Raw genomic sequence first — 55878 nt, forward strand, 5'->3', positions numbered from 1 at the left:
CAGCCGCACCGAATGCGTCACCATCAGAAGGCCCGCCCCCGCCGCGCGCACGGCATCGGCCATCAGCGCGAGCATCGCATCGCCCGTCGCCTCGTCGAGGTTGCCCGTCGGCTCATCCGCCAGAACGAGGCGTGGCCCCGCGGCAAGCGTGCGGCCAATGGCGACACGCTGCTGCTGCCCGCCGGAGAGCTGCTCGGGGTAGAGGCGCAGATGATCCGACAGCCCCAGACGCGCGGCCAGCGCGTCGGTGTCGCCCGGATCGCGCCCGGCAAGACGGGCATGGAAGGTCAGGTTGTCGGCCACGTTCAGCGACGGGATCAGGTTGAACTGCTGGAAGATCAGCCCGACGCGGTCGCGCCGCATCGCCGCCCGCCCCCGGTCGTCGAGCGTGCCGATGTCGCGCCCGTCGATCGCGATCGTGCCGTCATCGGCCGCATCGAGCCCCGCGACCAGATGCAGCAGGGTGGATTTGCCCGACCCGCTCTCGCCCGTCAGCGCCAGCGTCCGCCCCGCCGCCAGATCGAAGGAGACGCCGCGCAACACCGATTGCGGGCCGTCACTCGTGTCGTAGCTCTTGCGCAGGTCGCGGACGGTCAGAAGCATCGGGCAAGGGTAGCGGCCCGGCGCGGCGGATCAATGCGGCCCGAAGCGTCAGAGCTCCACATCCGGCAGACTGTCGAAGGCGCTGCGCAGGGCATCCGACCAGCCATCCGAGATCGCCCGCCAATCCGGGTCGCCGTCGAGGATACGGCGGCTGTAGCCCAGTTGCATCGAATCCGCCTCGTAGACCTGCAGATCGAGCGGCGTGCTCACCGACAGGTTCGCCCGGATCGTCGAGTCGAAGCTCACCATCAGGAGCTTGACGGCGCGCGCGAAGTCCATCTCCCGGTCATAGGCACGCACGAGGATGGGACGGCCGTATTTCGTTTCGCCGATCTGGAAGAACGGCGTGTCCGTCTCCGCCTCGATGAAGTTGCCTTCGGGATAGATCATGTAAAGCCGCGGCGGCGTGCCTGCGATCTGACCGCCCAGGATGATCGTCGCGTTGAAGGTCGTCACCGATTTCGGCTTGCCGTTGGTCTGCGCCGAGATCACGTCGCGCAGCGTGTCGCCCACGAGGCTTGCCGCCTGGAACATCGACGGCGCCGTCAGCAGCGTCGGGTTGCGCTCCGACGGAGCGAGGTTGCGCTCGTCCAGAAGGCTCACCACCGCCTGCGTCGTGGCGAGGTTGCCGGCCGTCATCAGGACGAAGGACCGCTCGCCCGGGATCTCCCAGCTATGCATCTTGCGGTAGGTGGAGACGTTGTCGACGCCCGCATTGGTGCGCGTGTCCGACATGAAGACGAGGCCGCGATCGAGTTGCAGGCCGACGCAATAAGTCATGAATGTTCTCGTATCCGTTTCGCGGTCGGGTCTTGCATGCGCCACGCGCGGCGGCAATCGGCAACGGAACGGCAAGCCGGATAAGCGGGTTGGCGTGACATGACCGACCCGCTGATCGTCACGCTGGAGGCGGATGCCCTCTCGCAGGCCCGTTTCGACGCGGCACGGGAGCGGTGGTTTCCCGCCGCGCGCAACTTTGTGCCCGCGCATGTGACGCTGTTCCACCAATTGCCCGGCGATCGGGTGGGCGCGGTGGCGGAACGGCTGGCCCATGTCACCGCCGCCACGCCGGCCCCGCCCTTTCGCGTGGTGTCGGTGATGCCGCTGGGGCGTGGGGCGGCCTACAGGCTGGAGATGCCGGCGCTCGGCCCGCTGCGGTCGCGTATCTCGGACGGGTTCGAGATCGTGCCGCAGGATCGCGGCGCCCAGCGACCGCATGTCACGGTGCAGAACAAGGTCTCCCCCGAGGAGGCCAAGGCGACGATGCGGACGCTACAGGCCGGCTTCGTGCCTTGGGACGGGCACGGCACGGCGCTCCGGCTATGGTGGTATCGCGGCGGCCCGTGGGAGGCGGCGGGACGTCATGCCTTCGCGGAGCGGGAAACGCCTACTGCTGCTGCTGCGACTCGCTGACATTCACGCGGACATGCATGCTCTCGTCGCCCGCGCCCTGACGGATGCCGGAGATGGGCGAGGCGTCGCTGTAATCCATGCCGGTGGCCACGCGGATATAGCGGTGATCGGGCGAGATCCCGTTGGAGATGTCGAAGCCGACCCAGCCCAGCCCGTCCACATGCGCCTCGGCCCAGGCGTGGGTGGCGTCCTGTTCGTCGCGGTCGTCCATCTTGAGATACCCCGAGACGTAGCGCGCGGGCCGGTCGAGAAGCCGCGCGCAGGTCACGAAGATATGGGCATGGTCCTGACAGACGCCGGTGCCCTCGACCGCAACCTCCTCGGCGGTCATCGTGACCTGGGTCGAACCCGTCAGATAGGCGACGCGTTCGCGGATCACGCCGGACAGGCGGTGCAGCTGATCGAGCTGATCGTCGATGTCGCGGACCTCGCGCGCGATGGCCATGGTCGCGGGACCGCGCCGGGTGCGATCGGTCGGACGCAGGAACATCCATTTGGGCATGTAGCCCACCTGCTCGCCGATCACGCCGCCATGGTCCTCCGTCTCGACCTGCCCCTCGGCGGTGATCGTCACCGAACTCCGCCCCGGCTCGACGGAGACCAGCTGGACGCGGTTGGCATGGGCGTCGTCGAACGTGACCTCGACGCGGCCGCCGTCGATCGCGGTGTTCCAGGACACGATCTTCTGGCCGGGCCGGTCCTTGGGCACGACGCGCAGCCGCTGAAGCGCGTAGGAGACGGGTTTCGACCATTCGTAGGTCGTCTCGTGGCGGATGGTCAGGCGATGCGTCTGGGTCATTTGGCGAACCTGTAATCGGTTTCCATCTGCGCGCCGAGTTCGGCATTGCGGCGCAGGAAATCCTGAAGAAACTGGTGCAGTCCCCGCTCGAACACCGCATCGACGGTCAACCGCTCGAAGTCGCGGCAGATCGCGTCGGCCATGTCGTGACAGGGCAGGCGCGTCCCGTAATCGCGGTAGAGATGCTCCAGATGGCCGCCGATCTTGTTGTAGCAGAAGGCGAGACTGCGCGGCTGACGGCCGTCGAAGATCAGGAACGACGCGATGTCGCGCGCCCGGCGCGTCCGCCCGTGGACGAAGCGGAAGGACGCCTCGGCCGAGACGGAGCGCAGGATCATCTCCCACTGGGTGTTGTCGAGCGTCGAGCCCACGCCCGCCGCTGTGGGCAACAGGACGTAGTATTTCACGTCCAGCAGCCGCGCGGTCGCGTCGGCCCGCTCGACGAAGGTGCCGAGCCGGGTGAAATCGAAAGCATCGTCGCGCAGCATCGTGCCGTGAAGCGAGCCGCGCACGAAGGCCGAGCGCTGCTTGATGAGTCCGAGGACGCGCGGCACGTCCTTGGGCGTCACACGGCGCGACAGGGCCTCGTTCAGCGTCATCCAGCATTCGTTGACCGCCTCCCAGACCTCGCGGGTGAGGCCGGTGCGCACGAGCTTGGCGTTCATCCGGGCGTTCTCGATGCAGTTGAGGACGCAGGCCGGATTGTTGCGGTCGCGCAGCAGCCAGTCGGTGACGGCCTCGGCGCTGATCTGGTCGTGATGCGCCTCGAAGCCGCGCCGCGCCCATGCCGTCTCCAGCACGGAGGTCCATTCGCTTTCGGCCCGGTCCGGCCGGGTCAGCGCGATGCGGTGCCCCGTCTCGACCAGACGGGCGAGGTTCTCGGACCGCTCCATGTAGCGGAAAAGCCAGGTCAGGCCGCCTGCGGTTTTGCCCAGCATCAGCGCGCACCTCCGGGACCGACGACAGCGATTACCCATGGGTAATTCGCGCAAGACGTTGAACTGGTTGAGGGAAATTTCCAGGTCATCTCAATCATCCCCCAGCACCCAGGTATCCTTGGTGCCGCCGCCTTGCGAGGAGTTCACCACGAGCGAACCCTTCTTGAGCGCCACGCGGGTCAGGCCGCCCGGCGTGATCTCGATCCCGTCGGGCGAGACGAGGACGAAGGGGCGCAGGTCGACATGCCGTGGCGCGAGGCCCGTACGCTGAAAGATCGGACAGGTCGACAGCGCCAGCGTCGGCTGGGCGATGTAGTTCGCCGGCCGCGATTCCAGCTTCTTTCGGAAGGCGCGGATGTCCTTTTTCGAGGCGGTCGGCCCGATCAGCATCCCGTAGCCGCCCGAGCCGTGCACCTCCTTGACGACCAGCTCCTCAAGGTTGTCGAGGACGTGGGCCAAACTGTCGGGATCGGAGCAGCGCCATGTCGGGACGTTCTCCAGAAGCGGTTTCTCGCCGGTATAGAACTCGACGATCTCGGGCATGTAGCTGTAGATCGCCTTGTCGTCGGCCACGCCGGTCCCCGGTGCGTTGGCGATGGTGATGCCGCCTGCGCGGTAGACATCAAGGATGCCCGGCACGCCGAGATAGCTGTCGGGGCGGAAGTTGAGCGGGTCGAGGAAGTCGTCGTCCACGCGGCGATACAGCACGTCGATGGGGCGATACCCTTGGGTCGTGCGCATCGCCACCCGGCCATCGACGACGCGCAGATCGTGCCCCTCGACCAATTCCACGCCCATCTCGTCGGCAAGGAAGGAATGTTCGTAATAGGCCGAATTGTGAATGCCCGGCGTCAGGACCGCCACGACCGGATCACCGTTGGCGGCGGGCGGCGCGCAGGCGGCGAGGCTGGAATGCAGATTGGCGGGATAGTTCGAGACCCGCTGCACCCGGTTTTGCTGGAACAACTCAGGGAACATGCCGAGCATCGTCTCCCGGTTCTCGAGCATGTAGCTGACGCCCGACGGCGTGCGGGCATTGTCCTCGAGCACGTAGAATTGCTCGGGGCCGGTGCGGACGAGGTCGATCCCGACGATGTGGGTGTAGATGCCGCCCGGCGGCTCGACGCCGATCATCTGGCTGAGATAGGCGTCGTTCTTGGCGAGCATCTCGACCGGAAGCAGGCCGGCGCGGACGATCTCCTGACGGTGGTGGATGTCGTGCAGGAAGGCGTTGAGCGCGCGGACCCGCTGCTCGATCCCCTTGGACAGGCGCGCCCATTCGCGCGCCGCGATGATGCGCGGCACGATGTCGAACGGGATCAGCCGTTCGGCGGCGTCGGGATCGCCGTAGACGTTGAACGTGATGCCGGTGCGCCGGAACACGTCCTCCGCCTCGCGGGCCTTCGCGCGCAGATGTGCGGGATCCTGGCTCGAAAACCAGGCTTCATAAGCCTTGTAGGCGTCGCGGATGGACCCGTCAGGGTTCGTCATCTCGTCGAAATAGGGCGTGTCGGTCATTTCAGGACATTGCGGTGCACGCGCGGGACTTGCAACCCGGTCGCACACCTCCCGCGCCTGCCTGCGGCGTCTTGGCCCCGAACGCGGCGCTTTTGCCCGGAGCGCAGGCTTGATAGGATCGCCTTCTGGAACCGTCGTGTTCGTCATCCGGCGGGGATCGCGCGCCAGGGCGACTTGAAGTGAGGGCCGCAGCTTGAGATCCATCATCGCCGCCGCGGCCCTCATGTGGGCCGGAACCGCCACGGGCCAGCAGGTGCAGCTGGCGATCGCCGCCGACGAGGACCTGACCGAGGCGCTGCGCGCCGCGTCGCTGACCGTCGAGGCGGCGAACGATCCAGACGCCGCGCGGCGCGACATCGTGGCCGCCGCGCAGGCCGACTACCAGCGCCTGCTGGCCACCCTGTACGAGGCGGGGCATTTCGGCCCGACCATTTCCATCGAACTCGATGGCGTCGAGGCCGCCGCCCTGCCCGTGGTCGGCCGCGACGAGGGTCTGGATGTCGTGCGGATCGAGGTGGTAGCGGGGCCGCAATTCCTGTTCGGCGCGACCGAGATCGCGCCGGTCCCGCGCGGCACCGAATTGCCGGAGAGGTTCGCGTCGGGCGCGCCGGCGGGCACGGAGCCGATCCGCCAAGCCGCCGTGACCGCCATCGAGGCCTGGCGCGCGCGCGGTCATGCCAAGGCCGAGATCGCCGCCGAGCAGATTACAGCCCGGCATCCGGCGGAGCGGCTCGATGCGCGTCTCTCCGTCGCACCCGGCCCGCGCCTGCGATACGGCCCCGTTTTCGTGGACGGGGCGGACGACGTGCGCGAGGGGCGGATTTCCCGCATCGCCGACCTGCGCCAGGGGCGGATCTTCGACCCCGACGAGGTGCGCGAGGCGGCACGGCGCCTGCAGCGGACCGGCGCGTTTTCCTCCGTCGCCATCACCGAGGCCGAGGAAATCGGGCCGTCCGAGACCCTGCCGATGACGATCCGCGTGGCCGAGCGCCTGCCCCGCCGCTTCGGCGTCGGCGCCGAGATCGCCTCGGAGGAGGGGCTGGGCCTCACCGCGTTCTGGCTGCATCGCAACCTGACCGGCTTCGCCGACAGTTTCCGCGTCGATGGCGAGATCGAGGGCATCGGCGGCCGCACGAGCGGCGAGGATTACTCCCTGTCCTTCGCCTATAACCGGCCCGCGACCTTCAACCCGGAGACCGACCTGTTCGTGAATGGCGGGGTCGAAAGCCTCGACCAGCCGAACTTCTCGTCGGACCGCGCCTATATCGAGACCGGCGCGCGGCGGATCGTGTCCGACGAGTTCCGCTATTCCTACGGCATCGGCTACGATTACAGCGAGACGACCGACGCGCTCGGCACGCGCGAATTCTCGAACCTGTCCTTCCCGCTCGCGGCGACCTACGACCGGCGCGACGACCCGCTGAACCCGCGCGACGGCTATTACGTCGAGGCGGGGCTGGAGCCGTTTTACGGCTTTCGCACCTCGGGGACGGGAACGATCTTCGAGGCCGACCTGCGCGGCTATCAGGGCTTCGGCGAGGGTCGGCGGACGGTGGTCGCGGCGCGGCTGCAACTTGGCTCCGTCATCGGTCCCGACATCGACGAGGTGCCGGGCGAGACGCTCTATTTCTCCGGCGGCGGCGGCACGGTCCGCGGCCAGGAGTTCCAGTCGCTCGGCGTGGAGACTGCCGGGGGCGACACGATCGGCGGCCGCTCCTTCCTCGGGCTCTCGACGGAGTTGCGGCGCGATGTGACCGGCAATATCGGCGTGGTGGGCTTTTTCGATTACGGCCGCATATCCGAAGACAGCGGCTTCTCGGACGGGCGGGACCATACCGGCGCGGGTCTGGGCCTGCGCTACGATACCGGCATCGGACCGATCCGCCTCGACGTGGGCTTTCCCGTCTCCGGGCCGGAGGATGACGGCGGGGCCGCGGTCTATATCGGCATAGGACAGGCGTTTTGATGAAACAGTTCCTCGCCCCTCTCGCCGTGGCGCTCGCCGTCGCGTCACCTGCTTCCGCACAGGATGCCGAGGCGGCGCGCGACCGCGGCTTCATCGTCGGCCTGATCGAGGACAACCTGTCGGCGCCCGGCCTGCAGGTGCGGCTGGAGGGGTTCGAGGGGGCGCTGTCGTCGCAGGCATCGCTCGACCTGCTGCAGGTCTCCGACGACGAGGGGGTCTGGCTGCGGCTGGAGGATGTCGTCCTCGACTGGAGCCGCTCGGCGCTGCTGCGCGGGCGGCTGGAGGTCGAGGAGCTTTCGGCCGGCCTGATCCGGGTGGAGCGTGCGCCGCTGCCGCCCGAAGGGGTCGAGGCGCTGCCAGATGCGGGGGCCTCGGGGGGCTTTTCGCTGCCGAACCTGCCGGTCTCGGTCGATATCGACCGGCTGAACGCCGAGCGGATCGAACTGGGTGCGCCGCTCGTGGGGCAGGAACTGGCGCTGACGCTGGAAGCGTCGGCGGAGCTGGACGAAGGGTCGGGAAGCGTGACGCTCGAGGCACGCAGGCTCGACGACGTCGAAGGCAGCTTCTCGATCGAGGCCGCCTACCGGGCGGAGACGGAGGAACTCTCGGTCGATCTCGACATCGCCGAGGGCGAAGGCGGCATCGCGGCGACGCTGCTGCAACTGCCTGGCGCGCCGGCGATCCGGCTGACGGTGGACGGGTCCGGCCCGCTCGACGATTTCGAGGCCGACGTGGCGATCGCGTCCGACGGGGTGGAGCGGATTGGCGGAGACGTCACCCTCTCGGGGATCGAGGACGGCCGGCGCTTCGCGGTGGATCTCGACGGCGACGTCACCTCCCTCTTCGCGCCGCGCTACCGGGCGTTCTTCGGCGACGAGGTCGGCCTGCTGGCCCGTGGGGCGATCTACGACGACGGGCGCATCGCGCTCGACACGCTCGAGGTGAATACGCAGGCGCTGACGCTCTCGGGCGAGGCGGTGATCGGGGCGGATGGCTGGCCCACGCTGCTGGACATCACGGGCGAGATTTCGGCCGATGACGGAACGCCTGTCCTGCTGCCGGTGGGCGAGGCCACGACGTTGGGGCGCGCCGCGTTCCTGCTGCGCCACGACGCGTCGGTCTCCGAGGATTGGCGGCTTGTCCTGACGGCGAACGACTACGACGCGCCGACGCTTGCCTTCGCCCGTGCCGCCCTCCGCGCGACCGGCACGCTGGCGCGCGAGGACGGCATCGTCGCGGCGGCGACGGGCGCGGTCGAGACGCGGCTGATCGGGCTGGACCTTGCCGACGACGCGCTTGCCCGCGCGGTGGGCTCCGACGTGGCGCTGACGGGCGATGTCGCGTGGGAAGCCGGGGCGCCGGTGCGCATCGCCGATCTGGTTCTCGACGGGTCGGGTTACGGGCTGCGGGGCGGGGTCGTGATCGACGCGACCGACCCGGAGGCGCCGCTGACCGTGTCGCCCGACCTCGTGGCGCAGATCGCGGCGTTTTCGCAATTCTCGGAACTGGCCGGGCTGGAGGATCTCGCGGGCTCAGGCGAGGTGACGCTGTCAGGCGATATCGCGCCGATCGCGGGAAGCTTCGATCTGTCGGTCGAGGCGCTGGCGCGCGATCTGGCGTTCGGGATCGAGCGGGTCGATGGCCTGCTGGCGGGCGAGACGACGCTCGATCTCGCGGCGCGGCGCACGGTCGAGGGGACGTTCCTCGAGGCGCTGTCCCTCAAGAACCCGCAGCTGACGGTCTCGGGCGAGGCCCGTCTGATCGCCGAGGACGCGGAGACCGGAGAGACCAGCGCCGCGGAACTGACCGCGCGGATCGCCGACGGCACGGTGATCGATCCGCGGCTCGACGGGCCGGTGACGCTGCAGGCCGATCTTGCGCAGAATGCGGCGGGCATCTGGCAGGGCGACGTGGCCGCCACCGCGCCCGAAGGCGTGACCGTGTCCGCAAGCGGCGCGCTGACCGGCGACAGCCCCGACATCACCTTCGCCGCCGAGGTGCCGAACCTGTCGGCCTATGCCGAAGGCGTGCCGGGCGCGCTGTCGCTTGACGGCCGGGCCTTTGCGCGCGGCGGCGTGTGGTCGGTGGAGGCCGATGCGGCGGGCCCCTACGGCGCCACGGCCGAAATTTCCGGCCCGGTCACCGGCGACGCGGTGGAGATCGCGTTCGAGGCGCGCCTGCCCGATCTCTCCGACCCGGTCCCGGCGGTCGCGGATCTCGATGCGTTGCAGGGTCCGGTCACGCTGTCGGGTGTGGTGACGCAGCCGGGCGGGCAATGGGCCGTCGACGTCGCGGCGGACGCGCCGTCCGGCATCACTGCGCGCGCCGAGGGTGTCGTGACCGGCCCGGCGGCGCGGCTGGAATATGTCGCCACCGTGCCGGAAGTGCAGGATTTCGTGCCCGCCATCGAGGGGCGGCTGGACCTCGACGGTGCGCTGGCGCGCAGGGGCGAGGATTGGGCGCTGGAGGTTGAGGCGCGCGGACCCTACGACGCGGTCGTGACCGCCGAGACGGTCCTGACGGAGCAGCCGCTGCGCGTGGATTTCACGGCCGACATCGACGATCTGTCGCCGCTCGCCCCCGTGCCCGGCGGCCTGTCGGTCACGGGCGAGGCGGTGCAGACCGAGGACGGCTTCGTGATCGACCTCAACGGGACCGGCCCCTACGATGCGACGCTCGACGTGAGCGTTGACCTGACCGGGCCCGGCCCGCGGATCACCGCGGAGGGGCGCATCCCCGATTCGAGCGCGCTTGTGCCGCAGCTTGCGGGGCCGCTGACCTACGATGTCGTGGCCGAGCAGGTCGACGGGCAATGGCGCGTCGCGGCGGATGTCGATGGCGCACAGGGCATCTCGGCCAGCGTCGACGGCATCGCGACGGGGCCGGAGGCCGATCTGGATTTTGACCTGTCGGTGGCGAATGTGGCGCCCTTCGCGCCCGGTCTCGACGGTGCGCTCGACGCGTCGGGCCGCCTGTTCCAGCAGGGCGGCAACTGGAACGTCGATCTGGACGCGTCCGGCCCGCTGAACGCGTCGCTCGACGCGCAGGGCGTTCTGACCGGCGGGGCGCCCTCGGCGGAGTTCACGCTGTCGGTGCCCGATATCGGCCGGATCGTGCCGGAGATTTCCGGCCCGCTCAGCGCGTCGGGGACGGCCACGCAGCAGGGCGACGCCTGGGCGCTCGATGTCGATCTCGACGGCCCGGCGGGGACGAATGCCGCGGTGGACGGCACCATCGGCACGGATGGCACGCTCGACCTGTCGGTTGAGGGGGCCGCGCCGCTGGGTCTCGCCAATGGCATCCTCGCGCCGCAGCGGCTGACGGGCGTGGCGCAGTTCGACCTCGACGTGACGGGGCCGGCGGGCCTCGACGCGGTATCGGGCACGATCCGCACGTCGGACGCCGCTCTGGTTCTTCCGACGGCGCGCAACAGGCTGGAGAATATCGAGGCCACGGTCACGCTTTCGGGCGGGCGGGCGCAGATCGCGCTGACCGGATCGCCGGAAGCTGGCGGCACCCTGTCGATCGATGGGCCGATCACGCTGAGCGCGCCGTTCAACGCCGATCTCTCGGCGGAATTCGACATCACGCTCGACGACCCGGCGCTCTATACCGCCGATCTGGAGGGGCGGATCGCGGTAACGGGCCCGCTGACCGGCGGCGCGACCATCTCCGGCGACATTCTGGTGGACGAGGCGGAGATCGTCGTGCCGGCCTCGGGGCTGACCGCGATCGGGGAATTGCCCGAGATCGAGCATCTGGGCATCCCCCGGCCGGTGCAGCGGACGCTGGCGCGCGCCGACCAGCTGAACCGCGGGTCCGACGCGGAAGACGCGCGCGGCGGTGGCGGGCCGGCTTACCCGCTCGACCTGACCATCCGTGCGCCCGGCGAGATCTTCGTGCGGGGGCGCGGCCTCAACGCCGAACTCGGCGGGGATCTGCGTCTGACGGGGACGACGGCAAACCCGATCGCGGCGGGAGGATTCCGGCTTATCCGCGGACGTCTCGACCTGCTCGGCCAGCGCTTCGCCCTGGATGAGGGGTCGATTTCTTTCGCCGGTAGTTTCGTGCCGATCGTCCGGCTGGTCGCGACGACGGTGACCGATACGGTCACCGCGTCCATCGTGATCGAAGGCCCGCCCAGCGAGATCGATGTCAGCTTCGAAAGCGTGCCCGAACTGCCCGAGGAGGAGGTCGTCGCGCAGATCTTCTTCGGCCGCGACCTCAGCCAGCTTTCGCCGGTACAGGCGCTGCAACTGGCGAATTCCATCGCCACCCTGGCCGGCCGCGGCCAAGCCGGGCTTCTGAACGACTTGCGCAGCAGCACGGGGCTCGACGACCTCGACGTGACCACCGATGCGGAGGGAAATGTCGGCCTGCGGGCGGGCAAGTACCTGTCCGACAACGTCTACACGGATGTGCAGGTCGATCAGGACGGCGCGGCGTCGATTTCGCTCAACCTCGACGTGACGCCGAATCTCACGGTGCGCGGCGCGACGGGCGCGGCCGGGGACACGTCGCTCGGCGTGTTCTTCGAGCGGGATTACTGATGGCGGCGCGCGACGATCTTGTCTGCTGTCCGGTCTGCGACGCCTTGCACGAGGTGGGCGAGATCGAGCCGGGCACGCGGCTGCGCTGCATCCGCTGCCGCACGATCATCGCCGTGGACCGGCCCGAGGCGATCGTCCGGATCGTGGTCCTGGCCACGACGTCGCTCATCCTGATGGGCGTTGTCGTGTTCTATCCGTTCCTCGAACTTCGCAATGGCGTCTTCACCAGCCGCGCGTCGGTGTTCCAGACGGTGATGAGCTTCAGCGGCGGCGTCATGGCGCCGCTCTCCATCGCCGTGGCGTTCTTCGTCATCGTCCTGCCGGTCGCGCGGCTGGCCACGCTCATCTGGGCGCTGGGGCCGCTGAGCTTCGACCGCGATCCGCTTCCGGGCGCGCGGACGGCCCTGCGCTGGGCCGAGGCGCTGAAGCCTTGGGCGATGGCGGAAATCTTCATGGTCGGCGTGGCGGTCGCGCTGGTGAAGCTGGCCGATCTGGCGACCCTGTCGATGGGGCCGGCCTTCTGGTCCTTCGCCGCGGTGGTCTTCGTCAACGCGGTCAAGGACACGCAATTCACCAAGCACGCGGTTTGGTCCGCGCTCGACGATGCGCGCCAGGTCAAGCGGGCCCGGCGTGAGGACACGGCATGAGCGGACCGTCGCATGGCGGGGCCTTCGACGCCCATACCGCCCGCGATGCGGGAATGGTCGGCTGCCGCCAATGCACGGCGGTCTCGCCCATCGATGCCGAGATCTGCGAGCGCTGCGGGGCCCTTCTGGAGAGCCGGGACCGCACGTCGCTGCAGCGCGTCTGGGCGTGGTGGCTCGTGGGTCTGCTGTTCTACATTCCGGCGAACCTCTACCCGATGCTCATCACCCGAACGCTCGGCCGTGCAAGCGCGGACACGATCGTCGGCGGCGTGATCGAGCTGGCCCATCACGGGGCCTATTTCGTCGCGGGGATCGTGTTCTTTGCCTCGGTCATCATCCCGGTGGGCAAGTTCGTCGCGATCGCCTATCTCGCGCTGGTCGTGCGCCGGGCGCACGGGATCAAGCCGAAGACGCTGCTGCATCTGTACGAGTTCGTCGAATGGATCGGGCGATGGTCGATGATCGATGTCTTCGTCGTCGCGATCCTCGTGGCGCTGGTGCAATTCAACCTTCTCGCGACGATCAATCCGGGTATCGCCGCCGTGTCCTTCGCGTTATCGGTCGTTTTCACCATGTTGTCGGCCATGAGTTTCGACAGCCGCCGCATCTGGGACGAGATCGAGACCGCCAGCCATGAGTGAAGATCCCGACCGCAGCGCCCGCCCTGCCGCGCCCGATGTCGAACGCCGCGGGCGGCGACGGGGCGTCGTATCGGCCGTCTGGCTGGTCCCGTTCGTCGCGATCATCATCGCGGTCGCCATCGCCTGGCAGTCCTGGCAGGATCGCGGCGTCCTGATCGAGATCGTCTTTCCCGATGCCTCCGGCGTCACGGCCGGCCAGACGACGCTGCGCTACCGGGAAGTGAGCGTCGGCGTGGTCGAGGATATCGGCTTTACCGCCGACCTCCGCGAGGTGATCGCCTATGTCCGGGTCAACGCGGAGATCGCGCCCTATCTCGACGAGAGCGCCTCCTTCTGGATCGTTCAGCCCGAGGTCACGGCCCGCGGGGTCGAGGGCCTGAACACCATCCTGTCGGGCACCTATATCCAGGGCACCTGGGACAACGAGGTCGGCGATCCGCAAACCACCTTCATCGGGGCCGACCGGGCGCCCATCGTGCCGCCGGGGGTCGAGGGCACGGCGATCGTGCTTCGTGCGCAGGACAGCTCGCGCCTCGGGCCCGGCGCACCGATCCTCTATCGCGGGATCGAAGTGGGCGAGGTCGCGGATCCGCGCCTGACCGTGGATGGCACCGAGGTGCGGGTCGATGCCTTCGTACGTGCGCCCTATGACCGGCAACTCTCGACCTCGACCCGGTTCTGGGACGCTTCGGGCGTGTCCGCGTCGCTCGGGGCGAGCGGGGTCGATCTGCGGATCGGATCGGTCGCCTCGATCCTCGAGGGGGGCGTCAATTTCGACACGCTGATTTCGGGCGGCGCACCGGTTCAGGCGGGTTACATCTACAACATCTACGACGATCTGGAATCGGCCCGCGCCTCGGTTTTCGCCGCGCCCGACGGGCGGTCCATCACGATGGGCGCGCTGTTTCCCGCGGCCATTTCCGGCCTGACGGAAGGGGCCCCCGTCCGGTTCCAGGGCGTGCGCGTCGGCACCGTCACGGCCGTGACCGGCTTCATCCGCCCCGACGAGCCCACCGGCGAGGTGCAGCTTCTGGCGGTCATGTCGCTGCTTCCGGCAAAGATGGGCCTGCCGAACATGGGCAACAATCTCGAAGGGATTGACTTCATCGACGATCTGGTCGCGGAGGGCCTGCGCGCGCGGCTGGTTTCCACGTCGATCCTGGGCGGCGATCTCGCCATCGACCTGATCGATGTGCCGGAGGCCGCTCCGGGGCAGGCGCTGGAGATCGGGATCGCCGCGAACCCGATCATCCCCAGCATCGAGACCGACGTGGAAGGCCTTGCCGCCAGCGCCGAGAACGTCCTGACGCGGATCAACGACCTGCCTATCGAGGAGCTTCTGGCTTCGGCGACGGATCTGCTCGACAACGTCAACCGGATTGCCGCCGACGACGCGACGCGGGCGATCCCGTCGGAGGTGATGGCCTTGCTGTCGGACGGTCAGGGCCTGGTCCGCGACGGGCGCAACATCCTGTCCTCGCCGCAGGTGGCGGGCGTGCTGACCGATATCGAGGCAGCTACGGGCGATCTGCGCGCGATCACGGCCGACGTCGCGGGGCGGCAATTGGCGGCGACGCTGGACAGCGCGCTGAATGCCGCGACCGCAGCGGCGGAAAACATTGCCGCCGGGACCGAAGGGCTCGACGCGCTTGCCGCCTCGACGCAACGGGTGCTCGACGGGGTGGAGGGCGTCGTCGCCTCCGAAGACACGCAGGCCCTCCCCGGTGAGGCGGTCGAGCTGATCCGCGAGGGCCGCGCCTTGGTCGCGGATCCGGCGATCGAGACGATCCTCGCGGACCTCGCCGCGGTCAGCACCGACATCCGCGCGATCACGCGTCAACTGACGGAGGCGGATGCCGCCGCCCGCCTCACCGCCGCGCTCGACGCCGCAGCCGAGGCCGCGACCAGCGTGGCCGGGGCGACCGAGGAGCTGCCCGCCCTGACGGATAGCGCCGAACGCGTGCTGGCCGAGGCGGAGGTTCTGGCGCAGCGGCTCAGCGCGCTGGCGGCGACGGCCAATGACCTGCCGCTCAACGATCTGGTGACCTCGACGACCGACCTGATGCGCACGGCGGATCTGTTCCTCTCCTCCGACGAGGCCGGCGACGTGCCGGTCGTCCTGTCGGAGACCCTGCAGGAACTGCGCCTGACCATCGAGACGATCCGCACCGGCGGGACGCTGGAGAACCTCAACACCACGCTGAGTTCCGCCGCCGAGGCCGCCGACAGCATCCGCACGGCCGCGACGGACCTGCCCGAACTCGTCGAGCGGCTTCAGACGGTGGCGGGGAATGCGGGAACGCTGCTCGACACCTATTCGGCCGGCAGCCGCGTGAACACCGAACTCTATTCCGCGCTGCGCGCCGCCGTGCGTGCCGCCGAGGATGTCAGTTCGCTGGCCCGGACGATCGAACGCAACCCGAATTCCCTTCTGCTCGGACGGTGATGGCCATGACCAGATCTCTTCTCCTCGCGCTGCCCCTCGCGCTGCTCGCCGGCTGCGGACAGACGCTCTACTTCGCGCCGCCGCCCGCGCAGTCGGACTTGCGCGTCGCCGTCGGGGCCGAGAGCGTGCAGATCAACAGGATCTCGATCCCCGAATACGCGATCAATCAGGAAATCCCGATCCAGCAGCCTGATGGCAGCCTCTCGACGGATACCGATCGGCTCTGGGCCGATCTGCCCGACCGGGCGATGCTGGCCTCGATGGTGCGCAATCTCAACGTCATCACCGACGCGCAGGTGGCCGCCGAGCCTTGGCCGTTATCGGGGTTTCCAGAGATCGAGCTTTCGATCTTCGTGGACGACATGATCGTTCAGGCGAACGGCGTGCTGCGGATGACGGGCACCTACGCATTCAAGTCCGAGACCGGGCGCGACCGGATCGAGCCGTTCCTGATCACCGCCCCGGTTGCGGAGGTGACGAGTTACACCGCCATCATCGCCGCGCATGAGGCCGCCTGGATCAAGCTCTCCGAGCAGATCGCCCGCGTGCTCTGACCGGTAGCCCCGGCACGCCATCGGCCGGGGCTGCCGATCCGGCCCCGGCCGCGATCAGCTCGGAACGACCTCGGACAGCGCGGCCAGCAAATCGCGGTCGGCGAATGGCTTGGAGAGCCGGCGCGCATCGTCGAGTTCCGCGGGAAGCTGAACCGTCGATGCGGTATAGCCGGACATGAACAGAAGCGGGCAGCCGCGCGCATGCAACTCCCGCGCGATATCGAAGCTGGTCTCGCCGCGGCCCAGATTGACGTCGAGCACCGCCACCACCGGCGTATGTTCGTCCAGATAGGCACGCGCATCCGATGCGCTGGAGCAAACGCGCAGATTCTCATAGCCGGCATCGCGAAGCGTCGCCTCTATATCCATCGCGATCAGCATCTCGTCCTCGAGGACGAGAATTTCGCCTTCCGTCATAAGGCCCCCCTGCAGGTCGAAGGTTTAGAACGTGGCATCAAGTTCGAGCCCGGCGGGCGCGTAATTCATGGTTATCTCGGCTTTTACGTCGGAAACCAGCACTTTCTCGATGACGATCGACCCAAAACCGCGACGATCGCCCGGGTCGGTGACGGGCGGGCCACCCACCTCGCGCCAGATCAGCCGCCGGGTGCCGGGTTCGCCGCCATCCGTCGTCTCGACCTCGACATGTCCGTCCGCATTCGACAGCGCGCCATATTTGGCCGCATTCGTCATCATCTCGTGCAGCGCCATGCCGAAGGCCGAGGCCTCGCGGCTGTCGAGCTTGATCGGGTCGCCCGCGATGCGCACCCGCCGGCCGGGCGCCCGCTCGTAGGGGGTGGCCTCGGCCACGACGAGGGCATGCAAGTCGGTCAGGACCCAATCCGCCTCGGTCAGCAGGTCATGCGTGCGCGCCATCGCCGAGAGGCGCATGCCAAGGCGGTCGTGGAAGCTCCGGGCGTCCTCCGCCCCCGGAAGAAGAAGACGCGACACCGCCCGCACCGTGGCGAGGCTGTTCTTCACGCGGTGCTGCAACTCGGCCAGGAGCAGCGTCTTGTCGCGCTCGCTGGCTTCGGCGCGGCGGCGGGCCTCGATCTGCTCGGTCAGCTCATAGCCAAAACTGATGACGCCGGTGACGTTGCCGCTTCCGTCGAGGACGGGATCCAGCGAATGGCCGATCCAGAGGTCTTCGACCTGACCGTCGCCGTTTCGGTCGAAGGACACACAGACTTCACTCGCGGCCTGACGTTCTCCGGTGTGATAGACCCGGTCGAAATACTCGATGACCTGCTGGCCCTCAAGCTCCGGCATCGCTTCGAGAAGGGGGAGGCCGATCAGGTTCCGGCCGCCCACGATCCGGTCGTTGAGCGGGTTTGAATAGACGTAGCGATGCTCCGGCCCCTCGAAGATCGCGATGAAGACCGGCGAGGCGTCGAACATGCGCTTCATCCGCGCCTCGCTCTCGGCGACCTCGTTCAACAGGCGCGTTTCGTCGGTCACTTCCCGCATGCAGGTGCCGACGGCATGCACCTCGTGATCGACGAAGACCGGGTAGAAATCCGCGAGGAAGCTGCGAACCATGTTCGGATTGCCCGGCACGGTCGTCTCGATGAGGTTGTTCAGGCTCGGCTCGCCGGTCTCGAAGATGTGGCGGTGCGTCGCCTCCAGATCCTCGGCCAGATCGGGCATCAGGTCGGAGAACGTCGCCCCGATATGCTCCTCGATCGAGAAGCCGTTGATGTCGGCAAGCATCTGGTTGATGCGCACATGCTTCATGCCCCGGTCGACCAGCGCCAGACCAACCGGCGTCGTGTCGTAGAGGTTCTCCAGCTCGGCATATCTCTCCGTGAGGTCGCGGCGCTTGCGCTCCAGCCGCTGCTCGTAGCGCTGGCGGATCGTGATGTCGGCGAAGGACAGGATGTAGCCGTCGATCCGGTCGTCGATCGTCCGGTAGGGCTTTATCCGCAGCAGGAAGGTCTCGCTGGTCTGCGGAATTCGCACCTCGCGGTCCAGCGGCCGAAGCGTGGCGAGGACCGTCTCCGCATCGTCGTGGAGTTCCCGGTAATCGATCCGCGAGGGCAGGTCTGAGATCGGGCGGCCGATGTCGCGCGGCGCGACTGTATAGAGCGCGGCGGTCGCGGGCGTGAAATTGCGCACGCGCAGATCGCGGTCTAGGAACAGAATGGCAAGGTCGGTCGCCTCGAACAGGTTCTTTAGGTCCGAATTTGCACGCTGAAGCTGTTGGTTGTTTTCGCGCAGTTCGGAATTGACCGCCTCGAATTCCCGGTTGGCGCGCCTGAGATCCTGCCCCGAGGCCCTCGATGCCGCAAGCGTCGCCGCCAGCTCCCGGCGCAGGCGGGCGTTCTCAAGCTCGAGCGGGTCGCGGTCGGCCGTCTCGCCCGCCAGCGCCGTCTCAAGGTGCGGCACTTCTGTCAGGACCAGAAGATACTCGTCGGCGTCCGGCCGCATCGGGCTGACGGTGATGTCGAAAGTTTGGGCGCCCCCCGCCTCTCCACGCAGGCGGATGTCCTCGACGGTCCGCTCCTCGCCCGAACGTGCGGCGGCGGACAGCGCGTCGCGGACAGGGTCGTGCAGGTCGTCGATCAGAACTGCATCCATAGGCTTCGACGGCGCAGGTTGCGCGAAGTGGCGCATCTCGGGCGACAGAAAGCGGACTTCTCCCGCGCCGGAAAGGACGGCGAAGGGAGACGCGGACCCACGTGGAAAAGGTCCGGCGGCTGGCCTTGTCGCAACCCGTGGCAGATTGGCGGGATCGCGCAAGGGTTCCGTCACGCCGGTCATCGGACCCGGCCCGAGCGGGAACTCCTCACGCTCATCATGCAGGGCGGCGAAGAACATCTCGACTTCGTCGATCTGCATCTGCGAGCCCTCCTGCCCTTCGCGCTTCTGTGTGATGACGCGGCCGCCGGATTCCTTGATCGCGCGCAGTCCCGCCGCCCCTTCCGGTCCCGCCCCGGGCAGGATCACCGCATGACCGTCGCGCCCCCGCGCCCGGGCGAGGCTTTCGAGGAAGTGGTCGAACGGATCGGCTGTCGTTTCCGGCCCCGCCCGGTCGAGGAGATGCAGCACATCCCCCTCGAGTTCCGCAATCCTGCCCGGCGGCAGCACATGGATATGGCCCGGGCGAAGGAGCTCGTCGTGCAGGATTTGCAGGACGGGAACGGCACATTCCGCCTGCAGCAAGTCGTGGAGCGCCGGCTTCCGATCCAACTCCCGATGCTGGATCACGATACAGGCGGCACGGTCCGAAGGCCGGAACCGGGACAGGATCCCGATCACGGCGTCGATGCCATCCGCCGACCCGCCCACTGCGACGACTGGGACCGAACGTACGGTGTCAGTCTTTCCGTCGCGCATGTGGTCCCGCTGTCTGGTTGAAGCCTGAATTGGTCTGACAGATTTATGCGGCATTGTCACGAGCCGGACGCGGCATGTTTCGGGCCCGACGTCACATCCCGAGGGACGGCACCGTAAACGGCAGCCTCAAAATCGTCATCGCCGCGACTGACCGCTTCTTTTCGGTCTTCCGGCGGGGCGGCCATCGCGCGGGAGCCGGAAGCCCCCGCGCGACACGCAGCTTACACGAACTTGCGGATTTCGCCCGTGCTCAACCGCTTCTGGTAGCTCCGCAACTCCCGCTTCACGACCGGCATCAGGACGTAAAGCCCGATGATGTTCACCACCGCCATCGCGAAGATCGCCGCATCCGAGAAGTCGATCACCGGGCCGAGACCCGCCGCGGCACCGATCACGGTGAAGATGCAGAAGATCACCTTGAAGACGATCTCCTTCGTCTGCCCCTCGCCGAAGAGGTAGGTCCAGGCCTTCAGCCCGTAGTAGGACCACGAGATCATCGTCGAGAAGGCGAACAGGACCACGGCCACGACCAGAACGTACTGGAACCCGTCGAAGGCCGATGCGAACGCCGCCGAGGTCAGCGCCACGCCCGTATTGCCGCCCATCGTCATGATTCCCGTCCCCGCCTCGTCGAGGATGAACAGCCCCGTCGCCGGATCGATCATGAGCTGGCCCGTGATCGTGATGACGAGCGCGGTCATCGTGCAGACGACCACCGTGTCGATGAACGGCTCGAGAAGCGAGACGAAGCCTTCGGTGATCGGCTCGTTCGTGCGGACCGCCGAGTGGGCGATGGCCGCCGATCCCACGCCCGCCTCGTTGGAGAAGGCCGCGCGCCGGAACCCCTGGATCAGCGCCCCGACAAAGCCGCCCGCCACGCCGAGCCCCGTGAACGCGCCGGCGAAGATCATGCCGAAGGCCGCACCGACCTGATCGAAGTTGATCAGGATGATCAGCAGCGCCGCGCCGACATAGAGCACGCCCATCAAGGGCACGACCTTCTCGGTCACCCGCGCGATGGACTTGATGCCGCCCACGATCACGAGGAACACGATCGTCGCAAAGACCACGCCGGTGATCCAGCCCGGGTAGTCGCCCACGACGCCGGCGATCTGGGCATGGGCCTGGTTGGCCTGGAACATGTTCCCGCCGCCGAGCGCGCCGAGGATGCAGAAGATCGAGAACATCACCGCGAGAAATCCGCCGCCCGGCACGCCACGCTCCGCAAACCCCTTCTTGAGGTAGTACATCGGCCCGCCCGACACCTTGCCGTTGGGATATTCGTTGCGGTATTTCACACCGAGCGTGCATTCCGTGAACTTCGTCGCCATCCCGAGAAGACCCGCAAGGATCATCCAGAACGTGGCTCCCGGCCCGCCGATGCCCACCGCGACCGCCACGCCGGCGATGTTGCCGAGGCCCACGGTTCCCGAAAGCGCCGTCGCCAGCGCCTGGAAGTGGCTGACCTCGCCGGCATCGTTGGGGTCGGAATAATCCCCCTTCACCAGCGCGATCGCATGCCCGAAGGCGCGGAACTGGATGAAGGCGAAGTAGATCGTGAAGACGAGGGCCGCGACCACCAGCCAGCCGACGATCCACGGGAAGTTGGTTCCCGGGAAGGACGAGAAGATCAGGCTCACGAACCAGCCCGTGGACGCGGCGAAGATGGAGTTGATCTGATCGTCGAGGGTTTGCGCCATCGCCGGCTGCGCCAGAAGCGCGACCGCGGCGGCCATTGTCGTTGTCTTGTGCATCGAAGGTCTCCTTTCCGGAGCGGAAATCATGGAACGATCGTCACCGGCACCGGCGCCGCCTGCGCGAGCGCCCCCGCCACCGACCCGAAGAGCCGCGAGGCCAGCGACGAGTGGCCCGTCCGTCCGATGACGATCTGGCTGGCCTTGGTTTCGCTCGCGATGCGGGCGAGCATCTCGGCGATGTTGCCGAAGCGGGACACGGTCGTGATATCCCCGCCCCCCCGGCTCTCCAGTTCCATGATCAAGGGCCTGAGGATGGCGTGATCGGCGCGCTTGAGCTCCTCCTCGCGGCGCATGTGCCGTTCCTCCAGCTCCTGAGGCGACAGGAAGGTGTAGGGCGACCATTCGAGAACATGCGCCACGATCAGCCCCACCTCCCGGGCCAGTGCGGCGTCCTGTGCGAATTGCACGGCACGCCGTGCGCTTGGGCTGCCGTCGTATCCCACGACGATCTGTTCCGTCATCTTGCCATCCCTTCAAGATCGTTTCCCCCGGCCCGCGGCGCCTCTCCGCCTCGGGCCATTCCGCCAGCCTTGAGCAGAAAGACCCATTGAGCAAGGAATTTCAGCCCCGCGCTCCGGCGGCCGACACCTCCCGCAGCAGCATCACCAGCGCCAGAACCGTCAGCGCCACACCCACCAGGATCCCGGCGGCCGGAGCGGGTTGGCCCAGCGCGATCTGCCACAGCGCGACCCAGGCGGGCACGAGGTAGGTATAGGCCATCACCTTCGCCGCCGGCAGCCGGAGCGCCGCATATTGCAGCAGCGTGAAGGTTCCCGCCGTGGCGAAGATCGCCGTGTAGCCGATGGCGATCCAGACCGCGCGCGGAAGCGCCGTCCAGTCCGTCGCCGCGATGGCCGGCGCGCCGACCGCCATAAGCAGGCCCGTCGCCGCCACCAGCGTCCAGAAGGTGAAGATCAGCGCCCGCTCGCCGCGGTTGAGCCGCCGTACCAGCGGCGTATAGGCGGCATGCGCCACGCATCCGGCGAAGTAGACCGCCTCGCCGCGCCCCACGTCGAAGGCGCGCAAGGCCGCCGGATCCGCGTCGAAGATGACCCACAGCGCCCCCGCCGCCCCGATCGCCAGCGCCGCCGCGACCCATGGCCCCGTCACCTGCCGCAGGAGCAGCCATGCGAAGCCCGCCGTCAGGATCGGGGTCAGCGTGAACACCGCCGCCGCCGAGACCGGCGCGGCGGTCTTGAGCCCCTCGAACATCAGCACGAAGTAGATTGCGAAGACGCCGCCCAGCACCCCGTAGCGCCACGGCGCCGCAAGCGCCGCGCGCCCGCCCCCGCCCCGCACAAGAACCGCCGCCCCGATGATCGCGGTGGCCAGCGCGAACCGCACCGCGTTCAGGGCCACCGGCGCGATGGCATTCGCCGCCGCCGCGCCCAGGGGAAACGACCCGGCGACCAGTGCGGAGAATAGGAGCATCGCGAGGTGCCCCCGCGCCGCCGGTCCCATTTCAGGCCGCCGTGCCGGGCCCGTCATCGCCCTCCATCACCGGCCAGCGCGTCGCCCAGTCCTTCAGGAAGGAGAGGAAGGTCTGCACCTTCGCCGTGCGGTGCAGGTCCACATGCGTCACGAGCCAGAGCTGGCTGTTCCATTCCGGCCGCGGCGGGAAGACCTGGACGATGTCCTCGCGCTGCTGCTCGGACCACGTGGTCGAGAACCCGATGCCGAGCCCGGCCTCCATCGCCGGTCGCGCCGCGGTGATCTGGTTGACCTGGAACCCGATGTTGCGCGCGGGGATGTGCTTTTTCATCCAGGCGAAGAACGGCGCACGCGGCGTCTCCTCCGCCGAGCCGATGAAGACGTGATCGCCGACGTCGTCGAGGCTGTCGGGCAGGCCGTGGCGGTCGATATAGGCCTGCGAGGCGTAGAGCGCGAAGCCCTGCATGTAGAACTTCTGCACCACGTTGTCGGGCTGGTCCGGCGGGCTGCCGGCGCGGATCGCCACATGCGCCTCGCCATATTCGAGGCGGAACACACGCTCGTCGGTGAGGAACTTGATCGTAACCTCCGGATGCTCCTCCCGGAAGGCGGCCAGCACGGGCGAAAGCAGCGGCGCCAGCACGGCGAGCGACGTGATGATCAACTCGCCCGTCACCTCGTTGCCACGGCCCTTGATGCGGTTGGCGAGCTGGCCAAGTTGGTCGTCGGTCGATTGCGCGACCTTGAGCAGATCCTGCCCTGCTTCGGTCGGAGTGTAGCCGCGGGCATGCCGCTGGAACAGCTTGGTGCCCAGCTTCGCCTCCAGCGAGTCGACATGCCGGATCACCGTCGCGTGGTGCACCCCCAGCGCCTGTGCCGCGCCCGATACGGTGCCCAGACGGGCCACCTGATAGGCGGTGCGAACCTCGTCCCAATCGTTGAATGCCATCGGCCCCTCCTGTGCGTGCATACTCGCGCCGCCCGCGCGTCAAGACAAGATCCCCCGCATGGGCGCACAGCGATTGTTGGCCGCCCTCCAGTTGCGCGTCGCCCGAAAGTCGCCAATTAGCCCCGAGACTTGCAAACCCGAGGATATTTCCATGACCATCCTGCGCATCGACAGCTCGGCCAAGACCGAAGGCTCCACCACCAGCGCGCTTCTCGACCGGATCGAGGAGCAGGTCGGCCGCGCCGACATCCGCCGCGACATCGGCGGCACCGCCTTGCCGCATCTCAGCGGCACCTGGCTGGCCGCGAATTTCACCCCCGAGGATCAGCGCACGGACGAGGCGCGCGCCGCGCTCGCGCTGTCGGACACGCTGATCGACGAATTGCGGGCCGCCGATACGATCTTGATCGGCGTGCCGATCTACAACTTCTCGATCCCCTCCAGCCTCAAGTCCTGGATCGACCTCGTCTGCCGGGCGGGGGTGACCTTCCGCTATACCGAGGATGGGCCGATCGGCCTGCTCGAGGGCAAGCGCGCGATCTTGGCCGTGGCGTCCGGCGGCACGCCTGTCGGGTCCGACATCGACTGGGCGTCGGGCTACATGCGCCATATCATGGGCTTCATCGGCATCACCGATGTCACCGTCATCTCGGCCGACCAGCTGATGGCGCGCGGCGACGAGGCCGTGGCGCAGGCGGACGCGCAGATCGCGGCCATCGCCGCCTGAGCTGCCTTCGGGAGGCGGCACGACAAAGCCCCGCCGCCTCCTCATTTCCGCCATATCGGGTATCCTACCTGCTCCAGCAGACGAAAATATCCGGAGCGCGCACATGCAGACCTTCTCTCAGAAGCGCGAGTGGCACTCGCTCAATCGAATGGCGGCCCTTTCGGGGATCGTGCTCATCGGCATCGTCGTCTTCGATCTCGTGGGCTACAAGTATTACGGCGGCTTCGACGAATTCGGCGTCACGACCGCGACGGCGGCCGATTGAAAGCGGGCGCTGCCACCCGGAACCGGACCATGACCGGCATACCGTCGCGGCCCCCACCGACGCTTTGCCTTGACGCGGGCTTCCGGATCGCGTAGCCGCCCCACCGATCCGGAAGCATCGGCCTTCCGGTCCCCGAATACGGGGATCGCCCTCCGCCAGCGCGTTGCGCCCGCGGGGGCGTTTGCGCATTACGCCGGGCGATCCCATCTGGGGGGCTGTCCAATCCGAGGAGGATCGCCCATGTTCGAGAGCCTGTCAGACCGCCTGAGCGGCGTCTTCGACCGCCTGACCAAGCAGGGTGCGCTTACCGAGGACGATGTCCGCACCGCCATGCGCGAAGTCCGCGTGGCCCTTTTGGAGGCTGACGTCTCGCTTCCGGTGGCGCGCGATTTCGTCAAGCGGGTGACCGCAAAGGCGACCGGCGCCGCGGTGACGAAGTCGATCACCCCGGGCCAGCAGGTCGTCAAGATCGTCCATGACGAACTCAAGCAGATCCTCGCCGGCGAGGAGGGCATCCCCCCGCTCAAGATCGACAACCCGCCCGCGCCGATCCTGATGGTCGGCCTGCAGGGCGGCGGCAAGACGACCACGACCGGCAAGATCGCCAAGCGCCTCAAGGACCGCGAGGGCAAGCGCGTCCTGATGGCGTCGCTCGACGTGAACCGCCCCGCGGCGATGGAGCAGCTGGCAATTCTCGGCGGCCAGATCGGCGTCGACACCCTGCCCATCGTTCCGGGCCAGTCCCCCGTCGACATCGCCAAGCGCGCCAAGCAGCAGGCGTCGCTGGGCGGCTACGACGTCTACATGCTCGACACGGCCGGACGGCTGCAGATCGACCAGGTCCTGATGGACGAGGTCGCGCAGGTTCATGCCGCCGTGCAGCCGCGCGAGACGCTTCTGGTGGTGGACGGCCTGACCGGTCAGGTCGCCGTCGAGGTGGCCGAGGAATTCGACGCCAAGGTCGGCGTCACCGGCGTCGTCCTGACGCGCATGGACGGCGACGGCCGCGGCGGTGCGGCCCTGTCGATGCGCGCCGTCACCGGCAAGCCGATCCGCTTCGTCGGCACGGGCGAGAAGCCCGACGCGCTTGAAACCTTCGATCCCGACCGCATCGCCGGCCGCATTCTCGGCATGGGCGACATCGTGGCCTTGGTCGAGAAGGCGCAGGAGACCGCCGATCTCGAGGCCCAGGAACGCATGATGAAGCGGTTCCAGAAGGGGCTGTTCAACATGAACGACCTCAAGGGCCAGCTCGTCCAGATGCAGAAGATGGGCGGCATGGAGGGCGTGATTGGCATGATGCCCGGCATGGGCAAGATGGCCAAGCAGATGGACAAGGCGGGCTTCGACGACCGCGTTCTCGTCCGCCAGATCGCCCTCGTGGATTCCATGACCAAGAAGGAGCGCGCCAATCCCGCGATCCTCCAGGCCAGCCGCAAGAAGCGCATCGCACGGGGCGCCGGGCTTGAAGTGTCCGAACTCAACCAGCTTCTCAAGATGCACCGTCAGATGGCGGACATGATGAAGAAGATGGGCAAGGGCGGCATGCTCAAGAAAGCCATGGCCATGATGGGCGGCAAGGGCGGCATGCCCGATCCCAGCCAGATGGATCCCGCCCAGCTGGAGGCCGCGGCCAAGCAGATGGGTTCGATGAAGGGGATGCCCGGCGGCATGCCCGGTCTCGGCGGCGGTGGCCTGACCCCTGGCCTGTCGGGTTTCGGGAAGAAGAAGTGATCATCGGCGCCGTGCAAAATACGGGCGGGCTCAAGACCCGCGCCCGCTCCGATCTGCCTCAGGTCCCGGACCTGAGCGGATTCCGTCATGACGGTGATCGGCCGCATGAGGGGCCGAACGGCGTCGCTTGTTGCCGCGTGTCGCTTACCAGCCTCACCTCCGCAGGGACCCGTCCTGAGCGGATGGACGAGGATTGTGGCGGCACACACGAGCCCGCAGCGCGCTTGGGACGCACACGGGTCGACACACGCGGTTTCATGCGCCTGTCGAGGAATGGGCGCACATCGCTAGGGCAGACATACCCGCTGACCGATCCTGATCGGCCAAGTGTTGAACTGTTCCGGCACATTATCGGCGGGACCCATGGGCAAAACCGCACGATCGCGCCGTCGCAAGCCACGGACAGACGGCAAGGTGCGCAGATCGGGGAGCATCCCTGACATGGGCGCGATGTCCGACATTCCCGTCCTCACCACGGACCGTCTGGTCCTGCGCGCCCCCGAGCCGCAGGATTACCCGGATTTCAAGGCGACCTTCTCGTCCTACCGCTCGCGCTTCATGGGCGGGCCGCTCAACGCCTACGAGGCGTGGATGCTCTATGCAGCCGAGATCGGGCATTGGGACATCCGGGGCTTCGGTATGTGGATGATCCACGCCAGGGACGACGACCGCACGCTCGGCATGGCCGGCGGCTGGCAGCCCGCGGGCTGGCCCGAGCGGGAGATCGCCTGGATCATCTGGCCCAAGGCCGCCGGTCAGGGCTATGCGCTCGAGGCGACGGATGCCGCCCGGCGGTTCTTCTACCGCCAGCACGGCTGGGACGGCGCGGTCAGCTACGTCGATCCCAAGCATCTCGATTCGATCCGGCTGTGCGAACGCCTCGGCGCGCGCCGAGACCCGGATGCGGCCAGCGTCGATGGCAACGACGTGGTCTATCGCCATCCCGCGCCCGCGGATCTGCGCGACACCCGCCTCGCTTGGGCCATCGCCCGCGAGATCGCGCATTACGCCGACCCGAAGCTAAAACCGGAAGGAGCGCCCGTTGACTGACGCAGCCTCTCGCGCGGCGGAACTCCTGGCCGGGCACCGCGCCTCGATCGACCGTCTCGATGCGATCCTCGTCTATACCCTGGCCGAGCGGTTCACCCGCACGCAGGCCGTGGGACAACTCAAGGCCGAACACGACCTTCCGCCCTCCGATCCGGAGCGGGAGGCCATCCAGATCGCGCGCCTCGAAGGGCTCGCGCAGGAGGCCGGGCTCGACCCGGCCTTCGCCAAGAAATTCCTCGCCTTCATTATCGAGGAAGTCATCCGTCACCATCGGACCCATCAAGCGTAACGAACGAAAATCACGGAGAGATACCATGGCTATGAAAATCCGGCTCGCCCGCGGCGGCTCCAAGAAGCGCCCGCATTATTCCATCGTCGCCGCCGACAGCCGCATGGCCCGCGACGGCCGCTTCATCGAGAAGGTGGGCACCTATAGTCCGCTGCTTCCCAAGGATTCGGAAGATCGCGTGAAGCTGGACATGGAGCGCGTGCAGCACTGGCTGAACCAAGGCGCGCAGCCCACCGATCGCGTCGCCCGTTTCCTCGAGGCGGCGGACGTCCTGCCCAAGCGTGAGCGCGCGAATCTCAAGAAGGCCGAGCCCGGCAAGAAGGCGCAGGAACGCGTGAAGCAGCGTGCCGACAAGGCCGCCGCCGCCAAGGCCGCCGAGGAAGAGGCCAAGGCCGCTCCGGCCGAAGCGAACGCGTCGGAGTAATCCCCGCATCCGGGGCGGCGCACCGGTCGCCCCGGGCATCATCCGCGCACCTTTTGAGGTCGCGCTGGGCCTATCCGCCTGTCGGGGACGCCCACTCCCCCAACCCTGATCTCAATTGCGGCGCGTAAGGCGTCTTTCGAACCCGGAGCCCGAGACATGAAGGATCACGTCTGCCTCGGCGCCGTCATGGGGTCCTACGGGGTTCGCGGCGAGGCGCGGGTCAAAAGCTTCTGCGCCGAGCCGTCCGCGCTTGGCGATTACGGGCCGCTTCTCGACGATACCGGCCGTACGCTCAGCCTGACCGTGTTGCGCCCGATCAAGGGCGGCTATGCCGTCCGCCTGTCAGGCGTTAGCAACAAGGAGGCCGCCGACGCTCTGCGCGGACAGCGGCTCTGGGCACCCCGCGCCGCCCTACCTGCCCTGCCCGACGACGAATTCTACCACTCCGACCTGATCGGCCTTTCCTGCGTCGATACGGGCGGCGCCGAGCTGGGCCGCGTGCATGCGGTTCTCGACCACGGCGCGGGAGATTTGCTGGAGTTGCGATCGAAGGGCGGCTCGCCCGTCCTCGTGCCGTTCACGCAGGCCATCGTGCCGACGGTCGACCTCGCCGCGCGCCGCATCGTCATTGATCCGCCGCCGGGCCTTCTGGACGATGACGAGACGGCAGCCGACTAGCTTCACGCGCGCCCTGCGCCGCGACCGCCTCGATCCCCGGCGTAAGATGGCGGTCCGAGCGGGAAAAGACCCGCGCGATACATGGTGTGGGCGGGGACAAGGAACCGCCTCCTCACGAGAACGTTATGCCGGCGAAACCGCCAACGGAGATCATCATGATCGAATGGATTCTCATACTTCTCGTCATCGCGGCAATCGCCGCCTTCTTCGGCATGGGCCGCGTATCGGGGGCCGCATTGACCGGGGCGAAGATTCTCATCGTCATCGCACTGGTGCTGTTCCTTCTCGTGCTATTCGGCATAATCGCCATCGCCTGACGCTTTTCCCGCCCCGCCTGGCACGCTAGGCGGGGCGACATGTCCGACACATCCAGATCCCACGGCACGAAATCCGTACGCCTTTCGCTGCGCCCGCGCGACCTCATGGCAGAGGCCGCACGGCCGGGATCCTGGGATGCGCGCGTCGTGACGCTGTTTCCCGATGCATTTCCCGGCATTCTCGGCCTCAGCCTCACGGGCAAAGCGCTCGAACAGGGCCTCTGGTCCCTGACCACGACCGACCTCCGCCGATTCGGTCTCACCCGCCACCGCAATGTCGACGCACCGCCCGCCGGCGGCGGTCCGGGCCTCGTGCTGCGTGCGGACGTGGTCGGCCCGGCGTTGGAGGCCGCGCGTGGCCCCGGCCCGTCGATCTACCTCTCCCCGCGCGGGCGTCCCTTCGATCAGGCGATGGCGCGTGAGTTTGCGGCCGGTCCGGGCGTGACCCTGCTTTGCGGCCGGTTCGAGGGCGTGGATCAACGGGTTCTCGACCATCACGACATACGCGAAGTGTCGCTCGGCGATTTCGTCCTGACCGGGGGCGAGATCGCGGCCCAGGCGCTTCTGGATGCGTGCGTGCGGCTCCTGCCGGGGGTTCTGGGCAATGCCGCCTCCACCGAGGAGGAAAGCCATTCCAACGGCCTTCTCGAACATCCGCAGTATACGAAGCCCGCCGAATGGGAGGGCCGCCGCATTCCCGATGTCCTGACCTCGGGCGATCACGGCCGTGTCGCGACGTGGCGGCGCGAACAGGCGGAGGCGATCACGCGCCAGCGGCGCCCCGACCTCTGGGCCAGGTACGAAGGCGACTGATCCCCGGCGCGCACGCCCCTTGCCATGTGGCGCGCCCTCCGCTAACGGGGCGCATCCCGGCGACGGGCGACAAAGAAAAGCCGTGCCGCAAAGGCACAGGACATCATCCGCGGGAAAACCGTGCGTAAGCCATAGGAGGGTCCGATGGACCTTATCGCTCAGCTCGAGGCGGAACAGGTTTCCGCGCTCGCCAAGAACATTCCCGACTTCAAGGCAGGCGATACCCTGCGGGTCGGCTTCAAGGTGACCGAAGGCACGCGCACCCGCGTGCAGAACTACGAAGGCGTCTGCATCAGCCGCAAGAATGGCGCGGGCATCGCCGGTTCGTTCACCGTCCGCAAGATCAGCTTCGGCGAGGGCGTCGAGCGCGTCTTCCCGCTGCATTCGACGAATATCGACACGATCGAGGTGATCCGCCGCGGCCGTGTGCGCCGCTCCAAGCTCTACTACCTGCGCGCCCGTCGCGGGAAGTCGGCGCGCATCGCCGAGCAGACTAATTACCGCGCCCCGAAGGCCCAGGAGAACGCGTGATGAAAAAGGATATCCACCCGAACTACCACATGGTCGACGTCAAGCTCGTCGACGGCACCGTGGTCCAGATGCGCTCCACCTGGGGATCGGAAGGCCAGCAGATCTCGCTCGACATCGATCCTTCGGTTCACCCGGCCTGGACCGGCGGATCGAGCCGTCTGATGGATACCGGCGGCCGCGTGTCGAAGTTCAAGAACAAGTATGCGGGCCTCGGCTTCTGATACCACCCGCACCGCATGACGACCGGCGCCGCCCCCCCTCGGGGGCGGCGTTTTTCGTTGCGGCGCCGCGCGGGAAACCACACATAGGCGCGAGAATTTCGCCTCCACCGATGCGACCCGATGGGAAAGCCGGGACGGAGACCGTAAGACGGCACCCAGCGGAGGGACGGCACCATGGCGCACATCATCGTATTCGGGAACGAGAAGGGCGGCTCGGGCAAGTCGACCTCCTGCATGCATACCGCGACCGCGCTGGTGCGATCGGGAGCGAGCGTGGGGGCGCTCGATCTCGACCTGCGGCAAAAGACCTTCACGCGCTACCTCGAGAACCGGGACGATTACGGCAAGCGGCACGGCGTGACGCTGCCCACGCCCCAGATGCAGGGCCTGCCGAAGGTCGACCGCGCCAATCTGGCCGAGGGCGAGAACCCGTTCGACAAGTCCCTCGGCCTCGCCGTCAAGGCGCTGGAGGCTCAGTGCGACTACATCATCATCGACTGCCCCGGCAGCCACACACGCCTGAGCCAGGTGGCGCATTCCCTCGCCGACACGCTGGTCACGCCGCTCAATGACAGCTTCGTCGATTTCGACCTTCTGGCGAAGATCGACCCCGATACCGGCCAGATCCTCGGCCCCTCGGTCTATTCCGAGATGGTCTGGCACGCCCGGCAATTGCGCGCGAAGGCGGGGCTCAAGCCGATCGACTGGCTGGTGCTGCGCAACCGGCTCGGCACGCAGGAGATGCACAACAAGCGCCGCATGGGTCAGGCGCTCGAGGATCTCGCCAAGCGGATCGGCTTCCGCGTGGCGCCGGGCTTCTCGGAGCGGGTGATCTTCCGGGAGCTGTTTCCGCGCGGCATGACGCTTCTGGACCTGCGCGATATCGGGGTGGCGAACCTCAACCTGTCGAACGTCGCCGCCCGCCAAGAGGTGCGCGACATGATTCGCGCTCTCGATCTCAAGGGCGTCGAAGCGGCATTCTGACGCGGCTTGGCATTTTCCGGCTTTACCGGCGCTCCGGGCGCAATCACCAGTGCATCATGGCGACCGGCGGCGCCGACTGGCCGCACATGTATTCCGGTCCAACTGCTTTGAATTCGCGCGAGTCGTCAGTTGGCACTCCGTAAACCGCCATCTTCGTCGGCCTTTGGTCGACGGTGCGACAATTCCCCTTGAGGAGACATAAGCCCGTGAAGAAGCTTTTGGCGACCGCAGCATTCGCCGTCACCGCCGCGACGGGGTTGGTCGCTCCCGCGATGGCGCAGGAGCCCGCCGCATGCGGCGACATCACGATCACCGAGATGGACTGGGCCTCGGCCGCCATCGTGACGAATGTCGCCAAGTTCCTCATGGAACAGGGATATGGCTGCTCCGTGACAGCGATTCCGTCCGCGACGACGCCGGCGATGGTTTCGGTCGCGGAAACCGGAAAGCCGGATATCGTCACCGAAGTCTGGACGAACGGAAATCCCGGCTACGATGAGCTTTCCGCGGCAGGCAAGGTCGTGACGCTGGCCGACGTGCTGTCGGATGGCGGCGTGCAGGGCTTCTACGTGCCGACCTTCCTCGTCGAGGAACACCCCCAGTTGGCGACGATCGAAGGTATTCTCGACAATCCGGACCTGGTCGAAAATCGGCTTCACAGTTGTCCGGTAGGCTGGGCCTGCCAAGACACGGCGACCGCCTATGCCCGCGCGGCTGGCTTTGAGGAAGCCGACATCGAAATCTTCCAGCACGGCTCGGGTGAGACGCTCGCGGGTTCAATGGCATCGGCCGTCGAAAGCCGTGAGCCATGGTTCGGATATTACTGGGAACCGACCAGCATCATGGGCAAGTACGACATGACGAAAGTCGATCTCGGCCCGTTCGATCAAGCCATCTTCGAATGCAATTCGGATCCCGATTGTGAAGAGGTCGGCATGACGTCCTATCCTGTCGTACCGGTCAAGACGGTTGTGACGACGACGTTCGCCGAGGATCACCCCGTTCTTACAGGGCTTCTCGACAACGTGCGCTTCACCAACGCCCAGATGAGCGAAGTCTTGGCTTGGCAGGAAGAGAACAGCGCCTCAGTCGAGGAGGCCGCAGTCTACTTCCTGAGCAACTACTCCGACGCTTGGCAGAGCTGGATCAGCGATGAGGCCCGTGCAAAGCTTGCTGGTCTTCTGCAATAAGCTTCGATCCCGAAGCTGGACCCTTTGGCCCCGCTTCTGCCGAACAAGGTGCGGCACGGGAGGCGCGTTCGGGAACGGGGCGGGCTCCTTCGCGAAGGACGGGCGGCGCGCATCACCTCCGCAGCGGGCGGGCATTGCGCAATCAGGCCGCCCGCCAGGAGGTGCAACAAGATCCGCACCCTCGACCCCAAAGGCGTTGAAGCGGCGTTCTGACACAGGTGACGCGGGGCAGAATGTCCCCTGCGTCATAAAGTCGGTTGACCTTGGCCCTCCTGCTTGCAACCTTCAGAACCTGCTCGCGCCCTACAAAAGCGGGATTGCAGCAAGAATCGCCTCGCACAGGGCGGGACCGGATTCCGTTCGGGAACCTGGCAAAAGATGTATTCCGGAGACTTGTACCACATGAAGAATTTCTTGATCACCACGGCCTTCGCCGCCGCATCCGCGACCGCGATGTTTACCGGTGCCGCACAGGCACAGGAAGAGTGCGGTCAGGTCACGATCACCGAAATGAACTGGGCCTCCGCGGCCGTCGTCACCGGCGTCGCCTCCTTCCTGATGGAGCAGGGCTATGGCTGCAACGTCATCAAGGTGCCGTCCTCGACCACGCCGGCGCTCGCCTCCGTATCCGAGACCGGGACGCCCGAGATCGTCACCGAACTCTGGATCAACGGCACCCCCGCCTATGAGCGGCTGTCGGAGGCCGGCACGATCACCACGCTGACCGACGTGCTGCTTCCGGGCGGCGTCGAGGGCTGGTGGATCCCGACCTACCTCGCCGAGGAGCATCCCGAGCTTCTGACCATCGAAGGTCTGCTCGCCAACCCGGAGCTTCTGGACAACCGCTTCCATCAATGCCCCGAAGGCTGGGGCTGCAAGAACACCAATGCCGGCATCATCGAGGCCCTGGAGCTCGAGGAAGCTGGCTACGAGATCTTCCAGCACGGCTCCGGCGAGACGATGGCGACTTCGATCGCCGCCGCCGTCCAGAACAAGGAGCCGTGGCTCGGCTATTACTGGGGCCCGACATCGGTTCTCGGCAAGTACGACATGAGCAAGGTCGATCTGGGCGAGTACAACGAGGAAGCCCATATGTGTAACGCCGATCCCGATTGCGAGGACGTCGGCATGTCCTCCTACCCGGTCGGCCCGGTCAAGACGGTCGTGACCACCGACTTCGAGGAAAACCACCCGGCCCTGACCGAACTGTTGACCAACCTGACCTTCACGAACGACCAGATGAACGAGGTTCTGGCCTGGCAGGAGGACAACAACGCCTCCGCCGAAGAGACCGCGGTCTACTTCCTGACGAACTATTCGGATGTCTGGCAGGACTGGGTGAACGACGCGGCGCGCGAGAAGCTCTCGATATTCATCCAGTAAATTTCGACGACGGCGCGGGCCCTGCGGGGCCCGCTTCGCATTCCGGGAGCCGGCACGAACGACCGGCGCATCCCGCAAAAACGAACGAACCCGTACGACGAAAAAGACGGATCTGGGACATAATGGCCACTTATGATGGATTGTTCGAGGCGCTCGGCCTCGGGGACTGGTGCGGGGGCGGCGCGACGGGCGGCCCTATGACGATGGCGGAGCTTCTGGCCCGGGCGCAGGGCGGCGGGACGCCGGATGGCGCCGCCGAGCCGGCCGTACCGCTGCTGGAGACGCCCTTCCCCTCGCTCGATGCCCTCAACCAGGCCTGCGGCGCCATCCCGCGTTCGCGCGACATGACCCGCGGGGTCGAACAGGGCTTCCTCGCCATCAAGGATCCGCTCAAGGTCGTGCTCGACCCGATCACGCAGCCGCTGTCGTGGATGCTCGACCTCTCGCTGGAGGCGTTTCAGGCCATTCCGTGGTTCATCATGATCCCGCTGCTGATCGCCATCGCCTGGTTCTCGACCAAGAAGGCCGGCGTGACGCTGCTGGTGGCGTTCTCGTTCCTGTTCATGGCGTTCATCAATTACTACGACGACGCGATCCAGACGCTGTCGATCATCTTCGTCTGCACGATCATCGCGGTGCTTCTGGGCGTACCGGTGGGGATCGCGATGTCGCGCTCGAACGCGCTGCAACGCTCGGTGATCCCCGTTCTGGACATGCTCCAGACGCTGCCGACCTTCGTCTATCTCGTGCCGCTGATCTTCCTGTTCTCGGTCACCGAATCCAAGCTCTACGGGATCGCGATCATCCTCTACGCCATCGTGCCGGTGATCCGCCTGACGGATCTGGGCATCCGGCTCGTGGACAAGGACGTGATCGAAGCGGCCGACGCCTTCGGCATGTCCTCCCGCCAGAAATTGTGGGGTGTGCAAATCCCGCTGGCGCTGCCCAACATCATGGCCGGCGTGAACCAGACCATCATGATGAGCCTCGCGATGGTCGTGATCGCCTCGCTGGTCTCGGCGCCGGGGCTGGGCGTGAAGGTCCTGGCGGGGATCCGGAACCTTGAACTGGGCGTGGGCCTCGTCGCGGGCTTCTGCATCGTCCTCCTCGCGGTCCTACTCGACCGCTCCACCAAGGCCGCGCTTGGCCGCATCGACGCGAGTGACCGGGGATGAGAGACGACATGAACGAAGGCGAGGTGAAGATCTCGATCCGCAACCTTTACAAGATTTTCGGCAACGACCCGAAGGCGGCGCTGCAACACGTGCGCGACGGCGTCGCCAAGCCCGAGCTTCTGGATCAGTACGGCCACGTGCTCGGCCTGCAGGACATCAATGTCGACATCCGCGCGGGTCAGATCACCGTCATCATGGGCCTGTCCGGATCGGGCAAGTCCACGCTGATCCGGCATCTCAACCGGCTGATCGATCCGACGGCGGGCGAGGTCATCGTCAACGGCGAGGACGTGCTGGCTTATGGCGAGCGGCGGCTGGCAGAGTTGCGGCAGAACACCATGTCGATGGTGTTCCAGAAGTTCGCCCTCCTGCCGCACAAGACCGTCCTGCAAAATGCGGGCATGGCGCGGCGCGTGAAGGGCGAGGCGGGATCCGCGATCGACGAGGATGCGCGCAAATGGCTCGGGCGCGTTGGCCTCGACGGCTACGAGGGACACTACCCTGCGCAGCTTTCGGGTGGCATGCAGCAGCGGGTCGGCATCGCCCGGGCGCTGGCCTCGGATTCCGAGATCATGCTCATGGACGAGGCGTTCTCGGCGCTCGACCCGCTGATCCGCACCGACATGCAGGACCTGCTCCTCGAGCTTCAGCGCGAGTTGCACAAGACGATCGTCTTCATCACCCACGATCTCGACGAGGCGCTGAAACTGGCCGACCATCTCGTCATCCTCAAGGACGGCGCCGTGGTTCAGCAGGGCGAGCCGCAGGATATCCTGCTGCATCCGAACGATCCCTACATCATCGACTTCATCTCCGACATCAATCGCGCCCGCGTCCTGCGCGTGCGCTCGGTCATGGAGACGACGACGCGCGAGGGCAGCGGGCTGGCCGGGGAGGTGGATGCGCACCAGAACCTGGAATCCGTCATCGCCATCTCGGAAGGCGACACGAACCTGCATTACCGGGTGATGGAAGACGGCAAGCAGGTCGGGCTTCTGCACATGCGCGATCTGGTCAAGGCGCTGGTCCCGGTCGAGGCGGCCGATCCCGCGCGGCGCGTGGCCTGACCCGCACCGCCACGCATCGCAAAGGGCGGGCCATCGCGGTCCGCCCTTTTCCGTGTCAGTCGTAGCGCAGACCCTGCGCCTTGCCCCGGAACACCCAATAGGCCAGCGCCGTATAGCCGAGGATCGACGGCACCACGAAGCAGGCGCCGACAAGGATGATGATCAGGCTCTCCGGCGCGCTCGCCGCCTCCCAGATGGTCAGCCGCTCGGGCACGACGTAGGGATAGAAGCTGTATCCCAGCCCCAGGAAGGCCAGCACGAAGAGCCCCAGCGCCGCGGTGAACGGCGCCCAGGCCCACCGGTCCCCCTGCGCCGGCAGATGCGCCAGCGACCGCCACAAGAGCGCCAGCAAGGCCAGCGACAGGATCGGCAGGGGCGACAGCCAGATGAAGGTCGGGAACTCGAACCACCGCTCCCAGATGCGCGGAGAGACGAGCGGCGTGGCCAGCGAGATCGCCCCGATCCCCACGACGAGGCCCCAGATGCATTCCTTTGCCCACGCCACCGCCCGGCGCTGCAGGTCGGTCTCGCCCTTGAGGATCAGCCAGGTCGCGCCGATGAACGCGTAGCCCATCGTCAGCGACAGCGCGCAGACCACCGCGAAGAGGAGCGTCACCGCGTTCATCTCCAGCCCCATCACGTAAAGGCCCAGCATGAAGCCCTGCGAGAACGTCGCCATCAGGGAGCCCGCGAAGAACAGCCTGTCCCAAAGCCGCTTGTATCGCGCCCGCGCCTTGACCCGGAACTCGAACGAGACCCCCCGCAGGATCAGCCCGAGCAACAGGAAGAACACCGGCAGATAGAGCGTCGACAGGATCATCCCGTGCGCCGTCGGAAAGGCCACCAGAAGCAGGCCGATCGCGAGGACGAGCCATGTCTCGTTGGCATCCCAGAACGGGCCGATCGAGGCGACCATCATGTCCCGCTCCGCCTCGCTGCGCGCCAGCGGGGTCAGGATGCCGACCCCCAGATCGTAGCCGTCGAGGATGACGTAGAGCAGGATCGACACGCCCATCAGGCTGGCAAAGACGAAGGGCAGCCAGATGTCGGGCTGGTATCCGAGAAGGTCCATAGGGGTCACTCCGCAGGTTGCAGGCCGCGATCCTCGCGGGCGATGGCATCGACCATCGCCGCACCCGAGGCCGGGGTCAGGGAGGTGAGCGGCGCGTCATGGCGCGCCTTGACGGCGAGGTAGACGATCACGCTGACATAGGCGAAGAGCAGCGCCGCGTAGAGCGCGAGGTAGCCCAGGAGCGTCGACAGGACCATCGGCGCGGGCACGTCCGCCACCGCCGACGACACGTCGAGCACGCCCTGCACGAGCCATGGCTGGCGCCCGATCTCGGTCGTGTACCACCCCGCCAGCGTCGCCACCCAGCCCGAAAAGGCCATCGGCACGAGCGCGAAGAGAAGCGGCCGCGGAAGCCGGTCGATATGGAACCGCCGCCCATCCGGCGCCCGCCGCATCATCAGCACGACCGAAGCCCAAGACACCAAGAGCATCGCCATGCCCGTGCCGACCATGATGCGGAACGACCAGAACACCTTGTCCACCGGCGGATGCAGGACCGTCCCGTCCTCGGCCACGAATTCGTCGAGCGCCGGGATCGCGCCATCGGCATGGTGGGTCAGGATGAGGGACGCGAGGCTCGGGATCGCGATCTCGAACCGGTTCTCGCGCGCGTTCTCATCGGGCAGGGCGAAGAGGACGAGCGGCGTGTGCCCGTTCGTATCCGACCAGTTCGCTTCCATCGCCGCGACCTTCTGAGGCTGATGCTCCAGCGTGTTGAGGCCGTGCACGTCGCCGGCGAAGATCTGAAGCGGGATCAGAAGCGCGGCAAAGCCCAGACCCGCCCGCATCGAGGCGCGCACGCTCTCCTTGCGGTCGCCGCGAAGCCAGCGGAACGCGCTGACGCCCGCGATGAGGAACGCCACGGTCAAACCGCTCGCCAGCAGCATGTGCCCGAGGCGGTAGGGCATCGACGGGTTGAAGACGATCGCCCACCAATCCGTCGCATGCGCCGCGCCGTCGATCATCTCGAAGCCCTGCGGCGTGTGCATCCACGAGTTCAGCACGATGATCCAGAAGGTCGACAGCGTCGTCCCGAAGGCCACGAGGAAGGTCGCCAGCGTGTGCAACCAGCCCGGAACGCGGCTGAAACCGAAGAGCATGATCCCGATGAACACCGCCTCGAGGAAGAACGCCGTCATCACCTCGTAGGCCAGAAGCGGGCCGGCGATATTGCCCACGGTCTCCATGAAGCCCGGCCAGTTGGTGCCGAACTGGAACGACATGGTGATGCCCGAGACGACGCCCATGGCGAAGCTCAGCGCGAAGACCTTCACCCAGAAGCGGTAGGCCTCCATCCACTTGAAATCGCCCGTCCACTGGAACCGCAGCTTGAAGAACAGAAGGAACCAGCCCAGCGCGATGGTGATCGTCGGGAACAGGATGTGGAACGAGATGTTGGCCGCGAACTGGATGCGGCTGAGGATCAGGGTGTCCATCATTGCGTCTTCCTCCGGAACGGGTTCAGGCGCGGCGTCCGGTCGAGCAGACCGCCGAGTTTGCGCCCCATCGTCATCAACTGGACGAGGCGCTCGGTCTCCAGCCGGCTCATCTCGTCGTGGAACTGGGTCATCATCTCGATCATCTCGCGCAACTCGGCGATCCGCGCCTCGGCATAGGGATCGTCCTGTGGGCCCGACATCTCCAACTCGCGCAGCTTGGTCAGGGTCGGATCGATCTCGCGCTTGCGCCGCTCTGCGACGAGGGTGCGGACGATCTCCCAAAGGTCGTCGGGCGTGGTGAAGTAGTCCCGCCGGTCACCCGGCACATGGCGCAGCCGCACGAGGTTCCAGGACTGAAGCTCCTTGAGACCCATCGACGTGTTCGACCGGCTGATGCCCAGCGCGCCGGTGATCTGCTCGGCGTTGAGCGGCGTCTCGTTGAGAAACAGCAGGGCGTAGATCTGGCCGACGGTGCGGTTGATCCCCCACCGGCTGCCCATCTCGCCGAAGTGGAGAACGAACTCTTGCTGAAGGGGGGAGAGCGTCATTTTCGTCCGTTTCAGAAATTTCTGAAACGGATGTAAGGAGCGGTCACTTCGGGGTAAAGGGGTGCGACACCTGAGCTCGACTTTGTACGTTTTCACTCACGTCCAGGTCCAGAAAACGGCCTCGTTCGCTATGAACTCGAGCGCGTCGTCGAGAGGCATGACGACGCCACCCATGTCATCGATATCCTCCCATTTGCGCCGGTGTGACCAGTATCCGAGCCGGACCTCGTCTCCGTTGCCGGTCGGCTTCAGGCGGGCAATCGGCGCCTCCGTCTCCAGCAGGTAGAGATGGCAAGAGCCCTTGTTCTTGTAGGAGCCGACACCACCACCATTGGCGTCGTCGAAAGCTTCGATGCGGGCGACCATTTCATCGTACAGCATGCGCAGATCATACATGAGCACACCTCAAGATGCGTCATTCACTTTGCCGCGGGCCCCTGACTTGCATGGTGATCGGCGAGGGATTCGAAGCATGGGATGCAGCAACATTCCACCTCCCCGCCGCCGACAGGCGTTCCGGTTCCCCAGATCCTGCGCGATTGGCTGCAGGAGCTGCGAATGTGCTTTACAGCTCCCAGCTGGGAACACGTGCTTGTTCTGGTCATGGGTGCAGTGCTGGCACCGGGCAAGCGCACCGTCAGCGCCTGCCTGCGGATGACCGGGCGTGCCGAGGCGCAGAATTTCTCAAGCTGTCATCAGCTCCTCAACCGTGCCCGGTGGAACACCCACGCCATGGCGCGGCACCTGCTGAGCATGGTCGTCAACCGCCTCGTGCCGGAGGGCCCGGTAGTCATCGGGATGGACGACACCATTGAACGCCGGTGGGGGCGCAGGATCACAGCACGCGGCATCTATCGCGATCCCGTCCGCTCCAGCCACGGCCATTTCGTCAAGGCCAGCGGACTGCGCTGGTTGAGCTTCATGGTGCTGACGCCGGTCCCGTGGGCGGGTGCCGTAAAGGCCCTGCCGGTCTTCACCCTGCTCGCCCCGTCACAACGCTCCAACCTTCACCGGGGACGCAGACACAAGCTGCTGACCGACTGGGCCCGCCAAGGGGCGCTCCAGCTCTGCCGCTGGTTGCCCGACCGCGACATCGTCTTCGTCGGCGACAGCAGTTTCGCCGTCCACGAACTGGCCCACGCTATCACAGGCCGGGCAACGCTGATCAGCCGGCTCCGGCTCGATGCCAATCTCTTCGCGCCCCCTCCCGAGCGCAATGCGCGCTCCGTCGGCCGTCCGGCACAGAAGGGCCCGCCGTTGCCCAAGTTGAAGACCTTGCTTTCAGATCCCGCTACGCCATGGCACAGAATGACCGTCTCCTCATGGTATGGCCGCAAGCAAGGGAAAACGCTCGAGATCGCCTCGGACACCGCACTCTGGTATCGCCCCGGCACGCCGCCCAAACCAATCCGCTGGGTGCTTGTCAGAGACCCTGAAGGCAAGCGGGCCCCGCAGGCCTTCTTCAGCACCGACACCGCCCGCGAGCCAGCCGACATCATCGCACTCTTCGTCCGCCGTTGGCAGGTCGAGGTCACCTTTGCAGAAACCCGCGCGCATCTCGGCGTCGAAACCCAAAGGCAGTGGTCCGACAAGGCAATCGCGCGAACAACACCTGCCTTGCTCGGTCTCTACAGCCTCATCTCGCTGTGGGCCTGCGATCTGCTGAGCACGACCAGCACGCCCTATGCCGCAGCATGGTATCGCAAGACCAATCTCACCTTCACCGACGCCACCGGTTCGGTGCGTCTGGCCCTCTGGGCAGGAGAGGTTTTCCAACACCCTCCGCCGGACCGGGAACCGCAAGAAATCCCGCCCGACCGCCTCGTGCGCATGGCCGAAGCACTTTGCTTCGCCGCATAATGTATAAAGTCGAGCTTAGATCAAATAGCCTGAACGGCCTCTTCAGCTTCCGCTGACGTCACCTTGTTTCAGTGAAGCGCCTCAAGGCCTCGCTCGACATTAATCCACCCTCCGATCCGCCGCTTGGTTCTGCGGGATAAGTCCGCGCGCTAGCAGCGGCCGCTCAGTCCGAAGCTCGGGCCCCGCCGCCGCTGTCATTTTAGCGTTCAAACGCCTGTTTATACGTAATTTCGCATCAAAAAATGGCTTCGGAGGTGACCCAGCCCTACGTGCCTTCGAACGGGTCGTCGCGATCCAGCCGCGCCGTATCCGCTCCGAAGCGTGGCGGCGGATGGCGGTAAGTCACGGGCGTCGAACTGAACTTCAGAGGATTACCGATCAGCGGCAGGGTTAGACCGTCGGCATTCATGTCGAGCGCCATCTCCCGCGCCCGCACCTGCTCGCTCGCGAAGACCTGCGGAAGCGTCTGCACCGGGCCAACCGGTACGCGCGCCGCCTCGAGATCCGCGATCACCTCGGCCATGGTCCGCGCCCGGAGAGCGGGCTCGAGGAACCCGGCCAAGTCCTCACGATGGACCAGACGGGCCGGGTTGGTCGCAAAACGCCGGTCGTCCGGCAAATCACCCAAGCCAAGAACGGCGCAGAACCTACGGAACTGACTGTCATTTCCCACCGCAACGATCACGTGTCCGTCCGCCGTCTCATAGACGCCGTAGGGCACGATGTTCGGGTGCCCATTGCCACGCCGGGCCGGCACCTCGCCGGTCAGGCGCGTGTTGACGCCTTCGTTGATCATCCAGGCGATCTGAGAGTCGACCAGCGCGACTTCGACCCATTGTCCCTCACCCGTCCGCTCGGCATGGCGCAATGCGGCGAGTAACCCCACGCAAGCATACATTCCGCACATGACATCGGCGATCCCCACGCCGACCTTCATCGGCTGGCCCTCGGGTTCGCCGGTAAGGGACATGATCCCGCCCCAGCCCTGCGCCATCAGGTCGTAGCCCGGCTTTTCCCGGTTGGGACCGGTCTGACCATATCCCGAGATCGAGCCATAAACGAGGCGCGGGTTCAGCGATTTGATGCTGTCGTAATCCAAGCCATAGCGTGCGAGGCCGCCGGGCTTGAAATTCTCGATCACAACGTCCGCCATCTCCGCAAGGCGCCGCACCTCCGACTGCCCCTCGGGCGTGGAAATATCGATGGCCACCGACAGCTTGTTGCGGTTGGCGGACATGAAATATCCTGACAGGCCCGTGTCTTCCGCCCCGTCCTTCACGTAAGGAGGCCCCCATTGGCGCGTGTCGTCGCCCGCCGTGGCCGGGTTCTCCACCTTCAGGACCGTCGCGCCGAGATCTCCCAGAAGCTGCGTGCAGGTCGGTCCGGCGAGAATACGGCTGAGATCGAGAACCCGCACCCCGTCCAGCGGCCCGGCCGCGGCGCCACTCGGCCCGCCAAGTTTGTCCGTCATGATTTCTCCTGTCACTTTCGCGCACGATAAAGACGAAAGCGTCGGTCGCCAATGCACCGCCGTGAGGGTGCAGATCGACATGCTTCGTGACCGCGCTTTTGGCTCCACCAGACTTAGACGTGAAGGCGGCAGAGGATCCCACGGCACCTACACCGCACCATCGAATGCACTACGAGATCCGTCACAGGCCGCAAATCCCTCCGAATGCGTAGTCGTCATACTCTCGATCCTATGCTCAATAGAAGAAGTCCCGCAGCGAGCCTCCGGTACCTTCGGCTCGTCCTTCATGTCTCGCCTGTAGCCAAGACAACCGAAGCCTTCACGAATGCGGGCCGGCGGAGCCCTCCTGAAGCGCCGACTCCAGAGATGCGCCGATCTCCGGCGGCCTGCGCCCATCCCCGGTAAACGCGCTGCGCACCGCGGTCTCGGCGGCACGGGCCAAGGCCTTGCGATCGGCGAAGTCCGCCACACGAAGCGGCGGATGATAGACGACCTCAACCCACCCGTGACGCCTGGCGGCAAGCATACGCAGCAGATGCTCGCCGAAATCCTGATTTCCCCACCAGCCGTAGAAATCCGGACGCTCGCCCTCGGGGGAATGGTAGTTCACCGTGACCGGCTGAAGCTGCAGCGTATCGCGCAGGGCGGGGCTCAGGAACGCCTGAAACAGGGTCGTCTTGAACGGCAGCACGCGCAGCCCGTCGGTCGAGGTCCCTTCCGGGAAGAAGAGCAACCTGTGCCCGACGCCAAGCCGGTCCTCGAATATCGCCTGCTGACGGCGGGCCTCGCGCGCATCGCGGCGGATGAAGACGGTTCCGGTCGCGCGGGCCAGAAGGCCGATGCCGGGCCATTCCGCCACCTCATCCTTGGCGACGAAGTAGATCCGCTTGCGCGCGTTGAGGACATAGATGTCGAGCCAGGACGTGTGATTGGCAACGACCGCCCCCCTGCCCGCCATGACCGTCCCGCGAACCTTCAGCCGCAGGCCGAGGATCCGCAATGCCGCCCGGCAGACCGCCTGCGCGAGATAGGGCGTCCACGGCCGGTGGAGGCCGTGAACCGGTCGCTCGATCAGGCGCGTCACGGCAAGGAGCGCGAGCCCCCCGAACGTCACGCATGCGATCGCGGCGCCCCGCCCAATGGCGCGCATCCACCCTGCACCGCCGAGGCCGCGCCGCGGCGGCGATACCGCGCCGTTCCATGTCATCCGACCACCCGATTCTGCGTGTCCTGAAGGCCGGACAAGCGGGCCAGCGCCGGCAGACGCACGCGCTCCATGTCGAGCACCATGCAGATGTCGGTCGTATTGAAGTCGCGGTCCTGGAATGCCCCGTCCCCGATCCGCGCGCCCGCCCGCAGATAGGTCTTGATGAGCGCCGGGACGCCGCGCATCGCCGAACGCGGCGCGAACCCCGCGACCTCCACCGCATCCACCCCCCGTGCAACGGGGCGGATCCGTTCAGGAGCCAGCGCCTCGATCCGCAGCCGGCAAAGAGCAGCCGCATGGCGGGCGGCATCCGCGCCCGGAAAGGATGCGGTGCCCACCAAGATCTGGATCCGGCGCGACCGCGCGAGATCCAGCGCGCCCCGGAACAGGTACAGACCCGCCGCACCGCCACGATAAGCCTTATGGATACAGGCGCGCCCGATCTCGGCGAGCGGCCAGCCCGTCGCGCGCAAGGCGCTCAGATCGAATTCACGGTCGGTATAGCGCGCGCCGGCGCCGAGACGCATCGTCCCCACGACGCCCCGCTCCGGATGGGCGAGGTCGCGCAGGATCAGGTGGTCGCGGTCGCCATCGAAGGCATCTCCCTCAAGCCCGTCGGGACGGGGCGTCGCGCCCATTTCACCGACGAATACAGCATGACGCAGGGCGCGGGCCGCGCGAATATCGCCGGGGTCGCGGGTGACGGTCAGGGAGAGGCGCGGCGGCATGGCTCCGAAGGGTTACGTCAGGCCGGCGCCCCCATGCAAGCCGGGCTCCGCTTCCAATTGCGTCAATATTCCGTTAACCATTTCGCGTCACATCTGCGCTGCCATCCGCGGCTCATTCGAATACCGGGAGGAGCGCGATGCGTTCGCCGTCGATCACCTGCTTTCCCGCATTCTCGAAGTTGACGGTCACGCGCCCGTCGATCACCGACTGGACCTGTCCAAGGCCCCAATCCGGCACATCCGGGTGGCGCACGAGCATTCCGGGCTCAAGAAACGAAGTGAGATCATGCATGACGGGAGGTCTCCGATGAGTAATGCCAACGCAGCCGCGCGCAGGAAAGGTCCGGCGGACAACCCGGTCGAACCCGATCTCGTCGCGCTTCTGGGCTCGCGCATCTGCCACGACCTGGTCTCACCGATCGGCGCGATCAACAACGGGCTGGAGCTTCTGGAACTGTCGGGCGGCGCAGGCGGCGACGAGATGGCGCTGATCCGCAGTTCGGTCGACGCGGCCATGGCGCGGCTGCGCTTCTTCCGCGTGGCGTTCGGTGCGGGCGGTGGCGCGGCGGAGATCTCGGCCCGCGAAATGCGCGAGATGCTCGAAGCGATGTATCGCGACACCCGGACCAAGATCCTGTGGCGGGACGACACGGCGCGTCCGCGTCTCGAAATGCGGCTGGCCTGTCTGGCGCTGAATTGCATCGAGGCGGCGACCCCCTGGGGGGCCAAGGTCGAGGTGATCCGCAACGAGGCGGCCTGGGTGATGCACGTGGACGCAAAGCGGCTCAAGATCGACGCGCTGCTGTGGCAGAGCCTCGGGCGCGGCGATCTGCCGGCGGACCTGCAGGGCGCGGAGGTCCAGTTCGGGATCCTCGCCCGCGAAAGCCGCCAACTGCGCCGTCCCGTCTCCGTCAGCGCCGACGAGACCCATCTCAGCCTGATCGTCTAGACCGGCGCGAGCCCGTCCCTGAAGCGGGCCGCATTGGCGCGGTAATGCGCGGCGGAGGCCAACAGCCCCTGCCGCGCGGCCTCGTCGAGGTCCCGCACCGCCTTGCCCGGCGCACCGAGAACGAGACTGCCATCGGGGATCTCCTTCCCCTCGGTGACAAGGGCGCCCGCCCCGATCAGACAGCCGCGCCCAATCCGCGCGCCGTTGAGAACCGTGGCTCCCATCCCGATCAACGTGCCGTCGCCGATCGTGCAACCGTGCAGGATCGCCTTGTGCCCGATCGTGCAATCCGCGCCGATCGTCAGCGGGTAGCCCGGATCGGTATGCAGCACGCTGAGTTCCTGCACGTTCGACCCGCGCCCCACGGTGATCCGCTCCTGATCGCCGCGCAAGGTCGCGCCGAACCAGACGCTCGCCTCCGCCTCCAACGTGCAGGCCCCGATCACGTTCGCATCCGGCGCAACCCAGGCGTCGGCGGCGATTTCGGGCGCCAGATCGTCCAACTTGTAGATCATGCTTCTCTCTCCCTGAACTCTCCCGACAGGCCGCGCGTGAACTCCGTCAGCCAAGGCTGCCGGTCACGGCGCAACCGTTCCCCCGTGAGGATCGTGCGCAGCCGCAGCTCGCAAGCATCGGCATCGTCGTTGACGAGGACGTAGTCGTATTCCGCCCAATGGCTGATCTCGGCCTCCGACTTGGCCATGCGTCCGTCGATCACGGCATCGGAATCCTGTCCCCGCTCCCGCAGGCGCCGCTCAAGCTCCTTGATTGAAGGCGGAAGGATGAAGATCGAGATGACGTCACGCCCGAGCGACGAATTCCGGATCTGCTGCCCGCCCTGCCAGTCAATGTCGAAGATCACGTCGCGCCCTGCCACGAGGGCGGCCTCGACCGGCGCGCGCGGGCTGCCGTAGCTGTGGCCGAACACCTCGGCATGTTCCAGCATCTCGCCGCCCGCCACCATCTGCGCGAAGGCATCGGCGTCGCGAAAATAGTAATCCACCCCCTCCACCTCGGCCGCGCGCGGCGCCCGCGTGGTGGCCGACACCGAAAAGCTCAGCGTCGCGTCCCAGGACATCAGGCGGCGCGCCATGGTGGATTTGCCCGCGCCCGACGGCGACGAAAGGATGATGGCGAGCCCCCGGCGTTGGCCCTGCTCCATGTCGATGCGCTTCATGTCCTCATTCCACGTTCTGAACCTGCTCGCGCAGCCGGTCGATCACCGCCTTGAGCGCGAGACCGATCGTCGTCATCTTCGCCATGCCGGCCTTGGCGCAGAGCGTGTTGGCTTCACGGATGAGCTCCTGCGACAGAAAGTCGAGCCGCCGGCCGACCGGCGCATCCTCGCCCAAGAGCTTCCGCGCCGCGTCCACATGCAGGCGCAGGCGGTCGATCTCTTCGGTCACGTCGGCCTTCACGGCCAGCGCGGCAATCTCCTGCGCCACCCGCGCCTCGTCCATCCCCGCGTCCCGCACCCGCGCAATCGCATCGCGGAAGCCCGCCGCGATGTGCTCGGCACGGGCCGGCGCCAATTCTGCCGCACGTTCGGCCAAGGCTCCGATCTCGTCGATCTGCACCGTCAGCACGTCGCGCAGCCCCGCCCCCTCGCGTACGCGGTCGGCATCCCACGCGGCGATCAGTTCGGCCATTTCGCCCTCGAGCACCGTCAACGGCGCCGCCTCACCCGCACGCGCCTCCCACACGCCGCGAAGCGACAGAAGATCGGTCGCCCGGTCTTCGGCCAGCATCACGTCGGCATTGCGCGCCGCGGCGCGAATCCGGGCCAACGCCTCAAGCGCACGCGACAGCGCCGCCTCGTCGAGCGCGGGCCCCTCACCCCCGCCCGCATCGTCCATCCGCAGGCTGAGCGTCAGGCTCCCCCGCGCCGCGACAACACTCAAAGCGGTACGCGCCCGCGGCTCCAGTCCCGAAACATCGGGCAGCCGCACCCGCAGGTCCAGCCCGCGCGCGTTGACCGACCGAAGCTCCCACCGGCGTCCGTGGGCATCGAGGGCGGCATATCCAGTCATCGATCTCATACGCCTGCGCCTATCCCGCGCGACGGTGCCGGAGCAAGCGCGGCGACGCATTAACCGCACCTTAAGGAAATGCGAGCATTTTGTGGCGCCTTGCCTTATTCCTGCCACTGGGGGCTCGAAACGGTCGCATTTCCGTCACCTGTATGACGGTGCTGCGGCAAACAGGGGATTGAGCAATGGCAGGACATGACAGCGAGACCGGCGGCGCGGACCGCGTGCGCAACTTCACAGGACTTCGGATGATGCGGAATTCTCCCATTCTTGAAGAGACTTGGCGCTACTGGACGTCCCTGCGGCGTGGCACCGCGATCCCGCAGCGCAGCACGCTCGACCCGAGCGCCATGCGCCTGATTCTCGGCCACGCCATGATCCTCGACCGGACACGTCACGGCACGACCCGCGTGCGGCTGGGCGGTCACGTCATGCAGGACCTGATGGGTATGGAGGTGCGCGGCCTGCCGATCCGGGCCTTTTTCGACCTCGCCGACCGCACACGCGTCTGCGAGCAGATCGAGCAGGTCTTCGAGCAACCCGCCAAGCTGGAACTCGACCTCATCTCCGAGGGAAGCGAGGGGATCGTGACCGCGCGGATGCTGGTCCTGCCGCTGACCGACGCGACGGGCGCGGTGAGCAAGGCCCTGACGGTGATGGTCTGCGACCGGATCACCCGCGACGCGCCGCGGCGCTTCTCCCTGACCAAGGCGCAACTCACGCCTCTGTGTGAGGTGGCCGAAGCCGATCACCCGCGCCGCCGTCACACCGACCGCGCGCTTCCCCATGAACTCACCGCCGGGATGGCCGAGTCCGCCGCGCCGTTCGAGGGTCGCCCGTCGCAGGTTCCGTGGCTCCGCATCGTCAAGTGACCGTGCAGAGCCCCGTGGGCAGGAACGCGGAACACCCGACCGACCGAACGCAGCGACGTTCAAGCGAACCCGAGCGTGAAACCTTTTGGTCTCACCCGCGCACCGGCGGGTGAGACCCTAGCCCCGCAGAATCAGGAAGCCGCGCGCGCCCGCTCCGCCCGGAGACCCGAAAGCTCCTCGGCCACGAGGAATGCAAGTTCCAGCGCTTGCGACGCATTGAGACGCGGATCGCACGCGGTGTGATATCGGTCCGAAAGATCCTCGTCCGTCACCGCGCGCACGCCTCCCGTACATTCGGTCACGTCCTGCCCCGTCATCTCGAAGTGGACGCCGCCGGGCACCGTCCCCTCGGCACGGTGGATGGCGAAGAACTCCTGCACCTCGCGCAGAACCGAATCGAATGGCCGGGTCTTGTAGCCCGAGGAGGACTTGATCGTGTTGCCGTGCATCGGGTCGCAGGACCACACGACGTTGGCGCCAATCTTCTCGACCGTCCGGATCAGACGCGGCAGGTGATCGCCCACCTTGCCCGCTCCGAACCGCGCGATCAGCGTCAGGCGCCCCATATCGTTGTCGGGGTTCAGCTTCTCGATCAGAACCTTCAGATCGTCCTCACTCGTCGTCGGCCCGCATTTCAGGCCGATCGGGTTCGACACCCCACGGCAGAACTCCACATGCGCGCCATCGGGCTGACGCGTGCGGTCGCCGATCCAGATCATGTGCCCGGATCCCGCAACCCACTGCCCGGTCAGAGAATCCTGACGGCACAGCGCCTCTTCGTATTCCAGAAGCAGCGCCTCGTGCGAGGTGTAGAAGTCGACCGTGGCAAGCTCGGAATTGTTCGCGCTGGTCAGGCCGGCCGCCGTCATGAAGTCGAGCGTGTCCTGAATGCGGCTCGCCATGTCGCGGTACTGCGCCGCCCGCTCACCCTGCGCGAAGCCCAGCGTCCACTGATGCACCTGATGCACATCCGCGAACCCACCCTTGGAGAAGGCCCGCAGCAAGTTCAGCGTCGCCGCGGCCTGGGTATACGCCTCCAGCATCTTCGCCGGGTCAGGCATGCGCGCGGCCTCGGTGAAGGCCAGCTCGTTGACAATGTCGCCGCGATAGGACGGCAGCTCCACCCCGTCCTTCACCTCCATGGGCGCCGAGCGCGGCTTGGCGAACTGCCCCGCCATGCGGCCGACCTTCACCACCGGCACCTTGGCCCCATAGGTCAGCACCATGGCCATCTGCAGCATGACCTTGAACGTGTCGCGGATATTGTCCGACGAAAACTCCGCAAAGCTCTCGGCGCAATCGCCCCCCTGCAGCAGGAACGCCTCGCCACGACCGGCGGCGGCCAGTTCGGCGCGCAGCGTCCGCGCCTCGCCCGCAAAGACCAGCAGCGGATAGCGCGCCAGCTTCGCCTCGACGGCGGCCAGCGCGTCGGCATCCGGATAATCGGGCATCTGCACCCGCGGCTTCGCTCTCCAATCGGCTTTCGACCACGCCATGTCGCTGTCCCTCCGGCGGTGCTATCAGGCTTTGGTCCCTAGCTTATCGGCCGCGCCGCCGCAAATGCCGGATGACCTTGCGTCGGGCGCAAAATCGCGTTTCCTGATGGTTCGACCAACTGAGGCGTCGGCCCGATTGCCGCCGCACCCCGGCAGGATTGAAGCGATGGCCGTGAACACCCCGTCCGAGTCCCCGACACTGCGCATCCCCGCGCCCGAAAAACCGCATCTTTACACCTTTGTCCTGCTCGACCGATTTACGCTGATGTGCTTCGCCTCGGCTGTGGATGCGCTGCGGCTGGCCAACCGCGTCTCGGGGCGGGAGCTGTATCGCTGGCGCGTCCTGTCGGAGGACGGCACGGCGATAACCTGCTCCGCCGGCATCACCGTCGCGCCCGACGGCCCGCTCGACGAGGCGGGGCGCGAAGAGACCGTGCTGGTCGTCGGCGGCACCGATGTCGCGCGCGCGACGACGCCGCGGATCAAGACCTGGCTGCGCCGGGAGGCCCGCCGCGGCATCGTAATGGGCGGCCTTTGCACGGCGGCCTGGACCCTCGCGGCCTCGGGCCTGCTCGATGACCGCAAGGCCACGATCCACTGGGACAACCAGGATGCCTTTGCCGAGGCGTTTCCGGAGATCCCGCTCGCGCGCGGCGTCTACACCATCGACGGCAAGCGGATCACGACCGCCGGCGGGACCGCCTCCATCGACCTCATCCTGCACATCATCGCGCGCGATTTCGGTGAGGATCTGGCCGCGATTGTCGCCGATCAGCTCATCTACTCCGCGATCCGCACCGATCAGGACGCGCAGCGCCTGTCGATCCCGACCCGCATCGGCGTGCGCCATCCCCGCCTCGCCCAAGTCATCCGCGCAATGGAACAGGCGATCGAGGAGCCGGTCAGCCCCGCAACCCTCGCCGATCAGGTCGGCATGTCCACCCGTCAACTCGAGCGTCTGTTCCGCCGTTACCTCGACCGCTCGCCCAAGCGCTACTACATGGAACTGCGACTGGGGCGCGCGCGCAACCTGCTGATGCAAACGGATATGTCGATCATCGAGGTCGCGCTCGCCTGCGGGTTCACCTCACCTTCGCACTTCTCGAAATGCTACCGCGGGCATTATGGCAAGACGCCATACCGGGAGCGTGGCACGCACGGCTAGCTCCGGCGCCGGCCCTGCCATCCTCCGCGCCGTCCGCGCCGGGCGGGCTCTCCCATCCCCTCGCGCAGCACGCGACTCATCGGATGATCAGGCGGGCGGTGCTCCAGAAGCTTCGGGATCACCTCCGATGCATCCGATGGAAGGCTCAGCGCCCAGTCGAGGAAGATCGACCGGCACTCCGCTTCGCTGATCCCCTCGATCCGGTAAGCTTCCGCGATCAGGCCCTTGGGGTCATCTGCGCCGCGCGCCTCACTCATGATGCCGCCTCCAAAGCCGCGTCAATAATTTCGGCCGCCCGCGCCGCCCGCGCATCGCATTCCGCCGCGACCGCCGCGGCATCGTCGCGCTGCAATGTCCGGGCCAAGAAGGCCGCCCCTCCGGCGCCAAGCGCCTCCACATCCGGATCTCCGTCGGTGATAAGGCGCAGAACCTGCTGCACCGCCGACAAAAACTCGTGCGTCTCGGCCAATTCGCGGCGGTCGCCCTCCGACAGCCAACCCGCGACGGCAAGCTGCGCCGCGATGCTCTGCTCCGCACCCCCGGCGATCAGCGCATGCGCCTGCGCGGCCAATTCGATATCCTGCATCCGGCCCGGCCCCGACTTCACCGCGATCCCGCCGCCCTTTCGGCCGGCATTGCGCAACCGCTCCCGCATGTCGACAAGAGCCGCACGCACCTCGTCCGCGCTGAACCTGCTATGCGCCAGGATCTCGATCCGGGCCGCCGCCGCATCGGCGCGCAGATCCGCGTCGCCCACCAGCGCGCGCGCCCGCGTCAGGGCCATTTGCTCCCAAACCCACGCATCCTGCTTCTGATAGGTGTGGAAGGCGGCCAGCGACGTCGCCACGGGCCCCTGCCGCCCGGAGGGCCGCAGGCGCATATCCACCTCGTAGAGCCGCCCTGCGCCCGTCGGTGCCGACAGCGCCGTCACCAGAACCTGCGCGAATTTCGCGGCCCACTGCTTGGCGTCGAGCGGGCGGCGCCCGTCCGACTGCCCCTCGCCCGCATAGACCACCACGAGGTCGAGATCGGAGCGCGCCGCCAGCCGGCCAGCCCCCAGCGACCCCATGCCCAGCCCCGCCAATCGCATTCCCGCAACGCGCCCGTAACGCCGGGCCGTCTCCGCCTCCGCCAACGCCCATGCGGAGGCGAGCGTCGCCTCGGCCAGATGCGCATAGGCGGCGCCGACCGCCGCAGGTTCCGCGATTCCACGCAGAAGATGCACGCCGATGCGGAAATGTGCCTCTCTCACCCAGTGGCGAAGTGCGTCGAGCCCTTCCTCAAACCCCTCGTCCGGATCATGGCTTGGCACCTCCCATCGTTGCGGCAGGGGCTCGAGGAATTCACCCCCGATGACCGCGTCCAAAATACCCGAATTGGACGCCAGATGCCGCGCGAGGTCCGGCGCCGTGGCGCAGATATCGGCGATCAGCGCGACGAGCGCCGGGCTCGCCTCGAACAGCGAGAAGATCTGCACCCCCGCCGGAAGCCCGCGCAGGAAGCCGTCGAACGCCGCCAACGCCTCCTCCGGGCGCGACGCGCCGGCCAAGGCGGTGAGGATCTGCGGCTCAAGGCGGGCGAAGATCGTCCGCGCCCGCGCCGACCGCAACGCCGGATAGGTCGGCCACCGTTCCATCAGCGCCGTCGAGCCCGCGATTTCCGGCACCTCCGCAGGCTCGCTGCGGCGCGGCTTGAAGGACGGCTCGCAAATCGCCTCGACCGCGCGAAGCCTGTCACGCAGATCTGTGGTGAAATGCGCGACATCGTCGGTGCCCATGAAGCAGGCGATCCGGCGCAAGCCGTCCGCATCCTTCGGCATCCGGTGGGTCTGGGCATCCTGCACCATCTGCAGCCGATGCTCGACCGCGCGCAGGTGCCCGTAGGCTTCGGCGAGCGTGTCCCGCTCCTGCCCCTTCATCCAGCCCGCCGCGACCAGCCGGTCCATCCCCTCGAGCGTTCCGCGCACGCGCAGGCTCTCATCCCGGCCGCCCGCGATGATCTGCTGCGTCTGGGTCAGGAACTCGATCTCCCGGATGCCGCCGGGGCCGAGTTTGAGGTCGTGGCCGGGCACGTCCCAAGCGGAATACAGGCCCTTGTGGTCTCGGATCCGGCGACGCATGTCATGCGCCTCCTCGACGACCTGAAATTCGAGATGCCGCCGCCAGACGAAGGGCGTCAGCCGGTCGAGAAACGCCTCGCCCGCCTCAGAAGCGCCCGCGCAGGGCCGCGCCTTGATCCAGGCCACCCGCTCCCACGTCCGGCCCATCGCCTCGTAATAGCGCTCCGCCGCCTCGGTCGACAAAACGATGGGCGTGGCCCCCGGATCGGGCCGCAGGCGAAGATCGGTGCGGAACACGTAGCCCTCGGGCGTGATATCCGACAGCGCCCCCATCGCCAGACGCGCCGCCTTGAGCAGGAACGACCGCGCCTCGCCGTAATCCCCGGGATCGTACCGCGTCTCGTCGAACAGCAGGATCATGTCGATGTCGCTGGAGTAGTTCAGCTCATGCGCGCCCATCTTCCCCATGGCGATTGCGAAGAGGCCGCCGTCGCCCGTGACCGGCCCCCGGGCGTATCGCGCCACGCCCCAAGCCAACGCGCGCGCGACGGTGGCGTCGGCGAAGCGGGTCCATTGCGCCGCCGCCTTCATCACGGGCCAGATGCCGCCGATTTCGGCCAGCCCGACAAGGAGCGCCGCCCGCCGTTTGGCCACGCGCAGCGCGGTCCGCGGATCGCCCTCGACCGCATCCATTTCGGAAATGAGAACGTCGAGCGCGGCTTCCGGCTCCGCATCCCACAGAGTCTCAAGCCAGTCCCTCTCCCGCTGCATTGCACCGGCGAGAAACGGGCTGCACCCCGCGACGCCTTCGATCAGCGGGGCCACCTCCGGCGGCGGAGCAACGGCTTCCACGGCGGAGGCGCCGGCGTCGCGGTCGAAGGGGATCGGATGGCGGGTCAGGCGTGCGCGGAACATCGGTCGATCTGGCGCATCGCCCCGGCTTTCGTCAACGGTCCGCGTTGCCGTCGAAGGCGAAACTCGGTGAGGCGCCGACCGCATGCACCGATCACCCGCCCGCCTACCCCGATATGAAGATTTGCGTTTTCAATGCGTTGCAGCAATTACCCATGGGTAATCGCTCAGGCGAAGAGATCGTGACACAGCTCCAGCGCATCGACCAGCACATCGACCTCCTGCTTCGTGTTGTAGACGCCAAAGCTTGCGCGGCAGGTGGCCGTCACGCCGAGATGTTCCATCAGCGGCTGCGCGCAATGATGCCCGGCCCGCACCGCAACGCCCTTCTTGTCGAGCACGGTCGAGATGTCGTGCGCATGCGCCGCCCCGTCGAGCGTGAAGGAAAAGATCGCCGCCTTGTCCTCCGAGCGCCCCTGCACGTTCAGCCAGTTCAGACCCTCAAGCTGCTCGCGGGCGTAATCGCGCAGGATCCGCTCGTGCCCCGCGATCTGGTCCATCCCGAGGTCCATCATCCATTCGAGCGCCGCGCCCATGCCGATGGTCTGCACAATGCCGGGGGTGCCGGCCTCGAACTTCATCGGCGGATCGTTCCACGTCACGGTGTCGCGATGCACCTCGCGGATCATGTCGCCGCCGCCCATGAAGGGACGCATCTCGGCCAGCCGCTCCGGCCGGATGAAGACGGCGCCCGATCCGCTGGGACCATAGAGCTTGTGCCCCGTGATTGCGTAGAAATCGCAGCCGATATCGGCGACATCCACGGGCATGTGGACAGCGGCCTGACTTCCGTCGATCACCGTGGTGATCCCCCGCTCCCGCGCGGCGTGGCAGATGGTCTTCACGTCCACCACCGTGCCGAGAACGTTCGACAGCTGCGTAAGCGCGATCATCTTCGTGCGGTCCGTCACGGCCTCGAGCACCGCCTGCGGATCGAGATCGCCGTTCACGTCCGGCTCGACCCAGACGAGCTTCACGCCCTGCCGCTCCCGCAGGAAATGCCACGGGATGATGTTGGCGTGATGCTCCATCACCGAAAGAACGATCTCGTCGCCCGCCTCCAGACGCGGCGCGGCCCAGCCGTAGGAGATCAGGTTCATCGCCTCGGTCGTCCCCGTGGTAAAGACGATCTGCTCCTCGGAGGGCGCGCCGAGAAAGCGCGCGACGGTGCCGCGCACCGCCTCGTAGTTCTCGGTCGAAATGGTCGAGAGGGTGTGCAACCCGCGATGAACGTTGGAATATTCCTCGCCATAGGCGCGCTGGATCGTGTCGAGGACGATCTGCGGCTTCTGGGCCGAGGCACCGTTGTCGAGATAGGTCAGTGGCTTGCCGTTCACCTGCCGCGACAGGATCGGAAACTGCGCCCGGACGGCGTCGATATCAAGCATTGGTTATCTCCCGTTCCCATTCCGCCACGTAGAGCGAATTGACCCAGATCCATATGAACCCGCCGAGCGCGAACAGTCCCACCAGATCGAGCGCCGACCCCGCGCCGATGAAGCCCTCGGTCAAACCGTTGAGCAGCATCGCAGGCGACGCGGCAAGAAGTGCCCAAGAGGTTGCGACCCGCGCGCCCTCGGCCCGCCCCGGCGCGCGCAAGGCCTTGGCCACCAAATGCGCGAGATAGGCCACCGCGAGCATCACCAGCGGCAGCAGAAAGACCAGCGCCATCAA

At 67.0% G+C, this 55878-nt stretch carries 54 protein-coding genes (1 of these 54 only partly in view); 27 read left to right on the forward strand and 27 right to left on the reverse strand.

Annotation, left to right across the window (positions count from 1 at the left end; genetic code table 11):
• Both JSE7799_RS11400 and JSE7799_RS11405 read right to left on the reverse strand, forming a co-directional pair.
• The coding region (locus JSE7799_RS11400) for an ABC transporter ATP-binding protein (protein WP_055663712.1) at positions 1-603 on the reverse strand (603 nt) is incomplete at its 3' end.
• Between the two features lie 48 nt (positions 604-651).
• Complete coding sequence (locus JSE7799_RS11405; protein WP_055663713.1) at positions 652-1383, reverse strand: proteasome-type protease; 732 nt, start codon at positions 1381-1383, stop codon at positions 652-654.
• Between the two features lie 99 nt (positions 1384-1482).
• On the opposite strand from JSE7799_RS11405, the gene JSE7799_RS11410 reads away from it, so the two are divergent.
• Entirely contained in the window at positions 1483-2016 is a 534-nt protein-coding gene (locus JSE7799_RS11410) for a 2'-5' RNA ligase family protein (protein ID WP_055663714.1), read from the forward strand.
• On the opposite strand, the gene JSE7799_RS11415 is transcribed toward JSE7799_RS11410, so the two are convergent.
• The 3 genes from JSE7799_RS11415 to JSE7799_RS11425 form a co-directional block, all read right to left on the reverse strand.
• Positions 1991-2815, reverse strand: coding sequence for a transglutaminase family protein (locus tag JSE7799_RS11415; protein WP_055663715.1), 825 nt, complete (start codon positions 2813-2815; stop codon positions 1991-1993). The two genes, JSE7799_RS11410 and JSE7799_RS11415, sit on opposite strands and share 26 nt — an antisense overlap.
• On the reverse strand, positions 2812-3753 hold the full coding sequence (locus JSE7799_RS11420) for an alpha-E domain-containing protein (protein ID WP_055663716.1): 942 nt from the start codon (positions 3751-3753) through the stop codon (positions 2812-2814). The genes JSE7799_RS11415 and JSE7799_RS11420 overlap by 4 nt, the downstream gene beginning before the upstream one ends.
• Positions 3754-3843: 90 nt before the next feature.
• Positions 3844-5271 (reverse strand): circularly permuted type 2 ATP-grasp protein, encoded by a 1428-nt coding sequence (locus JSE7799_RS11425; RefSeq protein WP_055663717.1) that lies wholly within the window; start codon positions 5269-5271, stop codon positions 3844-3846.
• 193 nt (positions 5272-5464) lie between these two features.
• Here JSE7799_RS11425 and JSE7799_RS11430 point away from each other — a divergent pair, with 193 nt between their 5' ends.
• Genes JSE7799_RS11430 through JSE7799_RS11455 form a run of 6 tightly spaced genes read left to right on the forward strand, consistent with a single transcriptional unit; the run spans position 5465 to position 16075 of the window.
• Positions 5465-7237, forward strand: coding sequence for an autotransporter assembly complex protein TamA (locus JSE7799_RS11430; protein ID WP_055663718.1), 1773 nt, complete (start codon positions 5465-5467; stop codon positions 7235-7237).
• Positions 7237-11787, forward strand: a complete 4551-nt coding sequence (locus tag JSE7799_RS11435) for a translocation/assembly module TamB domain-containing protein (RefSeq protein WP_055663719.1) — start codon at positions 7237-7239, stop codon at positions 11785-11787. Before JSE7799_RS11430 ends, JSE7799_RS11435 begins: the two co-directional genes overlap by 1 nt.
• Entirely contained in the window at positions 11787-12434 is a 648-nt protein-coding gene (locus JSE7799_RS11440; RefSeq protein ID WP_055663720.1) for a paraquat-inducible protein A, read from the forward strand. The genes JSE7799_RS11435 and JSE7799_RS11440 overlap by 1 nt, the downstream gene beginning before the upstream one ends.
• Complete coding sequence (locus JSE7799_RS11445; protein WP_055663721.1) at positions 12431-13075, forward strand: paraquat-inducible protein A; 645 nt, start codon at positions 12431-12433, stop codon at positions 13073-13075. The genes JSE7799_RS11440 and JSE7799_RS11445 overlap by 4 nt, the downstream gene beginning before the upstream one ends.
• A complete protein-coding gene (locus JSE7799_RS11450) occupies positions 13068-15521 on the forward strand; it encodes a PqiB family protein (protein ID WP_055663722.1) in 2454 nt (817 codons plus the stop codon). The genes JSE7799_RS11445 and JSE7799_RS11450 overlap by 8 nt, the downstream gene beginning before the upstream one ends.
• A gap of 5 nt (positions 15522-15526) precedes the next feature.
• Positions 15527-16075, forward strand: coding sequence for a PqiC family protein (locus JSE7799_RS11455; RefSeq protein WP_186201921.1), 549 nt, complete (start codon positions 15527-15529; stop codon positions 16073-16075).
• Between the two features lie 54 nt (positions 16076-16129).
• Here JSE7799_RS11455 and JSE7799_RS11460 read toward each other — a convergent pair whose 3' ends face one another.
• The 6 genes from JSE7799_RS11460 to JSE7799_RS11485 form a co-directional block, all read right to left on the reverse strand.
• Positions 16130-16492 carry a response regulator gene (locus JSE7799_RS11460; protein ID WP_055663724.1) on the reverse strand — a complete coding sequence of 121 codons (363 nt, stop codon included), beginning with the start codon at positions 16490-16492 and terminating at the stop codon, positions 16130-16132.
• Positions 16493-16516: 24 nt separating this feature from the next.
• The gene (locus tag JSE7799_RS11465) at positions 16517-19411 is read right to left on the reverse strand and encodes a PAS domain-containing protein (RefSeq protein ID WP_186201922.1); all 2895 of its coding nucleotides are present in this window, start codon (positions 19409-19411) and stop codon (positions 16517-16519) included.
• 221 nt (positions 19412-19632) lie between these two features.
• On the reverse strand, positions 19633-21165 hold the full coding sequence (locus tag JSE7799_RS11470; protein WP_055663726.1) for an alanine/glycine:cation symporter family protein: 1533 nt from the start codon (positions 21163-21165) through the stop codon (positions 19633-19635).
• 26 nt (positions 21166-21191) lie between these two features.
• A complete protein-coding gene (locus JSE7799_RS11475; protein ID WP_055663727.1) occupies positions 21192-21629 on the reverse strand; it encodes a universal stress protein in 438 nt (145 codons plus the stop codon).
• A gap of 100 nt (positions 21630-21729) precedes the next feature.
• Positions 21730-22629, reverse strand: a complete 900-nt coding sequence (locus JSE7799_RS11480) for a DMT family transporter (RefSeq protein ID WP_055663765.1) — start codon at positions 22627-22629, stop codon at positions 21730-21732.
• Position 22630: 1 nt separating this feature from the next.
• A complete protein-coding gene (locus tag JSE7799_RS11485; protein WP_055663728.1) occupies positions 22631-23548 on the reverse strand; it encodes a LysR family transcriptional regulator in 918 nt (305 codons plus the stop codon).
• Positions 23549-23693: 145 nt separating this feature from the next.
• Between JSE7799_RS11485 and JSE7799_RS11490 the strand changes: the two genes are divergently transcribed.
• The 16 genes from JSE7799_RS11490 (at position 23694) to JSE7799_RS11560 (ending at position 36396) form a co-directional block, all read left to right on the forward strand.
• Positions 23694-24275 (forward strand): FMN-dependent NADH-azoreductase, encoded by a 582-nt coding sequence (locus JSE7799_RS11490; RefSeq protein ID WP_055663766.1) that lies wholly within the window; start codon positions 23694-23696, stop codon positions 24273-24275.
• Positions 24276-24378: 103 nt separating this feature from the next.
• Positions 24379-24540 (forward strand): hypothetical protein, encoded by a 162-nt coding sequence (locus JSE7799_RS21065; RefSeq protein WP_186201923.1) that lies wholly within the window; start codon positions 24379-24381, stop codon positions 24538-24540.
• A 240-nt stretch (positions 24541-24780) separates the two neighbouring features.
• The gene (gene ffh / locus JSE7799_RS11495; protein ID WP_055663729.1) at positions 24781-26274 is read left to right on the forward strand and encodes a signal recognition particle protein; all 1494 of its coding nucleotides are present in this window, start codon (positions 24781-24783) and stop codon (positions 26272-26274) included.
• Between the two features lie 450 nt (positions 26275-26724).
• On the forward strand, positions 26725-27324 hold the full coding sequence (locus JSE7799_RS11500; protein ID WP_055663767.1) for a GNAT family N-acetyltransferase: 600 nt from the start codon (positions 26725-26727) through the stop codon (positions 27322-27324).
• Positions 27317-27613, forward strand: coding sequence for a chorismate mutase (locus tag JSE7799_RS11505; protein ID WP_055663730.1), 297 nt, complete (start codon positions 27317-27319; stop codon positions 27611-27613). The genes JSE7799_RS11500 and JSE7799_RS11505 overlap by 8 nt, the downstream gene beginning before the upstream one ends.
• Positions 27614-27638: 25 nt before the next feature.
• Positions 27639-28037 carry a 30S ribosomal protein S16 gene (gene rpsP / locus JSE7799_RS11510; RefSeq protein WP_186201924.1) on the forward strand — a complete coding sequence of 133 codons (399 nt, stop codon included), beginning with the start codon at positions 27639-27641 and terminating at the stop codon, positions 28035-28037.
• Between the two features lie 156 nt (positions 28038-28193).
• Positions 28194-28715 (forward strand): ribosome maturation factor RimM, encoded by a 522-nt coding sequence (gene rimM / locus JSE7799_RS11515; protein ID WP_055663732.1) that lies wholly within the window; start codon positions 28194-28196, stop codon positions 28713-28715.
• A gap of 155 nt (positions 28716-28870) precedes the next feature.
• Positions 28871-29032, forward strand: coding sequence for a DUF1328 domain-containing protein (locus JSE7799_RS11520; RefSeq protein WP_083480511.1), 162 nt, complete (start codon positions 28871-28873; stop codon positions 29030-29032).
• Between the two features lie 39 nt (positions 29033-29071).
• Positions 29072-29845 (forward strand): tRNA (guanosine(37)-N1)-methyltransferase TrmD, encoded by a 774-nt coding sequence (gene trmD / locus JSE7799_RS11525; protein WP_055663734.1) that lies wholly within the window; start codon positions 29072-29074, stop codon positions 29843-29845.
• A gap of 144 nt (positions 29846-29989) precedes the next feature.
• The gene (rplS, locus tag JSE7799_RS11530; RefSeq protein ID WP_055663735.1) at positions 29990-30376 is read left to right on the forward strand and encodes a 50S ribosomal protein L19; all 387 of its coding nucleotides are present in this window, start codon (positions 29990-29992) and stop codon (positions 30374-30376) included.
• Positions 30376-30597 (forward strand): 50S ribosomal protein L31, encoded by a 222-nt coding sequence (gene rpmE, locus JSE7799_RS11535; protein ID WP_055663736.1) that lies wholly within the window; start codon positions 30376-30378, stop codon positions 30595-30597. Before rplS ends, rpmE begins: the two co-directional genes overlap by 1 nt.
• A 174-nt stretch (positions 30598-30771) precedes the next feature.
• On the forward strand, positions 30772-31581 hold the full coding sequence (locus tag JSE7799_RS11540) for a division plane positioning ATPase MipZ (RefSeq protein WP_055663737.1): 810 nt from the start codon (positions 30772-30774) through the stop codon (positions 31579-31581).
• Between the two features lie 206 nt (positions 31582-31787).
• Entirely contained in the window at positions 31788-32771 is a 984-nt protein-coding gene (locus JSE7799_RS11545; RefSeq protein ID WP_055663738.1) for a glycine betaine ABC transporter substrate-binding protein, read from the forward strand.
• 402 nt (positions 32772-33173) lie between these two features.
• On the forward strand, positions 33174-34154 hold the full coding sequence (locus JSE7799_RS11550) for an ABC transporter substrate-binding protein (RefSeq protein WP_083480506.1): 981 nt from the start codon (positions 33174-33176) through the stop codon (positions 34152-34154).
• A gap of 122 nt (positions 34155-34276) precedes the next feature.
• Positions 34277-35329 carry an ABC transporter permease gene (locus tag JSE7799_RS11555; RefSeq protein WP_055663739.1) on the forward strand — a complete coding sequence of 351 codons (1053 nt, stop codon included), beginning with the start codon at positions 34277-34279 and terminating at the stop codon, positions 35327-35329.
• An 8-nt stretch (positions 35330-35337) separates the two neighbouring features.
• Complete coding sequence (locus JSE7799_RS11560) at positions 35338-36396, forward strand: quaternary amine ABC transporter ATP-binding protein (RefSeq protein ID WP_055663740.1); 1059 nt, start codon at positions 35338-35340, stop codon at positions 36394-36396.
• Between the two features lie 55 nt (positions 36397-36451).
• On the opposite strand, the gene JSE7799_RS11565 is transcribed toward JSE7799_RS11560, so the two are convergent.
• From JSE7799_RS11565 to JSE7799_RS11580, 4 genes are all read right to left on the reverse strand, one after another.
• Positions 36452-37468: a cytochrome d ubiquinol oxidase subunit II gene (locus JSE7799_RS11565; protein WP_055663741.1), complete on the reverse strand. Its 1017-nt coding sequence runs from the start codon at positions 37466-37468 to the stop codon at positions 36452-36454.
• Positions 37469-37473: 5 nt separating this feature from the next.
• Positions 37474-38904, reverse strand: coding sequence for a cytochrome ubiquinol oxidase subunit I (locus tag JSE7799_RS11570; protein WP_055663769.1), 1431 nt, complete (start codon positions 38902-38904; stop codon positions 37474-37476).
• A complete protein-coding gene (locus JSE7799_RS11575) occupies positions 38904-39455 on the reverse strand; it encodes a GbsR/MarR family transcriptional regulator (RefSeq protein WP_055663742.1) in 552 nt (183 codons plus the stop codon). The genes JSE7799_RS11570 and JSE7799_RS11575 overlap by 1 nt, the downstream gene beginning before the upstream one ends.
• 96 nt (positions 39456-39551) lie before the next feature.
• Complete coding sequence (locus JSE7799_RS11580; RefSeq protein WP_055663529.1) at positions 39552-39851, reverse strand: hypothetical protein; 300 nt, start codon at positions 39849-39851, stop codon at positions 39552-39554.
• A gap of 81 nt (positions 39852-39932) precedes the next feature.
• On the opposite strand from JSE7799_RS11580, the gene JSE7799_RS11585 reads away from it, so the two are divergent.
• On the forward strand, positions 39933-41315 hold the full coding sequence (locus JSE7799_RS11585; RefSeq protein WP_055663743.1) for an IS701 family transposase: 1383 nt from the start codon (positions 39933-39935) through the stop codon (positions 41313-41315).
• Between the two features lie 265 nt (positions 41316-41580).
• Here JSE7799_RS11585 and JSE7799_RS11590 read toward each other — a convergent pair whose 3' ends face one another.
• The 4 genes from JSE7799_RS11590 to JSE7799_RS11605 all read right to left on the reverse strand — a co-directional run bounded on the left by JSE7799_RS11590 (position 41581) and on the right by JSE7799_RS11605 (position 45013).
• Positions 41581-42786, reverse strand: a complete 1206-nt coding sequence (locus JSE7799_RS11590) for a CaiB/BaiF CoA transferase family protein (protein WP_055663744.1) — start codon at positions 42784-42786, stop codon at positions 41581-41583.
• A 319-nt stretch (positions 42787-43105) separates the two neighbouring features.
• On the reverse strand, positions 43106-43993 hold the full coding sequence (olsA, locus tag JSE7799_RS11595; RefSeq protein WP_055663745.1) for a lyso-ornithine lipid O-acyltransferase: 888 nt from the start codon (positions 43991-43993) through the stop codon (positions 43106-43108).
• On the reverse strand, positions 43990-44721 hold the full coding sequence (locus JSE7799_RS11600; RefSeq protein WP_055663746.1) for a GNAT family N-acetyltransferase: 732 nt from the start codon (positions 44719-44721) through the stop codon (positions 43990-43992). Before JSE7799_RS11600 ends, olsA begins: the two co-directional genes overlap by 4 nt.
• Positions 44722-44833: 112 nt before the next feature.
• Positions 44834-45013 (reverse strand): DUF3553 domain-containing protein, encoded by a 180-nt coding sequence (locus tag JSE7799_RS11605; RefSeq protein ID WP_055663747.1) that lies wholly within the window; start codon positions 45011-45013, stop codon positions 44834-44836.
• Positions 45014-45028: 15 nt separating this feature from the next.
• Between JSE7799_RS11605 and JSE7799_RS11610 the strand changes: the two genes are divergently transcribed.
• Positions 45029-45670, forward strand: a complete 642-nt coding sequence (locus JSE7799_RS11610) for a histidine phosphotransferase family protein (protein ID WP_055663748.1) — start codon at positions 45029-45031, stop codon at positions 45668-45670.
• On the opposite strand, the gene JSE7799_RS11615 is transcribed toward JSE7799_RS11610, so the two are convergent.
• From JSE7799_RS11615 to JSE7799_RS11625, 3 genes are read right to left on the reverse strand one after another with little or no spacing between them, the layout of a single operon-like run.
• Positions 45667-46185, reverse strand: a complete 519-nt coding sequence (locus tag JSE7799_RS11615) for a gamma carbonic anhydrase family protein (protein ID WP_055663749.1) — start codon at positions 46183-46185, stop codon at positions 45667-45669. The genes JSE7799_RS11610 and JSE7799_RS11615 overlap by 4 nt on opposite strands.
• A complete protein-coding gene (gene gmk / locus JSE7799_RS11620; protein WP_144431676.1) occupies positions 46182-46832 on the reverse strand; it encodes a guanylate kinase in 651 nt (216 codons plus the stop codon). The genes JSE7799_RS11615 and gmk overlap by 4 nt, the downstream gene beginning before the upstream one ends.
• A gap of 19 nt (positions 46833-46851) precedes the next feature.
• A complete protein-coding gene (locus JSE7799_RS11625; RefSeq protein ID WP_055663750.1) occupies positions 46852-47700 on the reverse strand; it encodes a YicC family protein in 849 nt (282 codons plus the stop codon).
• Positions 47701-47885: 185 nt separating this feature from the next.
• On the opposite strand from JSE7799_RS11625, the gene JSE7799_RS11630 reads away from it, so the two are divergent.
• A complete protein-coding gene (locus JSE7799_RS11630; protein ID WP_055663751.1) occupies positions 47886-48572 on the forward strand; it encodes a PAS domain-containing protein in 687 nt (228 codons plus the stop codon).
• Positions 48573-48703: 131 nt separating this feature from the next.
• Here the strand turns inward: JSE7799_RS11630 and JSE7799_RS11635 are convergent, their stop codons facing one another.
• Positions 48704-50068, reverse strand: coding sequence for a class II 3-deoxy-7-phosphoheptulonate synthase (locus JSE7799_RS11635; protein WP_055663752.1), 1365 nt, complete (start codon positions 50066-50068; stop codon positions 48704-48706).
• Between the two features lie 166 nt (positions 50069-50234).
• Between JSE7799_RS11635 and JSE7799_RS11640 the strand changes: the two genes are divergently transcribed.
• Entirely contained in the window at positions 50235-51233 is a 999-nt protein-coding gene (locus tag JSE7799_RS11640) for a GlxA family transcriptional regulator (protein ID WP_055663753.1), read from the forward strand.
• Here the strand turns inward: JSE7799_RS11640 and JSE7799_RS11645 are convergent.
• From JSE7799_RS11645 to JSE7799_RS21070, 4 genes are all read right to left on the reverse strand, one after another.
• Positions 51230-51490, reverse strand: coding sequence for a hypothetical protein (locus JSE7799_RS11645; RefSeq protein WP_055663754.1), 261 nt, complete (start codon positions 51488-51490; stop codon positions 51230-51232). The two genes, JSE7799_RS11640 and JSE7799_RS11645, sit on opposite strands and share 4 nt — an antisense overlap.
• Positions 51487-54207 carry a [protein-PII] uridylyltransferase family protein gene (locus JSE7799_RS11650; protein WP_055663755.1) on the reverse strand — a complete coding sequence of 907 codons (2721 nt, stop codon included), beginning with the start codon at positions 54205-54207 and terminating at the stop codon, positions 51487-51489. The genes JSE7799_RS11645 and JSE7799_RS11650 overlap by 4 nt, the downstream gene beginning before the upstream one ends.
• Positions 54208-54371: 164 nt before the next feature.
• Positions 54372-55592: a cysteine desulfurase gene (locus JSE7799_RS11655; protein WP_055663756.1), complete on the reverse strand. Its 1221-nt coding sequence runs from the start codon at positions 55590-55592 to the stop codon at positions 54372-54374.
• Positions 55585-55878: the 3' portion of a YIP1 family protein gene (locus JSE7799_RS21070; protein WP_186201925.1), read on the reverse strand. Its footprint extends 198 nt past the window's final position; only the last 294 of its 492 coding nucleotides appear in the window; its start codon lies off the right edge, out of view; it ends in the stop codon at positions 55585-55587. The genes JSE7799_RS11655 and JSE7799_RS21070 overlap by 8 nt, the downstream gene beginning before the upstream one ends.

The sequence above is a fragment of the Jannaschia seosinensis genome, assembly GCF_001408515.1.
GTDB lineage: Bacteria > Pseudomonadota > Alphaproteobacteria > Rhodobacterales > Rhodobacteraceae > Jannaschia > Jannaschia seosinensis.

Bases quoted from the DNA above. Each gene is read 5' to 3' on its own strand.
- JSE7799_RS11405 (WP_055663713.1), bottom strand. From the start codon at position 1,383: ATGACTTATTGCGTCGGCCTGCAACTCGATCGCGGCCTCGTCTTCATG.
- JSE7799_RS11410 (WP_055663714.1), top strand. From the start codon at position 1,483: ATGACCGACCCGCTGATCGTCACGCTGGAGGCGGATGCCCTCTCGCAG.
- JSE7799_RS11415 (WP_055663715.1), bottom strand. From the start codon at position 2,815: ATGACCCAGACGCATCGCCTGACCATCCGCCACGAGACGACCTACGAA.
- JSE7799_RS11420 (WP_055663716.1), bottom strand. From the start codon at position 3,753: ATGCTGGGCAAAACCGCAGGCGGCCTGACCTGGCTTTTCCGCTACATG.
- JSE7799_RS11425 (WP_055663717.1), bottom strand. From the start codon at position 5,271: ATGACCGACACGCCCTATTTCGACGAGATGACGAACCCTGACGGGTCC.
- JSE7799_RS11435 (WP_055663719.1), top strand. From the start codon at position 7,237: ATGAAACAGTTCCTCGCCCCTCTCGCCGTGGCGCTCGCCGTCGCGTCA.
- JSE7799_RS11440 (WP_055663720.1), top strand. From the start codon at position 11,787: ATGGCGGCGCGCGACGATCTTGTCTGCTGTCCGGTCTGCGACGCCTTG.
- JSE7799_RS11445 (WP_055663721.1), top strand. From the start codon at position 12,431: ATGAGCGGACCGTCGCATGGCGGGGCCTTCGACGCCCATACCGCCCGC.
- JSE7799_RS11450 (WP_055663722.1), top strand. From the start codon at position 13,068: ATGAGTGAAGATCCCGACCGCAGCGCCCGCCCTGCCGCGCCCGATGTC.
- JSE7799_RS11455 (WP_186201921.1), top strand. From the start codon at position 15,527: ATGACCAGATCTCTTCTCCTCGCGCTGCCCCTCGCGCTGCTCGCCGGC.
- JSE7799_RS11460 (WP_055663724.1), bottom strand. From the start codon at position 16,492: ATGACGGAAGGCGAAATTCTCGTCCTCGAGGACGAGATGCTGATCGCG.
- JSE7799_RS11465 (WP_186201922.1), bottom strand. From the start codon at position 19,411: ATGCGCGACGGAAAGACTGACACCGTACGTTCGGTCCCAGTCGTCGCA.
- JSE7799_RS11470 (WP_055663726.1), bottom strand. From the start codon at position 21,165: ATGCACAAGACAACGACAATGGCCGCCGCGGTCGCGCTTCTGGCGCAG.
- JSE7799_RS11475 (WP_055663727.1), bottom strand. From the start codon at position 21,629: ATGACGGAACAGATCGTCGTGGGATACGACGGCAGCCCAAGCGCACGG.
- JSE7799_RS11480 (WP_055663765.1), bottom strand. From the start codon at position 22,629: ATGGGACCGGCGGCGCGGGGGCACCTCGCGATGCTCCTATTCTCCGCA.
- JSE7799_RS11485 (WP_055663728.1), bottom strand. From the start codon at position 23,548: ATGGCATTCAACGATTGGGACGAGGTTCGCACCGCCTATCAGGTGGCC.
- JSE7799_RS21065 (WP_186201923.1), top strand. From the start codon at position 24,379: ATGCAGACCTTCTCTCAGAAGCGCGAGTGGCACTCGCTCAATCGAATG.
- ffh (WP_055663729.1), top strand. From the start codon at position 24,781: ATGTTCGAGAGCCTGTCAGACCGCCTGAGCGGCGTCTTCGACCGCCTG.
- JSE7799_RS11500 (WP_055663767.1), top strand. From the start codon at position 26,725: ATGTCCGACATTCCCGTCCTCACCACGGACCGTCTGGTCCTGCGCGCC.
- rpsP (WP_186201924.1), top strand. From the start codon at position 27,639: ATGGCTATGAAAATCCGGCTCGCCCGCGGCGGCTCCAAGAAGCGCCCG.
- rimM (WP_055663732.1), top strand. From the start codon at position 28,194: ATGAAGGATCACGTCTGCCTCGGCGCCGTCATGGGGTCCTACGGGGTT.
- JSE7799_RS11520 (WP_083480511.1), top strand. From the start codon at position 28,871: ATGATCGAATGGATTCTCATACTTCTCGTCATCGCGGCAATCGCCGCC.
- trmD (WP_055663734.1), top strand. From the start codon at position 29,072: ATGTCCGACACATCCAGATCCCACGGCACGAAATCCGTACGCCTTTCG.
- rplS (WP_055663735.1), top strand. From the start codon at position 29,990: ATGGACCTTATCGCTCAGCTCGAGGCGGAACAGGTTTCCGCGCTCGCC.
- rpmE (WP_055663736.1), top strand. From the start codon at position 30,376: ATGAAAAAGGATATCCACCCGAACTACCACATGGTCGACGTCAAGCTC.
- JSE7799_RS11540 (WP_055663737.1), top strand. From the start codon at position 30,772: ATGGCGCACATCATCGTATTCGGGAACGAGAAGGGCGGCTCGGGCAAG.
- JSE7799_RS11550 (WP_083480506.1), top strand. From the start codon at position 33,174: ATGAAGAATTTCTTGATCACCACGGCCTTCGCCGCCGCATCCGCGACC.
- JSE7799_RS11555 (WP_055663739.1), top strand. From the start codon at position 34,277: ATGGCCACTTATGATGGATTGTTCGAGGCGCTCGGCCTCGGGGACTGG.
- JSE7799_RS11560 (WP_055663740.1), top strand. From the start codon at position 35,338: ATGAACGAAGGCGAGGTGAAGATCTCGATCCGCAACCTTTACAAGATT.
- JSE7799_RS11565 (WP_055663741.1), bottom strand. From the start codon at position 37,468: ATGGACCTTCTCGGATACCAGCCCGACATCTGGCTGCCCTTCGTCTTT.
- JSE7799_RS11570 (WP_055663769.1), bottom strand. From the start codon at position 38,904: ATGGACACCCTGATCCTCAGCCGCATCCAGTTCGCGGCCAACATCTCG.
- JSE7799_RS11575 (WP_055663742.1), bottom strand. From the start codon at position 39,455: ATGACGCTCTCCCCCCTTCAGCAAGAGTTCGTTCTCCACTTCGGCGAG.
- JSE7799_RS11580 (WP_055663529.1), bottom strand. From the start codon at position 39,851: ATGTATGATCTGCGCATGCTGTACGATGAAATGGTCGCCCGCATCGAA.
- JSE7799_RS11585 (WP_055663743.1), top strand. From the start codon at position 39,933: ATGCAGCAACATTCCACCTCCCCGCCGCCGACAGGCGTTCCGGTTCCC.
- JSE7799_RS11590 (WP_055663744.1), bottom strand. From the start codon at position 42,786: ATGACGGACAAACTTGGCGGGCCGAGTGGCGCCGCGGCCGGGCCGCTG.
- olsA (WP_055663745.1), bottom strand. From the start codon at position 43,993: ATGACATGGAACGGCGCGGTATCGCCGCCGCGGCGCGGCCTCGGCGGT.
- JSE7799_RS11600 (WP_055663746.1), bottom strand. From the start codon at position 44,721: ATGCCGCCGCGCCTCTCCCTGACCGTCACCCGCGACCCCGGCGATATT.
- JSE7799_RS11605 (WP_055663747.1), bottom strand. From the start codon at position 45,013: ATGCATGATCTCACTTCGTTTCTTGAGCCCGGAATGCTCGTGCGCCAC.
- JSE7799_RS11610 (WP_055663748.1), top strand. From the start codon at position 45,029: ATGAGTAATGCCAACGCAGCCGCGCGCAGGAAAGGTCCGGCGGACAAC.
- JSE7799_RS11615 (WP_055663749.1), bottom strand. From the start codon at position 46,185: ATGATCTACAAGTTGGACGATCTGGCGCCCGAAATCGCCGCCGACGCC.
- gmk (WP_144431676.1), bottom strand. From the start codon at position 46,832: ATGGAGCAGGGCCAACGCCGGGGGCTCGCCATCATCCTTTCGTCGCCG.
- JSE7799_RS11625 (WP_055663750.1), bottom strand. From the start codon at position 47,700: ATGACTGGATATGCCGCCCTCGATGCCCACGGACGCCGGTGGGAGCTT.
- JSE7799_RS11630 (WP_055663751.1), top strand. From the start codon at position 47,886: ATGGCAGGACATGACAGCGAGACCGGCGGCGCGGACCGCGTGCGCAAC.
- JSE7799_RS11635 (WP_055663752.1), bottom strand. From the start codon at position 50,068: ATGGCGTGGTCGAAAGCCGATTGGAGAGCGAAGCCGCGGGTGCAGATG.
- JSE7799_RS11640 (WP_055663753.1), top strand. From the start codon at position 50,235: ATGGCCGTGAACACCCCGTCCGAGTCCCCGACACTGCGCATCCCCGCG.
- JSE7799_RS11645 (WP_055663754.1), bottom strand. From the start codon at position 51,490: ATGAGTGAGGCGCGCGGCGCAGATGACCCCAAGGGCCTGATCGCGGAA.
- JSE7799_RS11650 (WP_055663755.1), bottom strand. From the start codon at position 54,207: ATGTTCCGCGCACGCCTGACCCGCCATCCGATCCCCTTCGACCGCGAC.
- JSE7799_RS11655 (WP_055663756.1), bottom strand. From the start codon at position 55,592: ATGCTTGATATCGACGCCGTCCGGGCGCAGTTTCCGATCCTGTCGCGG.